The 57671-nt window shown below is 61.6% G+C and carries 47 protein-coding genes (1 of these 47 running past the window's edge); 12 read left to right on the forward strand and 35 right to left on the reverse strand.

Features of this window, described 5'->3' with window-relative positions:
• From ACT3TP_RS11645 to ACT3TP_RS11655, 3 genes are all read right to left on the reverse strand, one after another.
• Positions 1-807 (reverse strand): transposase (locus tag ACT3TP_RS11645; RefSeq protein WP_444620640.1); only part of this gene is annotated, 807 nt, incomplete at its 3' end.
• A gap of 105 nt (positions 808-912) precedes the next feature.
• Positions 913-2022, reverse strand: coding sequence for an APC family permease (locus ACT3TP_RS11650; RefSeq protein ID WP_444620641.1), 1110 nt, complete (start codon positions 2020-2022; stop codon positions 913-915).
• A 348-nt stretch (positions 2023-2370) separates the two neighbouring features.
• Positions 2371-3036 carry a TetR/AcrR family transcriptional regulator C-terminal domain-containing protein gene (locus ACT3TP_RS11655; protein WP_096255231.1) on the reverse strand — a complete coding sequence of 222 codons (666 nt, stop codon included), beginning with the start codon at positions 3034-3036 and terminating at the stop codon, positions 2371-2373.
• Between the two features lie 112 nt (positions 3037-3148).
• Here ACT3TP_RS11655 and ACT3TP_RS11660 point away from each other — a divergent pair, with 112 nt between their 5' ends.
• The gene (locus ACT3TP_RS11660) at positions 3149-4789 is read left to right on the forward strand and encodes an amidohydrolase (RefSeq protein ID WP_096255229.1); all 1641 of its coding nucleotides are present in this window, start codon (positions 3149-3151) and stop codon (positions 4787-4789) included.
• A 12-nt stretch (positions 4790-4801) separates the two neighbouring features.
• On the opposite strand, the gene galE is transcribed toward ACT3TP_RS11660, so the two are convergent.
• The 5 genes from galE to ACT3TP_RS11685 form a co-directional block, all read right to left on the reverse strand.
• Entirely contained in the window at positions 4802-5764 is a 963-nt protein-coding gene (galE, locus tag ACT3TP_RS11665; RefSeq protein WP_096255227.1) for a UDP-glucose 4-epimerase GalE, read from the reverse strand.
• A complete protein-coding gene (galK, locus tag ACT3TP_RS11670; protein WP_444620642.1) occupies positions 5761-6957 on the reverse strand; it encodes a galactokinase in 1197 nt (398 codons plus the stop codon). Before galK ends, galE begins: the two co-directional genes overlap by 4 nt.
• Positions 6954-8069, reverse strand: coding sequence for a galactose-1-phosphate uridylyltransferase (gene galT / locus ACT3TP_RS11675; RefSeq protein ID WP_444620643.1), 1116 nt, complete (start codon positions 8067-8069; stop codon positions 6954-6956). The genes galK and galT overlap by 4 nt, the downstream gene beginning before the upstream one ends.
• Positions 8066-8857 carry a DeoR/GlpR family DNA-binding transcription regulator gene (locus ACT3TP_RS11680; protein ID WP_096255223.1) on the reverse strand — a complete coding sequence of 264 codons (792 nt, stop codon included), beginning with the start codon at positions 8855-8857 and terminating at the stop codon, positions 8066-8068. Before ACT3TP_RS11680 ends, galT begins: the two co-directional genes overlap by 4 nt.
• 288 nt (positions 8858-9145) lie before the next feature.
• Positions 9146-9748, reverse strand: a complete 603-nt coding sequence (locus ACT3TP_RS11685) for a TetR/AcrR family transcriptional regulator (protein WP_105553985.1) — start codon at positions 9746-9748, stop codon at positions 9146-9148.
• 180 nt (positions 9749-9928) lie between these two features.
• Here ACT3TP_RS11685 and ACT3TP_RS11690 point away from each other — a divergent pair, with 180 nt between their 5' ends.
• The 4 genes from ACT3TP_RS11690 to ACT3TP_RS11705 are packed head-to-tail and all read left to right on the forward strand — an operon-like array spanning position 9929 to position 16195.
• Positions 9929-11269, forward strand: a complete 1341-nt coding sequence (locus tag ACT3TP_RS11690; protein WP_444620644.1) for an ABC transporter substrate-binding protein — start codon at positions 9929-9931, stop codon at positions 11267-11269.
• An 11-nt stretch (positions 11270-11280) separates the two neighbouring features.
• Entirely contained in the window at positions 11281-12198 is a 918-nt protein-coding gene (locus tag ACT3TP_RS11695; RefSeq protein ID WP_444620666.1) for a carbohydrate ABC transporter permease, read from the forward strand.
• Positions 12195-13070, forward strand: a complete 876-nt coding sequence (locus ACT3TP_RS11700) for a carbohydrate ABC transporter permease (protein ID WP_105553986.1) — start codon at positions 12195-12197, stop codon at positions 13068-13070. Before ACT3TP_RS11695 ends, ACT3TP_RS11700 begins: the two co-directional genes overlap by 4 nt.
• Positions 13067-16195, forward strand: a complete 3129-nt coding sequence (locus tag ACT3TP_RS11705; RefSeq protein WP_444620645.1) for a glycoside hydrolase family 2 TIM barrel-domain containing protein — start codon at positions 13067-13069, stop codon at positions 16193-16195. The genes ACT3TP_RS11700 and ACT3TP_RS11705 overlap by 4 nt, the downstream gene beginning before the upstream one ends.
• Positions 16196-16216: 21 nt before the next feature.
• Here ACT3TP_RS11705 and ACT3TP_RS11710 read toward each other — a convergent pair whose 3' ends face one another.
• The 4 genes from ACT3TP_RS11710 to chvE all read right to left on the reverse strand — a co-directional run bounded on the left by ACT3TP_RS11710 (position 16217) and on the right by chvE (position 21230).
• Complete coding sequence (locus ACT3TP_RS11710; protein ID WP_444620646.1) at positions 16217-17161, reverse strand: aldose 1-epimerase family protein; 945 nt, start codon at positions 17159-17161, stop codon at positions 16217-16219.
• A gap of 92 nt (positions 17162-17253) precedes the next feature.
• Positions 17254-18435: a multiple monosaccharide ABC transporter permease gene (gene mmsB, locus ACT3TP_RS11715; RefSeq protein ID WP_096282748.1), complete on the reverse strand. Its 1182-nt coding sequence runs from the start codon at positions 18433-18435 to the stop codon at positions 17254-17256.
• Entirely contained in the window at positions 18432-19970 is a 1539-nt protein-coding gene (gene mmsA / locus ACT3TP_RS11720; RefSeq protein ID WP_096282750.1) for a multiple monosaccharide ABC transporter ATP-binding protein, read from the reverse strand. The genes mmsB and mmsA overlap by 4 nt, the downstream gene beginning before the upstream one ends.
• A gap of 93 nt (positions 19971-20063) precedes the next feature.
• Positions 20064-21230: a multiple monosaccharide ABC transporter substrate-binding protein gene (chvE, locus tag ACT3TP_RS11725; protein ID WP_096282752.1), complete on the reverse strand. Its 1167-nt coding sequence runs from the start codon at positions 21228-21230 to the stop codon at positions 20064-20066.
• A gap of 386 nt (positions 21231-21616) precedes the next feature.
• On the opposite strand from chvE, the gene ACT3TP_RS11730 reads away from it, so the two are divergent.
• Complete coding sequence (locus tag ACT3TP_RS11730) at positions 21617-23011, forward strand: TIGR01777 family oxidoreductase (protein ID WP_096282753.1); 1395 nt, start codon at positions 21617-21619, stop codon at positions 23009-23011.
• Between the two features lie 52 nt (positions 23012-23063).
• Here the strand turns inward: ACT3TP_RS11730 and araA are convergent, their stop codons facing one another.
• The 9 genes from araA to ACT3TP_RS11775 all read right to left on the reverse strand — a co-directional run bounded on the left by araA (position 23064) and on the right by ACT3TP_RS11775 (position 34029).
• Positions 23064-24575, reverse strand: coding sequence for an L-arabinose isomerase (gene araA / locus ACT3TP_RS11735; RefSeq protein ID WP_096282755.1), 1512 nt, complete (start codon positions 24573-24575; stop codon positions 23064-23066).
• A gap of 41 nt (positions 24576-24616) precedes the next feature.
• Positions 24617-25333 (reverse strand): L-ribulose-5-phosphate 4-epimerase, encoded by a 717-nt coding sequence (locus ACT3TP_RS11740; protein WP_444615345.1) that lies wholly within the window; start codon positions 25331-25333, stop codon positions 24617-24619.
• 33 nt (positions 25334-25366) lie between these two features.
• Positions 25367-26980, reverse strand: a complete 1614-nt coding sequence (locus ACT3TP_RS11745; RefSeq protein ID WP_105650002.1) for an FGGY-family carbohydrate kinase — start codon at positions 26978-26980, stop codon at positions 25367-25369.
• Between the two features lie 174 nt (positions 26981-27154).
• Positions 27155-28216: a LacI family DNA-binding transcriptional regulator gene (locus ACT3TP_RS11750; RefSeq protein ID WP_374955687.1), complete on the reverse strand. Its 1062-nt coding sequence runs from the start codon at positions 28214-28216 to the stop codon at positions 27155-27157.
• Between the two features lie 328 nt (positions 28217-28544).
• The gene (locus tag ACT3TP_RS11755) at positions 28545-29438 is read right to left on the reverse strand and encodes an ATP-binding cassette domain-containing protein (protein WP_096282994.1); all 894 of its coding nucleotides are present in this window, start codon (positions 29436-29438) and stop codon (positions 28545-28547) included.
• 18 nt (positions 29439-29456) lie between these two features.
• Positions 29457-30521 (reverse strand): ABC transporter permease, encoded by a 1065-nt coding sequence (locus tag ACT3TP_RS11760; protein WP_096282761.1) that lies wholly within the window; start codon positions 30519-30521, stop codon positions 29457-29459.
• A gap of 74 nt (positions 30522-30595) precedes the next feature.
• Positions 30596-31591, reverse strand: a complete 996-nt coding sequence (locus ACT3TP_RS11765) for a substrate-binding domain-containing protein (RefSeq protein ID WP_105553996.1) — start codon at positions 31589-31591, stop codon at positions 30596-30598.
• 210 nt (positions 31592-31801) lie between these two features.
• Positions 31802-32815, reverse strand: a complete 1014-nt coding sequence (locus ACT3TP_RS11770) for a LacI family DNA-binding transcriptional regulator (RefSeq protein WP_096282764.1) — start codon at positions 32813-32815, stop codon at positions 31802-31804.
• Between the two features lie 5 nt (positions 32816-32820).
• The gene (locus ACT3TP_RS11775; protein ID WP_096282995.1) at positions 32821-34029 is read right to left on the reverse strand and encodes a Gfo/Idh/MocA family protein; all 1209 of its coding nucleotides are present in this window, start codon (positions 34027-34029) and stop codon (positions 32821-32823) included.
• Between the two features lie 360 nt (positions 34030-34389).
• Here ACT3TP_RS11775 and ACT3TP_RS11780 point away from each other — a divergent pair, with 360 nt between their 5' ends.
• Positions 34390-35130: a GntR family transcriptional regulator gene (locus ACT3TP_RS11780; RefSeq protein ID WP_444615349.1), complete on the forward strand. Its 741-nt coding sequence runs from the start codon at positions 34390-34392 to the stop codon at positions 35128-35130.
• Between the two features lie 32 nt (positions 35131-35162).
• Positions 35163-36065, forward strand: a complete 903-nt coding sequence (gene iolB / locus ACT3TP_RS11785) for a 5-deoxy-glucuronate isomerase (RefSeq protein ID WP_444615350.1) — start codon at positions 35163-35165, stop codon at positions 36063-36065.
• A 93-nt stretch (positions 36066-36158) separates the two neighbouring features.
• Here iolB and ACT3TP_RS11790 read toward each other — a convergent pair whose 3' ends face one another.
• Positions 36159-36953 (reverse strand): TIM barrel protein, encoded by a 795-nt coding sequence (locus ACT3TP_RS11790; RefSeq protein WP_444615351.1) that lies wholly within the window; start codon positions 36951-36953, stop codon positions 36159-36161.
• A complete protein-coding gene (locus ACT3TP_RS11795; RefSeq protein WP_444620647.1) occupies positions 36950-38041 on the reverse strand; it encodes a Gfo/Idh/MocA family oxidoreductase in 1092 nt (363 codons plus the stop codon). The genes ACT3TP_RS11790 and ACT3TP_RS11795 overlap by 4 nt, the downstream gene beginning before the upstream one ends.
• Before the next feature lie 96 nt (positions 38042-38137).
• Between ACT3TP_RS11795 and ACT3TP_RS11800 the strand changes: the two genes are divergently transcribed.
• Complete coding sequence (locus ACT3TP_RS11800; protein WP_444620648.1) at positions 38138-39139, forward strand: LacI family DNA-binding transcriptional regulator; 1002 nt, start codon at positions 38138-38140, stop codon at positions 39137-39139.
• 62 nt (positions 39140-39201) lie between these two features.
• Here the strand turns inward: ACT3TP_RS11800 and ACT3TP_RS11805 are convergent, their stop codons facing one another.
• The 8 genes from ACT3TP_RS11805 to iolC form a co-directional block, all read right to left on the reverse strand.
• Positions 39202-40692, reverse strand: a complete 1491-nt coding sequence (locus ACT3TP_RS11805; RefSeq protein WP_444620649.1) for a sugar porter family MFS transporter — start codon at positions 40690-40692, stop codon at positions 39202-39204.
• A 418-nt stretch (positions 40693-41110) separates the two neighbouring features.
• Complete coding sequence (locus tag ACT3TP_RS11810; protein WP_444620650.1) at positions 41111-41995, reverse strand: sugar phosphate isomerase/epimerase family protein; 885 nt, start codon at positions 41993-41995, stop codon at positions 41111-41113.
• 7 nt (positions 41996-42002) lie between these two features.
• The gene (locus ACT3TP_RS11815; protein WP_096282780.1) at positions 42003-43016 is read right to left on the reverse strand and encodes a Gfo/Idh/MocA family protein; all 1014 of its coding nucleotides are present in this window, start codon (positions 43014-43016) and stop codon (positions 42003-42005) included.
• 54 nt (positions 43017-43070) lie between these two features.
• Complete coding sequence (locus ACT3TP_RS11820) at positions 43071-43991, reverse strand: sugar phosphate isomerase/epimerase family protein (RefSeq protein WP_105554004.1); 921 nt, start codon at positions 43989-43991, stop codon at positions 43071-43073.
• Positions 43992-44083: 92 nt separating this feature from the next.
• Entirely contained in the window at positions 44084-45598 is a 1515-nt protein-coding gene (locus ACT3TP_RS11825; RefSeq protein WP_444620651.1) for a CoA-acylating methylmalonate-semialdehyde dehydrogenase, read from the reverse strand.
• 56 nt (positions 45599-45654) lie between these two features.
• Positions 45655-47583, reverse strand: coding sequence for a 3D-(3,5/4)-trihydroxycyclohexane-1,2-dione acylhydrolase (decyclizing) (gene iolD, locus ACT3TP_RS11830; protein WP_444620667.1), 1929 nt, complete (start codon positions 47581-47583; stop codon positions 45655-45657).
• A gap of 30 nt (positions 47584-47613) precedes the next feature.
• Positions 47614-48543: a Cgl0159 family (beta/alpha)8-fold protein gene (locus ACT3TP_RS11835; RefSeq protein WP_444620652.1), complete on the reverse strand. Its 930-nt coding sequence runs from the start codon at positions 48541-48543 to the stop codon at positions 47614-47616.
• A 2-nt stretch (positions 48544-48545) separates the two neighbouring features.
• Positions 48546-49538 (reverse strand): 5-dehydro-2-deoxygluconokinase, encoded by a 993-nt coding sequence (iolC, locus tag ACT3TP_RS11840; protein WP_444620653.1) that lies wholly within the window; start codon positions 49536-49538, stop codon positions 48546-48548.
• A 339-nt stretch (positions 49539-49877) separates the two neighbouring features.
• Here iolC and ACT3TP_RS11845 point away from each other — a divergent pair, with 339 nt between their 5' ends.
• The 3 genes from ACT3TP_RS11845 (at position 49878) to ACT3TP_RS11855 (ending at position 53170) form a co-directional block, all read left to right on the forward strand.
• Complete coding sequence (locus ACT3TP_RS11845; protein WP_444620654.1) at positions 49878-50885, forward strand: LacI family DNA-binding transcriptional regulator; 1008 nt, start codon at positions 49878-49880, stop codon at positions 50883-50885.
• Between the two features lie 102 nt (positions 50886-50987).
• Complete coding sequence (locus ACT3TP_RS11850) at positions 50988-52160, forward strand: Gfo/Idh/MocA family protein (protein WP_176484039.1); 1173 nt, start codon at positions 50988-50990, stop codon at positions 52158-52160.
• Positions 52157-53170: a sugar phosphate isomerase/epimerase family protein gene (locus tag ACT3TP_RS11855; RefSeq protein ID WP_444620655.1), complete on the forward strand. Its 1014-nt coding sequence runs from the start codon at positions 52157-52159 to the stop codon at positions 53168-53170. Before ACT3TP_RS11850 ends, ACT3TP_RS11855 begins: the two co-directional genes overlap by 4 nt.
• Before the next feature lie 90 nt (positions 53171-53260).
• Here ACT3TP_RS11855 and ACT3TP_RS11860 read toward each other — a convergent pair whose 3' ends face one another.
• The 4 genes from ACT3TP_RS11860 to ACT3TP_RS11875 all read right to left on the reverse strand — a co-directional run.
• Positions 53261-53866 (reverse strand): malonic semialdehyde reductase, encoded by a 606-nt coding sequence (locus ACT3TP_RS11860; protein WP_096282795.1) that lies wholly within the window; start codon positions 53864-53866, stop codon positions 53261-53263.
• 211 nt (positions 53867-54077) lie between these two features.
• Positions 54078-55268 (reverse strand): MFS transporter, encoded by a 1191-nt coding sequence (locus ACT3TP_RS11865; RefSeq protein WP_096282797.1) that lies wholly within the window; start codon positions 55266-55268, stop codon positions 54078-54080.
• 73 nt (positions 55269-55341) lie between these two features.
• Positions 55342-56304 (reverse strand): ROK family protein, encoded by a 963-nt coding sequence (locus tag ACT3TP_RS11870; RefSeq protein ID WP_255248289.1) that lies wholly within the window; start codon positions 56302-56304, stop codon positions 55342-55344.
• Between the two features lie 704 nt (positions 56305-57008).
• Positions 57009-57671: the end of a nucleobase:cation symporter-2 family protein gene (locus ACT3TP_RS11875; protein WP_176484040.1), read on the reverse strand. Its footprint extends 873 nt past the window's final position; the window shows 663 of its 1536 coding nt (coding positions 874-1536); its start codon lies beyond the right edge, outside the window — the gene reads right to left on this strand; it ends in the stop codon at positions 57009-57011.

Below are 57671 nucleotides of genomic sequence, written 5' to 3' on the forward strand. Positions count from 1 at the left end.
CACCGGCAAAGAATACGAGGTGGAGAATTGGACCCCCAATGAATCCAGATGGTGCAAGAACTCGCGGGAAGAGCCGGCACTGTCGGTACGGACCAAGATCTTCTCACCACGAAGGTTCCCGTCCTCGTCATAGAAATTTTCAGGCAGTTGGGCTAGGGCTTGGCTGAGCACCTCGATATGCGAGGCGGCGGAATTCGCGCCCCGGTTGCCTGGGCGCAACTGCACGGCGAGGACTTCGCCGGTGCCGTTGGCTTTGCCATAGTCTGCCATGGCGATCATCGGTGAGAACCCGTATCCGCCTTTGTAGGTGCCAGCACTATTTTGTTTCTCGGAATGAACGTGCACCAACGAGGCATCAATGTCGATGGTTAAAGGGTTCTTTGCCGTGGCCTGCCGGGCAGGATTCCGCGGCCCGGCAGCATTCCAGACTTTGGTGCGCAGGCTGCGGGTCATGGTGGCGAACCCGTAGGAGAAAGCTTCTGGCTGATCTTTGATCCGGCCCATGAACCGGCTGACCGTGGCATCCGACGCCACGGAGCCAAAGAGCTCTGGTGCGGCTCGTAGCTGGTCAATATCTGTGGCTTGCTCGCCGCCAGCCGCCAAGGACAGAGCTAGGGCGCCGAGGATCTTTCCCGGCCGGTGGGTCGCGGTGGTTGGCACGAACTGGCTGAACCTGTCTTCGCAAACGCGGCGGAAGTCCACCGCATTCAGGAAACTGGTCAGCACCGACAACCCTGCATGGGAGACCAAGGTTTGGCCGGTGAGTTGGGTCGAGATGGCAGGGAAAACGTGGGTAGAATAGTTCACAGAAAAGGTGATCCTTCGAACGGGTATTTTGGAAGCTTAGACACTCCCATTTTCCCAGTTCAGGTCACCTTTTCATCTTTTAAGTCAGTTAATGACTACCGGCCTTCATGAAATACCCGGGCTAATCATGGCGGACACCATTTCCAGGCTGGCAAAAAGCGCGGTGAGTGAGACGGCGGAAACGATCAGGATGACAAATGTTGGAGTCTTGAACCGCGGATGAAGATAGCCGAATACTCGGCGCGGCAGCACCCCGTCGCGGCCCATGCTGTAGAGGATCCGTGACACCGATGCCTGCGATACCAAGGCAGAACCCATTGCACCGCAAATGAAACCAGCCGTGAAGAAGATCGACAGGAATTGCCCGCCGACCGCGAAGACAACTTGGATGGAAGCGGAATCAGCGTTCGTAAATTCGTGGCTGGGGTAGACAAGATGCGAGACGTAGGCCAGCACCACGAACAGAAATCCGCAGATCAGGGTGGTGAGCACGATGGCCCTTGGCAAATCCCGCTTGGGATTGCGTGCCTCTTCCGCGAACGTCGTGATTGAATCGAACCCCAAGAACGAGAGACACAAAATTGCCGCTCCCGCGGCAAGCGGAGCAAAGCCACCCGGGTCCCCGGTCCCCCGCAGGGGCGCAAACAGATCTACCGTGGCTTGACCCCGCAGGTACGCGAGGGAGAATCCGATGAAGAGGATGATGAACAGGAACTGGAAGCCGATGATCACGATATTTGTCCGGGCCACCGAGACGATGCCGATAATGTTCAGCACGGTAACCAGCGCCATCCCGGCTAGCATGAAGGCCCACGGAGGTATCGACGGGAAAAACTCGTTGAGGTAGATCCCCAAGAGCAGGTAGTTGATCATGGGTAAAAAGAGGTAGTCAAGCAGCAATGCCCAACCGGCCATGAACCCGATATTTGAACCGAATGACCGCTGTGCATAAACATACGCGGAACCCCCGACGGGAAATGCCCGTGACATCAGCCCGTAGGAACGGGCGGTGAACAGCATAGCTATCAGGGTAATTAGATAGGCCACCGGCAACCGCCCGCCGGTAATTTCCGTGACGATTCCATAGGTACTGAAGATCGTCAGCGGCACCATGTAGACCATGCCGAAGAGCACGAGGTTTGGAAGCCCCAGTACCCGGTTCATCTGCGTGGGTGCCTCCGTCACGCCCTCCGTATATTGCTGAGCCTGTTTCATGACCGTTACCTCTCTGCAGGTGCCCCGCTGCTGCCGCCGCGTGAAGCGACGGACTTTCCAGCACGCGAAGGCGCACCATCGAAAATAATGAAGACCGTTCACTTAATGTAGTGATAGGCCTCACCATTAGCAAGGGGGTCATAGTGGCCAGCAAGGCGTTCAAAGCTCATGAGATCGACCGGGAGAACGAGTTGAGCCCTGCAATTACGGCCAACTTAGGCAGAATGACTTGGAACTTTTTGATCACTCGGAAAACTCGAAGAAGCCCATTCAGTCAACCTCGATGTTCAAAAGAAATTTATAAGATTAATTTGTTTGAAACATGGCGACAGCTCAACCCGACCGAGACTAAGGCTGGGCGACTTCCCGCTCGATGGCAGCAATCATGGCACGTAGCCCAAATTCAAAGGATTGATCGCTAACCGTGGATCGAGCCTGCCGCGCATATTTTTCCCCGCTTTCCATGACTTCCCCGTGGCTGTTGCCACCGCCTTCACCGCCCTGCTCGGGTAGCGCGGCAACATGCGCGCCGGGTGCCACGATGTCCAATGCCGCGCCGACCACCAGCGACTCAATGGCAACCATCACCATCAAGATTCTCGGCACGGCAACACCTGCACGGCGCAGGAGCCGTCCCATCTCTTCGTAGATCACTCCCGATTCGGACTCTTCGGAGATCGGTGTAGCGACAATCAGCTCAACGGCTGCGGGAACACGGAGCAAGGCTTCGCGGAATAACACCGCAAAGTGGAAGAGCGCTTCGGTCCAGGGCAGGTCGGCAAGCATGCTTCGGTCGATGGAACGCACCATGTCTCGACGCATCAGGTTCACCAGATGCTGCCGATTCTCCACGTGGTTATACAGCGCCGGTGTCCGCACATCCAAGGCGCGGGCCAGCCGCCCCATGGAAAATTCTTCCGGCCCCACGTCTTGAAGCAGGGCGAAAGCGGCATCGACAATTCCCTGCTGCGACAGGATTGGCGTGGCCGGCCGGCCGGCGACTCGTTGCGACATTCAGACCATCCCGATTCTTCGACAATTCCACCTCCATCCAACCATGGACACTCGGTGGTTCCGAGGTTAGACTCAAAAATAATTAACACTATTAATATCTTGGAGTGAAACCATGCACGGACCCCAGACGGTGCTGTACGCAGCGACCATACACACGCTGACTCAGGAGCAGGAAATAACCGCACTGGGAATCACCGACGGAGTGATCTCGCATCTCGGCAACCGTGACCAGTCGCGGGATTGGCTCACCGCCGATACGGAAATTATCGACCACGGCGATGCCGCCATCACCCCGGGGCTCGTCGATGCGCATATCCACCCGGTTTTCGGTCAGTCTGTCACCCGCGGAATTTTCCTCGGCGATGCCCGAACCGTGGAAGAAGCGACCCACCTTTTCGCTGAGTATGCACGCACGCGAGAATCCGATCAGATCCTTTTGGGACATGGGCTGAATGTGGCGATCTTCGGATCGGCCGAACCCAACGGGCAGTTTCTCGAAGCGGCAGCACCCGGCCGTTCAAGCTACGTCACCTGCTTCGATGCCCATTCGGCTCTCGCTTCGCAGGCAATGCTTCAGCTTGCGGACATCAGCGGCACGGAAAGCTTTACCGACGGTTCCAGCGTCGTGGTTGACCTGCAGGGCAATCCCACCGGCTTCCTGCGGGAGTTTGCTGCCATGGCGCTTGTCGAGAGCTCCCTGCCCGTTTTGAGCATTGACGACAAGGTGCACGCCGTCTACCGGCTGCTGCGCGAGATGGCCGCCAGCGGGCTGACCGGCGGAGAAATGCTCGATTTTGCCGACCCCGATTCCCTAGAGGTCTTCCGACGCCTCGAACAGTACGGCGATCTTCCCATCAAGCTGCGGATTGCGCCTTGGCTGATGGCGAGCGACGGCGCCGAAGCGCTGGAACGGATCATCGAGCTACAGGGACAACACGGCCGGCGTTGGCAGGTGCGCGGCGCAAAGCTCATGATTGACGGGACCGTGGACAACGGCACCGCGTGGCTCTACGAACCGGATACCGAAGGCGAATCCATGGATTCACTGTATTTGGATCCGAAGCAGTACCTCAGGAATCTCAATGCGCTAGCCGCGGCCGGAATTACCACCACCACGCATGCCATTGGGGATCGGGGCATCGGTTTTGTCATTTCGGCGATTTCCGCCCTGCCCAAGGATGGATTACGGCACCGCATTGAGCATTTGGAAGAAATCAATGATGAGGACTTCGCCCGGCTGCAGGCTTCGGGCGCAACCATCAGCATGCAGCCTACGCATTGCACCCATTTTGTGCGCGCCGACGGCTCGGACGCCTGGTCCCGGCGCCTCGGTGAGCGCCGCGCGCAGTTTGCATTCCGGCTACGCGACGTCAAGGACGCCGGACTGGTGCTGGCGCTGGGCTCCGACTGGCCTATCGCCCCCTTTGACCCGCGGTTGATCATGGCCGATGCGCAGACCCGCCGGCGTACCGAGGTGCCCGACAGCGACAGCGCACAACCACGCCACCGGCTCTCGGCACGAGAGGCGTTGGAAGGCTACACCGCCAACGTCTATGAAAGCACCGGCACGACCGGCGGGCGCCTGACTCTGGGCATGCCAGCAGACCTCTCCGTCTTCGCGGCAGATCCGCTGGCGATCTCCCCCGAGGAACTGTGTACCGTCGAGGTGCTTGGAACCTACCTGGACGGCGTTCGAGTGGATACCCATGCGGAACTCGATTCGCCCGAACCGCTCCCGGCGAGCGCGAGCTAGGTAAGCACCTGCTCAGCGCCGATGCGCCGAGGCCCGCCAGGCACTGTCCACCATCTGATCCAGGCTGTGGCGCATCTGCCAGCCCAGGTCCCGGGCGGCTAATTTGCCATCGGCGACAATCCTCGCGGGATCCCCCGGCCGGCGGGCTTCTTCCAGGGCGGTGAACTCCTCGCCGGTCACCCGGGCCACCGCATCCATGATCTGGCGTACCGAGACCCCGTCGCCGGAACCCAAGTTGTAGACCGGTTCCAGCTCTTCTCCGGCCGCCAGCTTCTTGGCCGCTTCGACATGCGCCAGAGCCAGGTCGGCCACATGCACGTAATCCCGTACGCAGGTGCCATCGGCCGTGTTGTAGTCCGTGCCGAAGATCTTCGGGACCTTGCCCGCGTTCAGCGCGGCAAAAACCAGCGGGAACAGATTGTGCGGGCTGGCATCGTAGAGTTCTTCGCTTCCCGAACCGACCACGTTGAAGTAGCGCAGCGAGGTATGCCGCAATCCGTGGGCCACCGCCTGGTCGCGGATCAGCCACTCACCGATCAGCTTGCTCTGCCCATACGGGGATTCTGGCAAGGTGCCCGTCGCCTCGGTGACGAGGTCCTCATCCGGGGTGCCGTACACGGCGGCCGAGGAGGAGAAGACCATATTCTGCACCCGGGCATTCTCCATGGCTTCGAGCAGATGCGCCGTGCCGGTGACATTCTGCTCGAAGGTCAGCAGCGGATGCTTAACCGACTCCCCGGCGTACTTGTAGCCGGCCAGGTGGATCACCCCGGAGATCTCGTGCCGTTTCATGATTTCGGTGAGTTTCTCGGTTTGCAGCACACTCACCGAATAGAAGGGCACCTCTTCTGGCACAAATCCGCGGACACCGCTGGACATCGAGTCCACGATCACCGGCTCCAGTCCCGCCCGAGTCAGCGAGCGCACCACATGCGATCCGATATATCCGGCTCCGCCGGTCACTAGCCAACTCATGCTTTGCCTGCTCCCTCGTCTGCAATCACGGTAAAAATGGCGGGCCGCGCGTACCCGGCCCGTTCAAAAGCGGTCTCTACCGCCTGGCTGACCGGAGCAATCTGCTGCACGGAAATCAGTGCGATCGCGCTGCCGCCGAACCCTCCACCAGTCATCCGCGCGCCGATCGCCCCGGCCGCCATGGCCGCTTCCACGGCTACGTCCAGCTCTACGCTGGAAATCTCATAGTCATCACGCATGGATTCATGGGACTGGTAGAGCAGCTTGCCCACGGCTTCCAGGTCCCCTTCGCGCAGTGCGAAGACGGTGTCCAGCACGCGGCGGTTCTCGGTCACGATGTGCATGGCCCTCCGCTTGGCTACCGGATCCTCGATGGCTTCAAGCTCGGCCACGGCGTTGACTTCGCGCAGCGACTGTACATCCAAGGCGGCGGCGGCCTGCTCGCAGCTGGCTCGCCGGGCGGCGTACCCGCCATCAACATGCGAATGCTCCACCCGGGTGTCCATCACCAGCACCACCGCATCGTGCTGTGCCAGCGGCAGTGGCACCGCCTGGGTTTCCATGGAACGGCAGTCCAGGAACAGGGCGTGCTGGGCGTGGGACATCAGCGAGGCACTCTGGTCCATGATGCCTGTCGGGGCGCCGACGAATTCATTCTCGGCGCGCTGGGTCAACTGCGCCATCTGCACCTTGGACAGGCCCAACTCGTAGAGGTCATCCAACGCCACGATGGTTGCCACTTCCAGGGCGTGCGAGGAGGACAGTCCCGAACCCACCGGAACATCGGAGTCCACCAGCAGCTGGATCCCGCCAAGTTCCATCCCTTCGAGCTGGTTCAGCGCCCAGAGCACGGCCGCCGGGTACGCTGCCCAGCCGGGAACCGCGCGGGGCACCAGCTCATCGAAGGTGATGGAGGTGATCGGCGGGTGTTCCCCTGACCCGTAGGTAGACGCGAAATCCAGTGTCTGGCGATCCGCGTCGAGCTGCGTCTTGCGGCGCACAGCCACCAGCGCATTCTTGTCGATGGCGAAGGGCAGCACAAAACCCATGTTGTAGTCGGTGTGCTCGCCGATCAGGTTAACCCGTCCCGGGGCGCGCCAGATGCCTTCTGGCTGGTGCCCGTAGATCTTGGCGAACTTCTGGTGCAAAGCGGCCATGCGCTGCGTGGTTTCCTTGGAGTTGCTGATGCTCATGGCATGACCTCGCGCAGTCGTGCCGCGGTCTGCTCGGCTGGAACGTCGTTGATGAATGCACCCATGGCCGCTTCGGAGCCGGCCAGGAACTTGAGCTTGTCGGCGGCCCGGCGCGGGCTGGTCAGCTGCAGGTGCAGGCGGGAAGCTTCACGTTCCTTGCCTGCCACCGGCGCCTGGTGCCAGGCGGAAATGTACGGGGTGGGAGTCTCATAGAGGGCATCGAATCCGCGTAACAGATCGCGGTACATCACGGCCAGCTCGTCTTTCTCCGCCTCATTGAGCGCGGCGAAGTCCGGCACGTGGCGATGCGGCACCAGGTGCGCTTCCAACGGCCAGCGTGCAGCGAAAGGCACGAACACGGAGAAGTGCTCGCCGGCAGCAACCATGCGCGTACCTTCCTTGCGTTCGAAGTCCAGGATGTCGCCCATCAGGGTGCGTCCGGTCTTCTCCAGGTGGCCCACCGCTTGGGCGGCCATCTTGGTGGCGGTCGGGGTCAGGTAGGGGTAGGCGTAGATCTGTCCGTGCGGGTGGTGCAGGGTCACGCCGATATCCTGGCCTCGGTTCTCGAATGGGAACACCTGGGCAATGCCTTCCATCGCCGACAGGGCCGCGGTACGCTGCGCCCACGCGTCGATGACGGTGCGCGCCCGGGCATCATCCAGCGAGGCGAAGGAACCCTCGTGCTCCGGGGTGAACACCACGACTTCGCAGCGGCCATAGGCCGGGGCAGGAACCTGCACCGGAGCAGCGGCCGGGATCCGGCCCAGATCCGGTCCCAGCGAGGGGAAGCGGTTCTCGAAAACCACCACGTGGAAATCCTCGGCCGGAATTTCGCTGTGGCGGCCCTGGGTACTAGGGCACAGCGGGCATTCTTCCTTGGGCGGAAGGTAGGTGCGCGACTGCCGGTGGGCCGCGACGGCTACCCAGTCTCCGGTCAACCGGTCGTAGCGCAGCTGTCCAGGTTCCCCACGCGGATCCAGCGCCCTGGCGTCGGGTGCCGGTTCGGGGGCGATGGCATTGGCATCGGCGAAGAAGATCGCCTCGCGGCCATCGGCCAGGTGATGGACCCGGTGTGATATCAGGCCAGAAGGGATCCTGCCGGTAACGCTCATGATTCGACCACCTTTTCAATTTTCAAGTTCTCGATGTGCTGGCGGAGTTCCTCGACGGCCGTCTCGTCCAAGCCGTCGTCGCTGACGAGTGTGTCGATTTCGTGCAATGGAGCACTGGAGTACAAACCGGCCAAGCACCATTTGCTGGAATCCGCGACGACCACGCGGCTGTCACAGCGTTCCAGGAAAAGTCGATTGACTTCCACCTCGAGCATGTTCGGTGTCGTGATTCCGTCCTGGACGCTGAACCCGTGGACCCCCATGAAGCATCGGTCGACGTGCAGTGTCCGCAGGGCCGCAGTGGCCAGTGGACCGACCAACGCGTCGGATACCGTTCGCAGGCCACCGGTGAGCTGCACGGTCTGACCTGCAGCCGGGGCATCTTGTAGGAGGTCGGCGATGCGCGGAGAGTTGGTCACAATCGTGAGGTCGGGGACTGCCCGCAGCAGACGGGCCACCTCATAGGTCGTAGTCCCCGACGTAAGGGAGATGGACATTCCTGGTTCAACCATTTGCGCCGCCGCACGGGCAATGGCCGCCTTCTGCGGCAACTGCAGAGTTGACTTGCGCTGGAATCCCGGCTCTTCAGCAGACGCAGATTCCTGGAGCAGTGCGCCTCCGTGGACCTTATGCAATTCGCTGTCCTTGACCAGGCGGTCCAGGTCACGGCGCACTGTCATGTGCGAAACGCCAAATTCCTCAGCCAACTGGGCTACCTTGACTGCACCGTTGGCACGAACTCTATCCAGAATCCGCCGTCGACGCTGGGTTGGGAAGTTCTCGCTCATCGGGACTCCTTGGCAGACAGGTTGAAATAACACGCTCCGTAAAGCGATACACCCCTAATTCAAACACACTCAAACATATTTGAACACATTTGAACATATTTTCAACCAGAACCGTCCACTTGCCGGGCAGCCCGAGAACGTAGATATCAGCCCCGAAAATACTTCGCGATCATCGCTCCGGCGTGCCGCTGCAAGTGCTTCGCCCTGCTTGCGCCAAGTCCGCGCGCAGTGGGGAGCTGGATTTTCGCGCGGCTACGGCGCCCCGGAGCCAATTTCGGCAAACACCCCTCATGATTCAGGCAAAATGACCAGGTCCAGATACGCCTTGAGGGTGCCAGCCATGTCAACATCGTCGGGAGACAAGAGCCACTGCACTTGGATCCCGTCCCACAGGGCCAGCAGCGACGCTCCCGCCACATGCGGGTCCACCCCGGGGCGCAGCCGACCAATGCTCTTCATGAATTCGAATTCAGCGCCGTACTCGCCGCGCAAGCGCTCGAAGCGGGCCTCGAAATACGAGCGCGCCGGATGATCGGAAGTGGTTGATTCCCCGCAAAGGGCTGCGTAGAGCTCGATCAACTCCGCGGCACCCTCGTTGAATTGCGCTTGCTCGACAATGGACTGGGCAAAGCGCTCACCAGTGCCCGGCGTGCCGTCGGTGACGGCGTCGCGGCGCTTGAGAGCGGCAATGAGAAGTTCCTGCTTGTTCGGATAGTGGTGCAAAACGCTGGTTTGGCTCATGCCTGCCGCGTCGGCAACATCCTGCACAGTTCCGCCGCGATACCCCCGCGCGCCGAATACCTGGAGGGCAGCCTGGGCGATCTGTTCCCTTCGGGCTGCAGATTTGGCATATGGACCGCGCCGGCGGCGGCCGGATTCATTGCTCGTCACAGTTACTCAGTGTAGGTAGGCCCAGCAGTATTCGAAAATGATGCATCGGCCTAGCAAGCCAGCATGATCGAAAAACAAGAAATTTAACCAAAACTGAGTAATCACTCGATTTTTGCAGTAACCTATTTCACATGCCCTCGTCCCGGGCACCATAAAAAAACTACTTTTAAGTGAGCACGGATGCCATTGACAACAAGACGCCGCCTTCTCAAGGCCGGCCTGGGCGCCGCCGCACTGGGCGTAATGACTGCATGCGGCACCGCAGGCCCCCGGTCTGCAGATGCCATGCCAACCATTGCGCCGGCCGCCCCAGGAGAAAAAGTCAGGCTGACATATTGGAGCTGGCTCAAGGATATCCAGCGAGTCGCAGATGCTTTCAACGCCATGCATCCGAATATCCATGTTGAGGCGGTTTGGATCCCCAGTGGAAATCAAGGCGGATACCCAAAGCTCTACTCTGCTCTCGCAGCAGGCGGAGGACCCGATCTGGCCCAAATCGAATTCCGCACCCTCCCGGAGTTCATGCTCGTCAATGGCGTCGTGGATCTCGCGGCGTACGGTGCGCAGCAGTACGCTCACCGATATGATCCGTCACTGTGGGGCCAGGTCAGTTTTCCCAACGGAATATTCGGCATGCCTCAGGATTCCGGGCCGATGGCAATGTTCTACCAGCCAGAAACTCTGGACAAAGTCGGCGCCGTCGCCCCGGAAACATGGGCGCAATGGGCCGAGATCGGGTCAGAACTGCGTCAAGCCAACAGCTACATCGACTGCTTCTCCCTCAGTGATGCCTCCTACTTCGTGTCCTACGCGGCACAAGCAGGAGCCCAATGGCTTCAGCCATCCGACGACGGCTGGGTCATTAATATGACCGACGACGCAACACTGGAAGTCGCCAGGTTCTTCGACCGGGCCATCGACGAAGATGTCGTAACTACCGCGATCTCGCCCTTCAGCCCGTCTTGGTATGCTGCGGCTGCATCCGGCCAGCTCGCCTCTGTCACCAGTGGGAACTGGGCTGATGCGCTTGTCAGCTCTGTCGCTGGCGGACAGGGCAAATGGAGGGTCGCATCGATGCCGAAGTGGACCTCGGGCGGATACGGCTCCAGCTACCTGGGCGGATCGACGGTTGCGGTTCTGGCTAATAGCCGCCATCCGCATGAGGCCTTGGAGTTCGCCGCCTGGATGACGTCCACGGAAGCCGGGATCAGCAACGAAATCGCGCACAGCGGCATTGGCTGGTCACCGGTTCCGGGCATCATCGGCGAGTCGCGCGAAGGCCCCTCCGAATTCTTCGGCGGGCAATCGTACAACAAGCAAGTAATTGTCCCAGCCAGCAAATCGCAGAATCCCAATTGGAGCTGGTGGCCGGTCACCCAGCAATCCTTCAATATCCTTTCCGACGGATTCCGCCGGAAAGCCGCCGGAACCAGCTTGGTCGATTCGGTGGTATCCGCAGAGCAGGAAATCATTGCGGTATTCCGCAACAAGGGCCTGAAGATCCGCAAGGAGGCATCGTGAGCACGCCGACCATCACCCGAGGCACCCGGAGAAAACGTGGTCCCTCACCAAGCAGGTTTGAGCTCGCCCCGTGGCTGTTGCTCGCGCCTTTCCTCGCGCTCTTCACCCTGACTTTCATCTTGCCCATCATTGCAGCCATACAAGCCAGCTTCACCCGTATCACACGGCGCGGATTGTTCGGAGAAGCCGGCGTGCACAGCGAATTCGCTGGATTCGGCAATTACGCGCAAGCCCTGGGAGACGAAGCCTTCGTTGCTTCGATTGGCCGCATGATCGTGTTCGGCATCGTGCAGGTTCCCATCATGATCCTTCTTTGCACGGTCCTGGCTCTGCTGCTTGAGTCGGCGAGCGCCAAATGGCCGGCCTTTTTCCGGGCGGCGTACTTCCTGCCCTACGGCGTGCCGGGGGTCATTGCCACTATCCTCTGGTCATTCCTCTATGTTCCCGGCCTGAGCCCGATCATCGATGCCGCCTCAGCCGTCGGCTTGGAAGTCGATTTCCTCGGGCCACAGAGCATCTTGTGGTCCATCGCCAACATCGTGACATGGAGCTACACGGGCTACAACATGCTGATCATCATCGCGCAGCTCAAGGCAATTCCCGGCGAGATCTACGAAGCCGCACGCTTGGACGGGGCGGGTCCACTGCGTGTGGCATGGCATATCCAGCTGCCGCTCATCAGCCCGGCACTGGTCTTGACCACGGTCTTCTCCATCATTGGCACCTTGCAGCTTTTCGCCGAAGCGCAAGTTCTCATGAGTGTCGCACCCGCCATCGACAGCCAATACACCCCTAACCTTTCCGCCTACACAACCGCGTTCGCCTACAACGACTACAATGTTGCGGCTGCGCAATCCGTTCTCATTGCCTTGGCCGCATTCGCGCTCTCATTCGCCTTCCTGCGCCTGACCAATAGGAAGTCCTCATGACTCTGATCCGCCGCCAGTCCTTCGAAAAGCCCGCCTCTTCAAAACCAGCGACTCTGATTGTCACGGCCTTGCTGACCATAGCCGCATTGTATTTCCTGGTCCCGGTCTACTGGGTCGTCGTTGCAGCAACGAAATCGACCCAGGACTTGTTTAGCACAAATGGTTTCCTCCTCTCCGGTGACTTCGTCCTATGGAAAAATCTGGGCCAGGTTCTGGCCTATGACGGCGGAATTTTCCTGCGCTGGTTCATGAACTCGTTGCTATACGCGGGGGCAGGGGCGCTGATTGCCGCTTACCTTGCTGCAGCTGGCGGATACGCCCTGGCCAAGTACCGTTTCCGCGGAAGCAATCTGGTCTTCGGTGTGGTCTTGGGAGGCGTTCTCGTGCCTGGAACCGCAACCGCCTTGCCCCTATTCCTGTTGTTCAGCGAAATGGGGCTGTCCAATACCTATTGGAGTGTCCTGCTGCCATCATTGGTGTCCCCGTTCGGCCTGTTCCTCTGCCGCGTTTACGCTTCCAGCACCGTGGATAGCGCGTTACTCGAAGCCGCGCGCCTGGATGGCGCAAGCGAACTGCGGATCTTCCACACGATAGGACTCAGAGTCCTGTCCCCTGCTCTGGTGACGGTATTCCTGTTCCAGCTTGTCGGAATCTGGAATAACTATTTCCTTCCCCTGGTGATGCTGTCCGATTCGGATCTCTATCCAATTACCCTGGGCCTGAACACCTGGCTGGGACAGGTTGACCGCCTGCCAGAATTCTACGAGCTGACCACCGGCGGCGTCTTGCTGTCCACTATTCCCTTGGCCATTGCCATGATCGTCCTGCAGCGCTTCTGGCGCGGGGGCCTGACCGAAGGATCCGTTAAATGACTTCCCCAACAGCCTATCTGGCCGATACCGCCCCGGGCGGAGGCCGGCGCCTGCCGGCAACGTCCTGGACCCACAGTGATGCCCCTGAACTGAGCCTCGATGGACAGTGGAAGTTCCGCTGGCTCCCTGGCGTACCGGGCACGCCCGGAGGGCGCGGACTGCTGCCGGCAGGCGAGCTTCCCGAGTCCATGGCAGATGCTGGCTATGACGACTCGAGCTGGGAAAGCATCGCAGTCCCTGGGCACTGGGTATTGCAGGCCGATGGCACCTACGGACGCCCTTCGTACACGAACGTCCAATTTCCCTTCCCTTGCGACCCGCCCTATCCACCGGATGAGAATCCTACCGGCGACTACCGGCGGACCTTCGAAGTGCCCCAGAGCTGGACTTCCGGAATGGAGCGGCTGGTGCTGCGCTTCGACGGCGTTGAATCCCGGTACAAGGTATGGGTCAATGGGCAAATGATTGGCTGGGGTACCGGTAGCCGCCTTGCCCAGGAATTCGATGTGAGCTCGGCCGTAGCCGCCGGTGAAAATACAATCGTTGTCCGCGTGCACCAATTCTCCGCTTCGAGCTACGTCGAGGACCAGGACCAGTGGTGGCTCCCGGGAATTTTCCGATCGGTAACGCTCAAGGCCCGTCCGCACGGCAGCATTGACGACCTCTGGATAGAAACCGGCTATTCCTCCGGTACCGGAATCATTACACCAGAAATCATGGCCGCTGACGATGCGTTCCCGCTACGTTTCGTTGTTCCCGAACTGGAAATCGACGAAGTGTGGCAAAGCCGCGAGGATATCCGAGAGGTGGAAGTGCCCGCCGTTTCCCCATGGAGCGCTGAGCGGCCAAAACTCTATGGAGCAACCGTTTCCAGCACTGGCGAGACCATCAGCCTGCGGCTAGGTTTCCGCACGGTAAGAATTGCAGGCGACCAGTTCCTGGTCAACGATCGCAAAGTCGTCTTCAACGGGGTGAACAGGCATGAAACCCACCCGCTCCTCGGCCGGGCGTTCGATGAGCAATTCGCACGAGAAGACCTGATGCTAATGAAGCGCTTCAATGTCAACGCCATTCGCACCAGCCACTATCCGCCGCATCCGCGGCTCCTGGACTTGGCCGACGAGCTCGGTTTCTGGGTCATACTCGAAAACGATCTGGAAACCCACGGATTTGAACGTCACGGCTGGCAGGGCAATCCCAGTGACGACCCGGCCTGGCGAAGTGCCTATCTTGATCGGATGGAGCGGACTTTCGAACGGGACAAGAACCATCCCTCAATCATCATGTGGTCGCTTGGCAACGAGTCCGGCACCGGGGCCAACCTTGCCGCGATGTCCGCATGGATCCATGCGCGGGATAGCAGCCGCCCGGTGCATTATGAAGGCGACTACACCGGAGAATACACCGATGTGTATTCGCGAATGTACGCTTCGTTCCCCGAAGTGCAGACAATTGGAGAGGACCGGATGACCGCTCCGCTGCTGGGATGCACCACCGCAGAGGCCGCGCGCCAGCGGACCAGGCCCTTCCTGTTGTGCGAGTATGCGCACGCCATGGGCAATGGGTCCGGAGGATTGCAACGGTATGCGGATCTGGTGGACCGCTATCCCCGGTTGCATGGAGGCTTCGTCTGGGAATGGCGTGACCACGGGCTGCAGGCCAGCACACCGGATGGCAAGAGCTTCTATGCTTACGGCGGCGATTTCGGCGAGGAGCTCCACGATGGCACCTTCGTCATGGACGGACTGGTCCTCTCCGATTCCACTGCCTCACCGGGGCTCCATGAGTTCAAGCATGTAGTCGCCCCGATCAAGTTCTCCCTGTCCTCCGTGGACGGGCACCGGGTGCGCTTGGGCATCCGGAATGACCGCCACAGTGCCGACAGCGGCGACCTCGCATTCAGCTGGCGCTTGGAAGCGGCCGGGCATCCGGTCGCTAGTGCAGAATTCTTGGTATCCGGCTCTGACGACGCGCTGGAAGCTGGCGAAACTGCCACGGTTGAATTCGCCTTGCCGTACCCCCTGCCCGCAGGCGAAAACTGGTTAACCGTGGAGGCGCGGCTGGCCGAGGATGCAGCGTGGGCGGCCGCGGGCCATGAGGTGGCCAGCGCCCAATGGCCGATAGCTGCTCCATCCACCGCAATGCCGGGGCCGCGACCCGCACGGTTGCCCTCTTCGGCTGATGCGGGCGGAGCATCGATCCCTCTGGACAATGGCCGGATGCAGCTTGGTGCCGCAGTTTTCGCCGAGGGCAAGCTCATGGAGTTGGCCGGGCAGCCGGTGCATGGGCCGCGGCTGGAGTTGTTCCGCGCACCCACCGACAATGACCGTGGCGCACACTTCGGCAGCTATAACCATTCTGATCCCTGGCAGGAAGATGAGCACGGAGTCCCGGGCAATGGAGAACCCGGTCCGTCAAATGCGGACCTCTGGACGGCGGCCGGATTGGACCGGCTGAAGGCGCGGGTGCTCAGTGTCGCTACCGGTCCGGGCCGTGTGCAGGTGGCGACCAGGTATTCAGCAGCGGACCAGGCCTGCTCCATCCGAGTCGACGAGCAATGGAGCCTGGACGAGTCCGGCCTGTGGCTTCGCATCGATATGGTTCCAAGCCGAGGCTGGACATCGGTGTGGCCCCGATTCGGCGTGCGTTTCCAACTGGGCAAGGAGGTCGATTCGGCATCCTGGTACGGCTTGGGCCCGCACGAATCCTACCCGGACAGCCGTCTGGCGGCACGAGTAGGCCGCTACAGTGCAAGCATTGACGATTTGCCGGTCGAATACGCACGTCCGCAGGAAACAGGGCACCGCAGCGATTTGCGCGAATTGGAGCTCGGCGTGGGCGGTGCGCCGTGGCTGCGCATCGAGGCCTGGCCCGACGGATTGGACCGCCGCCCCGGTTTCACGCTCAGCCGCCACACGGCACAGCAGCTTGCCGGCGCTGCCCATCCGCACGAGCTGCCGGAACCAACCAACTCCTGGCTGTACCTGGATGCGGCCCAGCATGGCGTAGGTTCCCGGGCCTGTGGTCCCGATGTCTGGCCGGAAGACGCGCTGCGCCCCGAGGCGCGCTCCTTGCTCCTGCGGATCACCGGATTGACAGGGAACGAAACCTCGCGGAGCGGGTAGCGCCGCGAACTTCCCTGCCGCTCATCGCGGCTGGACCGGGCCAATCAGCCAGCTGGCTTCATGGCTGGCGCCCGGGGCCAGCGCGATGACGTCCTGGCCGGAGTTGAAGCCGCCGGGCGGGCAGGTCATCGGCTCGATGGCCAGCCCGGTGCGGTCAAGCGCCGGGTCATCGCGGTCTGCCGTGTGGATCTGGACCCACGGGCAGGCTTCGTCCCAGGTGATCTGCGACCCGAGGCCCTTGGCGTCGGTGATCGACGCGCTGAACAAGCCGTCCGCGCCGGCGGCCAACCCGGTGTAGGCATGATCGATGAAGAGGTCCCCGATCGGCTTCGGGGTGCGGAAATCCGGCTCGGTGCCGGACACCTCCACCACTTCCTTCGGCAGCAGGCGCGCGCCGTCGGTGAGCTGCACCTTGCCGGCTGGCAGGGTGAAAGTCCATTCATCCGCCTTCTTGCCCGGTGCGACCAGGTAGGCGTGCGAACCCCAGGCGAAGGGCGCGGTGCCCTGCCCGAGGTTGGTGGCGGTGGCGATGGTGCGCAGCCCGCCGGCTTCCAGCCGGTAGTCGATCACCAGCTGCACCTCATAGGGGTAGCCGGGGTTCGGGACGATCACGGTGCGCAACTGGGCGGAGCTGCCGCGGCGCCCGGTGATCTCGAAGCTGGTATCGGCCACCAGGCCGTGCAGCGCGTGGCCGCGCTCCGGCTCGGTGATCTCAAGCTGCTGGTCCTGGCCCTGCCAGGAGTAGGCCCCGTCGATCACGCGGTTGGGCCAGGGTGCCAGGATGGCGCCGGAAAAGACCGGCCGCGGGCTGCGCGGGTCGAACGCACGCACCAGCGGGCGGCCACCGTAGTCCAGGGACACCAGTGTGGCGCCCACCGTGGCCAGCTGCGCGGTGAAGCCGTGGGCTCGCAGCGTGAGCACCGTTCCGTTGGCGGTGTCCTGCTGCGGCATTGCTTGGCGATCCATTTCGTCATCCTTCTGCTGTGCTGGGAAACCATCGGGCACGCACAGGCCCTCCCGCAATTGCGTGCGAGAGGGCCCCTGGCGCTAATCAAATGCTAGTTGCCCGCACCTGCGCGGCGCTTGTTGTAGATGTCGAAGGCGACTGCCAGAAGCAGCACGACGCCCTTGACGATCTGCTGGGTGGAAGCTCCCACGCCCATCAGCTGCATGCCGTTGGACAGCACTGCCATGACCAGGCCACCGACGATAGCGCCGGTAACGCGTCCGACACCGCCGGTGGTCGAGGCGCCGCCGATGAAGCAGGCCGCGATGGCGTCGAGCTCGAACATGTTACCCGCACCTGGCTGGGCGCCGTTGGAACGCGAGGAGAAGACCACTCCGGCCACGCCGGAGAGCAGGCCCATGTTGATGAAGATCCACATGTTGATGCGCTTCACGTTCACGCCTGAGAGCTTGGCTGCCGACAGGTTGCCGCCGATGGCGTAGACGTGGCGGCCGAAAACGGTCTTGGTGGTCAGCACGTGGTAGCCCAGGATCAGGGCAGCCAGGATGATCAGCACGATCGGCATGCCGCGGCTGGTGGCGATCTGCCAGAAGAACCAGAGGATGATGATGCCCGAGATGATGTTCTTGGCCAGGAACATGGCCATGGATTCAACGCTCTGGCCGTACTTGGCGCGTCCAGCGCGGTTGCGCCACTGCGAAACGAACAGTCCGGCCACGGCGATCACGCCGATGATCACGGTGAACAGGTCGAATCCGTTGCCGCCCAGCAGCCCGTTGAGGAAGCCGCCGGCGATCTGGCCGTATTCGCCGGGGAACGGCGAGAGCGAAACGTTGCTCAGCACTTCGTAGGTCAGGCCGCGGAAGAGCAGCATGCCGGCCAGGGTCACGATGAACGCGGGAATGCCCACGTACGCCACCCAGAAGCCCTGCCACAGGCCGCACAGGGCGCCCACGGCGATGCCGGCGAGCATGCCGACCCACCAGGGCAGATCCCCCTTGATGACAATGACCGCGGAGACCGCACCGGTCAGCGCCACGAGGGAGCCGACCGACAGGTCGATGTGCCCGGCGACGATCACCAGGATCATGCCCAGGGCGAGGATCAGCACGTAGGAGTACTGCAAGATGATGTTGGTGATGTTGATCGGGCTGAGCAGCAGCCCGTTGGTCAGGATGGTGAACAGCACCACGATGAGCACGAAGGCAATGTAAATGCCCGAGGTGCGCAGGTTCTTGGTGAAGATATCCTTCAGCTCGCTTGTGATGGTCATCGGGTGCTTTCCTTCTCGATGGTCATGAGTTCCATGAGGCGTTCCTGGGTGGCTTCGCTGCTGGGCAGCTGGCCGGTCATTCGGCCGTAGGCCAGGGTGTAGATGCGGTCGCAGATGCCCAAGAGCTCTGGCAGTTCGGAGGAGATCACCAGCACGGCCTTGCCGGCAGCCGCCAGCTCGTTGATGATGGTGTAGATCTCGTATTTGGCGCCGACGTCGATGCCGCGGGTGGGCTCGTCGAGGATCAGCAGCTCGGGTGCGGTGTGCAGCCATTTGCCCAGCACGACCTTCTGCTGGTTGCCGCCCGAGAGGTTCCCGACCTTCGCCATCACGTTCGGGGTCTTGATGCGCATGGACTTGCGGTAGTGCTCGGCAATCTGGATCTCCTTGTTGCCGTCCACGAAGCCCTTGGAAGAGATCTTGTCCAGGCCGGCCGCGGTGGTGTTCACGCGGATGTCCTCGATCAGGTTCAGCCCGAACTTCTTGCGGTCCTCGGAAACGTAGGCGATGCCGGCCTTGATGGCCTTGCCCACGGTGGAGGTGTCCACCGGCTTGCCGTCCATCTTGACCGTGCCGGTGATGTTCCGGCCATAGCTGTGGCCGAAGATGCTCATCGCCAATTCGGTGCGCCCGGCGCCCATCAGTCCTGCAATGCCGACGATTTCGCCGGCGCGGACCTCCAGGTTGGCGCCTTCCACCACGGTGCGGTCCTGCTGGACCGGGTGCTGGACCGACCAGTCCTGGACCTCGAAGACCACGTCGCCGATCTGCGGTACGCGTTCCGGGTAGCGGGAGGACAGTTCGCGGCCCACCATGCCGCGGATGATGCGGTTCTGGTTGGACCCGGGATCGGCCATGTCCAGCGCCTCGATGGACTGGCCATCGCGGATGATCGTGGTGGTGTTGGCAATGTCCTCGATCTCGCCGAGCTTGTGCGAAATGATGATCGAGGTGATGCCCTGTTCGCGCAGTCCGCGCAGCAGGTTCAGCAGGTGCTCGGAGTCGTCGTCATTCAGCGCGGCGGTCGGTTCGTCCAGGATCAGCAGCTTGACGTTCTTGCTCAGCGCCTTGGCGATTTCCACCAGCTGCTGCTTGCCCACGCCCAGCTGGCCTACCGGGGTGACCGGCAGTTCGTCCAGGCCCACGCGGGCCAGCAGGTCCGCGGCGCGGTGGTTGGTCTCGTTCCAGTCGATGAAGCCGCCGCGCGCGGTTTCGTTGCCGAGGAAGATGTTCTCGGCCACCGACAGGTACGGCACCAGCGCCAGCTCCTGGTGGATGATCACGATGCCCTGGGCTTCGGAGTCCTTGATGTTCGAGGCCTTGAGCTCTTCGCCTTCGAAAATGATCTGGCCCTCGTAGCTGCCGTGCGGGTAGACCCCGGAGAGCACCTTCATGAGGGTGGATTTTCCGGCGCCGTTCTCTCCGCAGATAGCGTGGATTTCGCCCTTGCTAACCGAAAGGTTGACGCCGTCCAGCGCCTTGACTCCGGGAAAAGTCTTGGTGATGTCCTGCATGTGCAGGATCGTGGTGTCCATAGTGCAGACGTCCTTGGTGTGTGCTGTGATCGGTGCATCCGGTGGGCGGGAGGGCGGCTTGCCCTCCCGCCCACCGGATTGCGGCCTGGGAGACTACTTGGTCTGGCCGGCCTTGACTTCCTCGGCCGTGTAGTACTCGGAGTCGACCAGCAGGGAGGTGATGTTGTCCTTGACGACGATGTCCGAATCCAGCAGGTAGGAAGGAACAACCTTCTTGCCGTTGTCGTAGGTTTCGGTGTCATTGGCTTCCGGCTCGCCGCCGCCTGCGTAGGACTTCACTGCCTCGACAGCCTGGGTAGCCAGCTTGCGGGTGTCCTTGAAGATGGTTGCGTACTGCACGCCATCGTCGATCAGCTTCACCGAAGCGATTTCTGCATCCTGGCCCGAGATGATCGGCAGGCCGGCCTCGATGGTCTTGCCGTAGCCGGCGTTGGACAGTGCGGTGATGATGCCGCGGGAGATGCCGTCGAATGGCGAGAGGATGCCGTCGATCTTGGTCTTGCCGCCCTGGTAGTGGGCGGTAATCAGGTCTTCCATGCGCGACTGGGCTTCTTCCTGGCTCCAGCGCAGGGTAGCTGCCTGCTCGATCTTGGTCTGCCCGGACTTGACCGTCAGGGTGCCGTCATCCAGGTAGGGCTTGAGGGTATCCATGGCGCCCTTCCAGAAGAAGTGCGCGTTGTTGTCGTCGATCGAACCGGCGAAGAGCTCGACGTTGAACTTGCCCTCCTTGCTGGTGCGCTTGCCTTCCTCATCGGCCAGGCCCATGCCGGTCAGCAGCGAGGTTGCCTGCTGGACGCCGACGTTGTAGTTGTCGAAGGTGACGTAGAAGTCGACGTTCTCGGTGCCGTTGATCAAGCGGTCGTAGGAGATGATCGGGATGTCCTGGTCCGCTGCGGCCTGCAGCTGGGTGGACAGCGCGGTGCCGTCGATGGAAGCGACCACGAGGATGTCTGCACCCTTGGTGATCATCTGGTCGATCTGCTGCTGCTGGGTCGGGATGTCATCGTTGGCGAACTGCATGAAGACCTCGTAGCCGGCTTCTTCAAGCTGCGACTTCACGGCCTCACCGTCGGCGATCCAACGCTCGGAGGTTTCGGTTGGCATTGCGACGCCTACCTGGATGTCCTCCGGGGCCGTGCTTTCGCCTTCGGCACCCGCGCCACCGCCGGCACCGCTGCCGCCACATGCTGCCAGTGCGCCAACGAGCGCGAGGGATCCAAACGTGGCTACCGCTCGACGAGCCCAGTTATTCCGTGCCATCTTTTCCTCCTGCGTATTCCGATTCATCCCGGCAGTGCGACCGGGCTCACACCATGTTAGCGCTAACAACGTGAGTTGCGCCACCCCAGATGATAACAATTTGATATTAACCGGACAAGACAGCCTAGAGGTTCCAGCATGTTGACGTGGATCATGAGCGAATGACCGCCTAACTGCCCCCGGGTGCAGTGCGGCCAAGGGGCTTGCCGAAGCGCCTTCAGCGTGTGTAATGGCAGGCTCGGAACACCCAAGGAACGACAAGGTAAAGCTACTACGGCCATGCTTGTCACGGCAGCCCTCGCAGTTAGCCCTGCGAGAATGGCCTTTGCAAGCCCGTCGACGCGCAGTGCGCGTGGCGGCAGGGATCCCGGACATAGTATTGGGCCATGACTACACAAAGGTCCAGCGTTCTTCCGGCACCCCCGGACGAGGTATCCGCCTGGTTTGCCCGGCCGGGCGCGATTCGCCGGCTGCTGCCGCCCTGGCTTCCGCTCAAGGTCATCGAAGAAGCCGGCTCCTTGCGTGGGGGAACCGCGGCACTGGGGCTGCCTGGCGGCCTGCGCTGGTACGCCCAGCACAAGCCCTCCGACTACCTCGAGAATCGGCGGTTCGTCGACGAGCTGCAGGCTCGCGGCGTGCGGGCGGCCCCCACGCGCGTGGCTCATTGGCGTCATGAACACCTCACCGAGCCCGCGGGATCCGGGCACACCACCGTCACCGACCGCGTCAGCTCCAATCTGCCCGCAACGCAGATCGAACGGATGCTGGACTACCGCCACCGCCAGCTCGCCGCCGATTTCGCCGCCCATGAGCGGGCGTCCGAGGCCGGACTGGAACCGTTGACCATCGCGGTCACCGGAAGCAATGGCATGGTCGGCACCGCGTTATGCGCCTTCTTGTCCACCGGCGGGCACCGAGTCATCAAGCTGGTGCGCCGCGCGCCGCAATCCACGGACGAACGACGTTGGGATCCGCTGGCTCCGGAGCACGACCTGCTAGACGATTGCGACGCGGTCATCCACCTCGCCGGAACAAGCATCTTCGGCAGGTTCAGCGACTCGCACCGGCAGGCGATCGAGGCAAGCCGCATCGAACCCACCCGGGCTCTGGCTGAGCTGGCGGATCGCTCCGGCGTCTCCCGATTCATCAGCGCCTCGGCCATCGGCATCTACGGTGCCTCGGCCGGAGCCGCCCCGATTGATGAGCAGTCGCCTCCTGAAGTAGGGGGCGCGGACTTCTTATCCGGCGTGGTCCAACGCTGGGAGCAAGCAACCGGGCAAGGCGAGACGAGCATGCGCCGGGTGCAGATCCGCACCGGCGTGGTGCTCAGCCCTTCGGGTGGCATGCTCGCGGTGCTGCGCCCGATCTTCGCCGCCGGCTTGGGTGGCCGCTTGGGCACGGGAGAACAGCGCCTGTCCTGGGTTGGCCTCGACGATCTCATTGATATCTACCATCGGGCTTTGTGGGACACGCAGCTGAGCGGCCCGGTGAACGCGGTGTCCCCTCACCCGGTCAGCAACGCCGAATTCACCAGCGCCTTGGCCAAGGCACTGCGCCGCCCGGCCATCATTCCGGTGCCTGCAGCCGCCCCGAAACTGCTGCTGGGAACCCAAGGCGCCAAGCTATTGGCCATGGCAGATCAACAGGTGGTCCCGCAGAAGCTGCTGGATGCCGCGCACCACTTCCGCTTCGCACAAATCGAGCAAACTCTGGCCCACTGCTTGGGTTCACCGACCCGGGGAGACCGAGCCGAGGCAAACTCGCTTCCGCCCAAGCCTTAATAGGCATTGGCCAGCACCCGGTGGTGCTGGCCAACCTAAGGTCCCTGTGCGCCTACAGGCCTTGAGCCAAGCGGTAGTACGCCTGGTTCAGCCGCACCTGTTCGGCAAAGCCGCGGCGCGTGGTGCTCTCGTCGATCACCAGCAGCTCGGTGCCGGCGATTTCGGCGAAGACCTCGAAGGCCTCGATTCCGGCGGCCGTGGACATGACCGTATGGTGGGCTCCGCCGGCGGTCAGCCAGGACTCCGCCGAGGTGGAGAAGTCAGGTCGCGGCTGCCACACGGCACGCGCCACCGGAAGGTTCGGCAGTTCCTGCGGCGGGGTCACCACGTCAACCACGTTTGCGGTCAAGCGGAAACGCTCGCGCATATCGGCCATCGAAACCACCACGGCGCCGGTGGTAGCCGCGGCGTTGAACACCATGCGCACCGGGTCCTCGCGTCCCCCAATGCCCAGCGGATGGATTTCGATACGCGGCTTGTCGGTGGTCAGCGACGGGCAGACCTCGAGCATGTGGGCGCCGAGGATCAGCTCCTTGCCCGGGGTCAGGTCATAGGTGTAGTCCTCCATCAGCGAAGCGCCACCGGGCAGCCCGGCGCCCATCACCTTCGCGGCACGCACCAGCACCGCGGTCTTCCAGTCGCCTTCGGCGCCGAAGCCGTAGCCCTTGCCCATCAGCCGCTGGACCGCGAGGCCCGGCAGCTGCTTGAGCCCGCCAAGGTCCTCGAAATTGGTGGTGAAAGCCCAAGCGCCCAGCGCACGCAGGAACGACTCGATGGCCAATTCCTGGCGTGCGGCGTAGCGCAGCGACTCGTGGCGGACTCCGCCGGCGCGCAGCTCCGCGGCGACATCGTATTCACGCTCGTATTCGACTACCAGCGCGTCCACATCGCCCTCGGCAACCGCTTCTACGGCTTCGACCAAGTCGTTGACCGCCCAGGTGTTGACCGAGACGCCAAACCGCAGTTCGGCCTCGGTTTTGTCCCCTTCGGTGACCGCGACGTTGCGCATATTGTCTCCGAAGCGGACCAGCTTCATCGACTGGGTGGCATTCCAGCCGGCGGCACCGCGAACCCAGGTGCCCACGCGTCCGGCAACCGCCGGATTGGAAACGTGGCCGACCACGGTAGTGCGGGTGGCCCCGATCCGGGTGGCCAGATAGGCGTATTCACGGTCGCCGTGGGCGGCCTGGTTCAGGTTCATGAAGTCGAAGTCGATGGTGTCCCACGGCAGCTCGACATTCGCCTGGGTGTGCAGGTGCAGCAGCGGCTTGGCCAGTGCCTTCAAACCCGAGATCCACATCTTGGCCGGGCTGAACGTGTGCATCCAGGTGATTACGCCCAGCACGTTGTCATTCGAGTTTGCATCCAGCATGGCCCGGCGGATCGATTCCGCGTCCTTGAGCACCGGCTTCCAGATGACCTTCGCCGGGACCTGCTCGGATCCGTCCAGGGCCTCGGCGACCTCGCGCGATTGCTCGGCGACCTGTCGCAGGGTTTCGTCGCCATACAGGTCCTGGCTTCCGGTGAAGAACCAGATTTCCTTGGATTCATATGCCTTGCTCATGGTGTCCTTTCGGATTGAAGTTTTTGGCCGCCAGCGAGCGGCTATTGTCCGTAAACGTTTTGGTAGCGCGCGTAGAGCGCGTCAATATCTTCGCCTCGCATCGGCAGTGGATCGCCGAGCTGGCGGGCAATATGGACCGTGCGGGCGACTTCCTCGCACATCACCGCGGCCTTGACCGCCGCTCGGGCGTCCTTGCCGATGGTGAAGGGGCCATGGTTTTGCATCAGCACGGCCGGACTGCGCGATTCGCTCAACGTTTGGACGATGCCGCGGCCGATGGAATCATCGCCAATGATCGCGAACGGGCCCACCGGGACTGGCCCACCGAACTCGTCGGCCATCATGGTCAGCACGCAGGGGATTTCCTCGCCGCGCGCGGCCCAGGCGGTGGCGTAGGTCGAGTGGGTGTGCACCACTCCCCCAACGTGGGGCATGTGCTGGTAGGTGTAGGCATGCGCCGCGGTATCCGAAGACGGAGCGCGTGTACCCTCCAAGAGCTCACCGTCTAGCGTGCAGACCACCATGGATTCGGCTGTCAGCTCGTCATAGGAGACCCCCGAGGGTTTGATCACGAACAGGTCCGCGCTGCCGTCGGGAACCTCCGGATTCCGCACGCGCTGCGAGACATTGCCGGCGGTCCAGACGACCAGCTCATAGCGTGGCAGTTCCGCGTGCAGGGCAGCGACGACCTCACGGACGCGGGCAACTTCTTGACGCATGGTGTTCGGGTAGCTGGCTAATGTTTGAGCGTGGCTCATCGGTTTCTCCTAAGTGCCGGGATGAAAGTGTTTTTAGATGGCCGTGATGGCCGCGCGTTCGATGTCCAGACCGGCCTGATAGGCGCGCAGGTATTGTGCGTATCCGGCCACGTCCTGCTGCTGCGGGGCCAGCTCCTGCAATTCGGCGTTCGCGAAAACCTGCGAATTCAGGTACTCCGCGAGGCTGGCTGCCGAGTTCGTCGCGACGCGGTGCCGGTAGGCTGCCAACACCGCAATTCCCCAGGCACCGCCATGTTCCGCGGTGCTGCCTACCGATACCGGGACATTAAGCGCCGCCGCCAGGAGCCGCTGCGCTGCCTGCGCGGTCCGGAAGATGCCGCCATGGGCGAACAGCTTATGGATTTTCACGCCCTCGCCGGCGAGGATTTCCATGCCCAAGCTCAGCGTGGCGAATACCGAATACACCTGAGTGCGCATCAGATTCGCGAGGTTAAACGTTGAATCCGGGGTGCGTACCAGCAGTGGGCGCCCCTCGGGCAGCCCGGTCACCGGTTCTCCAGACAGGTAGTTGTAGGCGAGCAGTCCACCGCCGTCCGCTGCACCGTCCAGTGCCGCGGCAAGCAGCGTCTGGTAGACCTGATTCGTGGAGGCTTCATGTCCTAGCCCCTGGGCAAACTGGCCGAAAAGCGCGGCCCAGCTGGCTAGTTCACTGGCACCGTTATTGCAGTGCACCATGGCCACCGGATCTCCGGTGGGAGTGGTGACGATGTCAATTTCGGGGTGCACTTCACGCAGCGGGGCATCGAGGACAACCATCGCAAAGATGGAGGTTCCCACCGAGACGTTCGCGGTGCGTTGCGCTACGGAGTTGGTAGCAACCATTCCGGTGCCTGCGTCCCCTTCCGGCGGGCAGCAGATCGCTCCCGGCTGCAGCTGCCCGGTGGGGTCAAGCAAAAGTGCTCCGGCCTCAGTCAGGCTGCCGGCCTCGGTTCCAGCGGCAAGGACCTCCGGCAAGAGCTGCTCCAGCGAACCTGCAGCTCCCAATGGCTTCGCCAACCGGTCAAAAGTCTCTATAAAAGCCTTGTCGTAACCGAGGTCGGCGCTGTCCAGTGGGAACATTCCCGAGGCGTCACCAGCACCGAGCACCCGGCGCCCGGTGAGCTGATGATGGATGAACCCGGCCAGGGTATTCAAGCTTGAGACCGCGCCTACGTGTTCTTCGTGATCCAGCAGCGCCTGATAGTAGTGCGCAACCGACCAACGCAGTGGGATGTTGTAGCCAAAGGCCTCGCTGAGCTGATTGGAGGCCTGTTCGGTCGAGGTATTGCGCCAGGTGCGGAAGGGAACTAGCAGTTCATCGGATTTATCAAAGGCGAGGTAGCCGTGCATCATCGCCGAGACGCCAATGGCCGCAAAGGCAGTGGGGCGCACTCCATATTGGTGCTGGGTATCAACCAGCAGATCCGCAAAGCAGCTCTGCAGACCCGCAATCATTGCTTCGCGGGAATAGGTCCAGCGTCGATCCACGAACTGGTTTTCCCACCCGTGGTTGCCGGTGGCGAGTTGCTCGTGGTTGGGACCGATGAGACTAGCCTTGATATTCGTTGAACCAAATTCGATCCCCAGAACTGCCTGCCCCGAACCAATCACCTCGGGCGCGGACAAACCTGCTTGCTGGCCAGTCATGGATTCTCCGTCCTCGCACCCGCACGGCAGGTGGCTATCGTCGCGTCGCCGCACCGCTGTTCTTCGGAAGAAGAGATCACAGGGTTCGGTCGGAACATTTACATTATGTTAGCGCTAACAAAATGCGATGCGCAACACATGACGAAGATTAGCTACCTGTCGATTGGGCTGAACTCAGTTTCGCGGTGGTGGGGCGGTACTGGCTCGGACGACCATGGTGGGCGCGATCATGCGCGGCTCCTGCAGCCCTCGTTCGCCACCGAGCAGCTCGGTTAGCGCGGCGCGACCCACGTCGGCAAAGGGCTGGCGCACCGTGGTGAGCTTCGGGATGTAGAACTCGGCGATCTGCAGGTCATCAAAGCCAACCACCGATACGTCCTCCGGCACGCTCAGGCCGGCCTCCCAGAACGCCCGCAGCAGCCCGATGGCCAAATAGTCGTTGGAGGCAAAGACGGCGGTTATTTCCCCGGCCTTCACCCGAGGTGCGAGGCTGACCCCCGCGGCATAACCGCTGGGGGCCAGCCAGGATTCCGCCGGGAACTCCACCGCGTCATAGCCTGCTGCGGCCATGGCTTCACGCCAACCGATATTCCGCTCCGTGGCATCAAACCAACCGGATGGGCCTGAAACATGGACGATCTTTCGGTGCCCCAAGGAGAGCAAATGCTCCGTCGCCTGTCGAGCGCCGTCGCGCTGATCGACATAAACGTAGTGCACCGGATCCCCCGCCGGAACATCGGTCCGTGCGGCTACCACCACCACCGGCACTTTCAGCTTCAGGTCGTCAATCGCGGCGGTGACCTTGTCATGCGGGGCGACCACCACCACGCCGTCCACGCTCTGGTCGGTGAGGTGGTTCAGGGCCGTGACCGCACCGCCAAAGTCATAACTATCCATGGAGGTCATGGTGACAAAATATCCCTGTGCGCGAGCAGCGGCTTCCACCGCGAGCACGGTGGACTGCGGCCCAAAGAATTCGCTGCCGATGGTCAGGATGCCGATGGTGCGCGTCTGCGCCGTGGCCAGGGCGCGCGCGGCAAGGTTGCGCCGATAACCGAGCTCCTTGATGGCCTCCAGCACTCGCACTCGCGTGCCTTCGCGGACATTTGGGTGATCATTCAATACGCGCGACACGGTTTGGTGGGAGACCCCGGCGACGGCTGCCACGTCCGCCATCGAGGGCGGTCGATCCGATGCGTTGCCATCTTCAGGCTTGAATGTATTCACATCCGCCATTATTGCAAACACTAACCCGCGGGCCGGAGCAGCCTCTCTGAACTCGGATCGACTGGAGCATCGAAATTTATATTCTACGATAGGAATATATGTTCCGTGAAGGAATCAGACCTAGGTTTCATCTGGTTCAATGCTTCATTCTCGCAACTCGAGCATCTTCAGTTTCTTGACTCGTAATGGTTGAGACATTTAGTCAAATATGCCTTTCCCGGTCCCCCTGTACAGAACCAGAAGTACTCGAGGCACGCATTAAAAGGCGTCGGCAAGAGCACAAGGTGGTGGCCACTTCAAGACCGAAGTGGCCACCACCTTGGCAATTGGCTCGCAACTATCGAGCAACCTGAGGTCCAGCACCTGCCTCGGCTTCGGCCAACTCCTCGTCGTGGCCACCGAGCTGTTCCAGCTCATGTGCCAGCTCGGCCAGTTCAGCACCGCCGGCCATCTGGGCGGTCAACTCTTCCACGGTAATTTCCGATTTGGAATAGTAGCCAATAGCGCGGCCACGCTTGAGCAGCAGGAATGAGTCGCCGACCGGATAGGCGTGGTGCGGGTTATGCGTAATGAAGATGACCCCCAGCCCGCGGTCCCTGGCCTGGAGAATGTAGCGCAGCACCACACCAGACTGCTTAACACCCAGAGCAGCCGTGGGCTCGTCCAAGATCAGCACCTTCGCACCGAAATACACGGCTCTGGCGATGGCCACGCACTGTCGTTCGCCACCGGAAAGCTGCCCGATGGGCTGTTCCACATCACGCAGATCGATACCCATATCGGCCAGTTCCTGCTTGGTGATCTGCTTCATCCGCTGCACATCAAGCTTTTTGAAGGGACCTACGCCGGTAGTCAGTTCCGAGCCAAGGAAGAAGTTGCGCCAGATGGGCATCAGCGGGACGACCGCCAAATCCTGATATACCGCGGCGATCCCAGCGTCCAAGGCGACTCGCGGGCTCTTGAGCTTGATGGCTGACCCGTGAAGCGTGAACTCGCCCTCATCATGCTGGTGCAGACCGGCGATGATCTTGATCAACGTGGACTTGCCCGCACCATTATCGCCCAGTACGCAGGTGACCCTTCCCGGATCGACTTCCATGTCAACACCGCGCAACGCGATAATGCTTCCGTAGTGCTTGCCTACACCTTTGAGCGTGAGCAGGTTGTCATTGGTCTTGGGTTCGAGCTTCTGCAGCAGCTCTTCGGCCTTCTTGTTCTTTCGAGTTTTCATGTTCATGTCCTTGGCTTCCTATTTACTGGATTCCGCGCGCTTCTTCACGACGATGTTCACAACCGTGGCCAGCAGCAGCATCAAGCCCAGGAAGAACTTGAACCAGTCCGGGTTCCACTCTGCGTACACAATGCCCTTGTTTGCCATGCCGAATATGAATGCCCCGATGGCCCCGCCAATGGCTGATCCGTAACCACCTGTGAGCAGGCAGCCGCCGATCACCGCAGCAATGATGTAGAGGAATTCATTGCCGATGCCTTCGCCTGACTGCACGGAGTCGAAGGCGAACAGGTTGTGCATGCCCAGTACCCAGCCACAGAATCCGACGGCCATGAAAAGCCCGATTTTGGTGCGGACCACGGGGACGCCGACGGCGCGGGCGGCTTTCTCGTCCCCGCCAATGGCGAAGATCCAGTTGCCAATCTTTGTTTGCAGCAAGACCCACGAAGCGATGATCACCAAGGCTAGCCAAATGAACACGGTGATCTTGACGTCGATCCCACCGATATTCACCGAAGAGGCGAAAACCGCCTTGGCGCTCTGGAATCCTTCCATGTCTGCAATGGATGGCGAGGACACCGATCCGCCAATGGCGCGCGTCAGGCCCAGATTCAGGCCCGTGAGCATCAAGAAACTGGCCAGCGTCACGATGAAGGATGGCAGTTTGGTCTTGATCAGGATGATTCCATTGATGAACCCGATCAGCAGTGAGACGACCAGAGCCAGGGCGATGCCGACCCAGACGTTGAGCCCGAAGTACCAGCTGATCAACGACGCGCTGAGTGCCGAGGAAATCACTGCCACACCTGTGGACAGGTCGAACTCGCCACCGATCATCAGCAAGGACACTCCAACGGCCATAATGCCGATGGTTGAAGCGCCGTAGAGGACGGTGGCCAAGGACGCGGGACTCAAGAAGACCGGTGCAACGATGGCGAAGAAGATGAACAGGGCGACGGCGCCCACGAGGGCACCGATCTCCGGACGTCCCAGGAGAATTGACAGCGTGCTTTTCTTGCCAACGCGTTCGTCTTGGGTGAGGGATGGTTTCTTATGCGTGGGTGAGGCTGTTGTTGAAGACATGAGTTTTCCTCCATGTCCTGGCTGCGCGCCGGCTCGCCGCTACCGGCAGGCTCGGCGCGCACCGAGGATCGTTGCTAGCGGACGCCTTCTTCGGCGAAACTGGTGATCTTTTCGGCCACGGTCTTGTCAACGATGGCCGGGCCGGTCAGAGTCGCCTGTCCACCGCCGATCGTGAAGCCACCGCGGTGGTTCTGCCACAGCGCATCAACTGCCATGTAGCCCTGCAACCATGGCTGCTGGTCAACGGTGAACAGCACGTTGCCCTTGGTGATTTCTTGGACTAGTTGCGAGTTCATGTCGAAGGAGGCTACCTCGACCTTTGAGTTGGCCGTAGCCTTGGCTTTGATCAGCGTCATGGTAAATGGCGCGCCCAGCCCGATGATTGCATCGGCTTGCTTGTCCGCTTGGAGCTTGGCAGTTGCTGTTGACTCGACCTGGGTCATGTCAGTGCCCTGCACGTAGAGGATTTCGGTGCCTGGGACAACTTTCTTCACGCCGGCGCAGCGGGCTTCAAGGCCAACGTGCCCCTGTTCCTGGATGACGCATATCGGCTTCTTGATGCCCGAATCCTTCAGCTTTTCGCCGGCAGCCTGGCCTGCGAGCTGCTCATTGGACCCGAAGTGGGCGAACGCGCCGATGTCCTTAAAGCGGTCTTCGCCGGCGTTCAGGCTGACGATGGGAATTCCTGCGTCCGTGGCCTTTTTCAGCGCTCCGGCCATGGCGTCCGGCTTAGCCAGGGTTACGGCAATGCCGTCCACTCCCTGGTCAATGGCCTGCTCAATCAGCTGGGATTGGCGCCCGCCATCGGGGTCGCTCAAGTACTGCAGGTCAACGTTGTCCTTGGCCGCAGCTTCTTCGGCACCCTTGCGGATGATGTCCCAGAAGGTATCCCCCGGAGCCGCATGGGTGATCACTGCGACTTTGATGCGATCGGTGGCCGCAACAGCCCCACCGCCCGCACTGCTTTCCGGTTCTGGTGCACGCCCGCCCGTTGATGAGCAAGCCGCCAATCCCAGGGCTGGAATGATGGCGAGTGTGATTGCGAGTTTGCGCCAAGTTGGCTTTCCCATATTCGTTTTCCCCTTCAGGGCTACGTCGACGCACCCCGATAGTCCCCTGGAGCGGGCCGCCTTAACAAGATTTCCGTGACTTGAATCACAAGATGTCTAAAGTCTGCGCGACAAAAAGCGATCCGTCAAGACTTTGTAAAGACATGAGGATGTGAAGACGAGAACTTTGCGACCTTCAACAGGCGAAGCCAGGTGCTGCTTCCTCCTGGTTCAACGGCGCGGAAGGGATGAAGAACGCACGATAAGCCGTGGCGGAATCATCAATTGACGTGCAAATTTTCCGTCCGGATTCCGCATCAACTGGAGAAGCAGCCGCACGCTGCTGCGACCGAGGTCTTGCGAATCCGAGTCGACGCTGGTCAACGAGATTCTCCCCAGCGACGATAGAGAAATATTGTCGTAGCCAGTCACCGCCGCAGACAAGCCAGCCTCATCAAGAGCCTGCAGCGCGCCAAATGCGGAAAGATCATTGAAACAGGCCAGCGCTTCAGGCCGTGCCCCCGAGGCCAGCAACCGCACCACGGCTTCATAGCCGGCCTGAACCGTTGGTCCGGCTTCCACCACCTGCACTTGCTGGCGCAACCCATGGCGCAGCATCGCCCGATGATAGGCAGCTTCGCGCACCGCCGAAACCGGCCCAGCGCCACCGGCGATATGGGTGATCCGCTCATTCCCGCAGTGAACCAAGTGGTCAATCACCAAGCCAAAGCCCTGCTCATCATCTACTGAAACCGCAGCAGTATTTGATTGCGCCTGACGCCCGCTGCCCACAAATACCGCGGGAGTCTCACCCAACGCGGCTTCGAAGCTGGCTGCATCATCGGCTGATCCAACGACGAGGATTCCACTGACCCGCAAATCGCGCAGGGCCTGCAATTCCGCGGGGCCAACACCCAGACCATCGTGGATCGCGGCCGCACTGAACAGCACGTCACACCCCACTGCTTGCAACTGTTCGCGAACCACTTCCGCGACGGTCAGAACCCAGGGATTATGCAGTTCCCCTAGGACGACACCAATGGCATGCCGGTTCGCGGCAACCAGCGAGCGAGCCGCCAGGTTGGGCTGATAGCCCAACTCGCGGATGGAGTCCTCGACCAGCGAACGCCGCAGCGAACTGACCCTGCTCGGATCCGAGAGCACCAGGGACACCAATGATTTGGAGACCCCGGCCCGCTTGGCGACGTCTCGGATCGTGGGGCGGCGGCGCGGCGAGTCAGGCATGGCGGTCAGTATTGCACATTCGCAGCGCGCACCGACTCATCCAGCGCCTGCCATGTGCCGCTTGCGGCAGATGCTTCGGCCGCTTCCACCAGTGCGGCCGCGGCCACCGCATCGGCGATGGTGGAGTTCGCTTTCTCGCCACCGCAGACAGCCAGCAGGAACTTCTTAGCCTCGATGGTCTTGAGGTCGTCAAAGCCCATCGCATTCCCCGGGCCAGGCTGGAACCGGGAGTATTCGCCATGTTTTGGCGAGCCAATGACCGTCGTGAATCCCTGTTCGTCATTGTCTCGACCGAGCACGACCTCCAGTTCATTCAAGCGTTCAAAATCCCACTTGACCGAACCTTCCGTGCCGTAGACTTCGAGTCGATAGCCGCACTGCGGACCCACGGCCACTCGGGATGCCTCAATAGTTCCGATGGCGCGGCCCGCCACGCCTTCTGGGCTGAAACGCAGCAACGCGGCGGCGTAGTCCTCATTCTCGACTTCACCTTGCTCACCGCCTTCGATCAGGTCGAAGTGCGTGCCCTGGCCCATGGACAGTTTCGGCCGGGATGGGATCATGACGTTGGTTGATGCGGAAATGCTCCGGATGGGGCCGACAACATGGCTGCATAGATCTGCTGCATGGCTGAACAGGTCAGCGAGCACGCCGCTGCCGGCAAGTTCCCGGTTGAAGCGCCACGACAGAGCCGCACGGGGGTCTGCCGCATATCCGGCAAGGAAGCTGGCGCGGACATTGGTGATGGATCCCAACCGGCCCTCGCGCACCAGCTGGCGCGCTCGTTCTATAGCTGGCGCATGGCGGTAGTTGAAGCCGATGGAGGTGACTACGCCGTTGCGGATGGCGGCTTGCTCGATAGCCTGCGTTTCGGCCAGGCTTCGACCAGCGGGCTTTTCGATCCAGAAGTGCTTACCGGCCCCAGCTGCGGCGATCGCCATTTCGGCGTGCAGGAAGTTCGGTGCGCAAATCGAGACGACATCCACTTCGGGATCTGCGAGCACCTGGTGGTAGTCCAGCGTTCCGCGTTCAAAGCCCAGCGTCGAGATCGCGAAGTCGACTCGTGACTGCTCGGTATCCGCGGCTGCGACCAGCCTTGGCTTGATTCCCAACTCTGGATAGACATAGGGCACTGAGCTGTAGGCGCGAGCGTGCAGCTTGCCCATCCAACCCACCGAGATCAGCCCCACGCCGATGCTGCGCTGTTCGTTCATGATTTTCTCCTGTCTGTGGCGCTTCACGCCGTGATTCCCTGCGGCCGCCGCGGCTTGTTCCAAGTCTTGGACCGTTCCAAAAACCATATGTTCCGCTCGAAGCCTTGGGCAATGAAATTCGGCAGAATTTTTGTCAGGACAATTGGACAAGCGAACTTTATTGTCCAAATCCCCTTGTCGCGATCGCATTTCAGGTCCAAAGCAACGCTTGGCCAAGCGTTTGGCCTTCATCACCGCGCAGCGAAAAAGCCATGGATCGCGAAGATATCCAGCCAAGAGATGCCCAAATCATGAACTTTCATATAGAGTTTGTCCTGTCAAAGCGACATAACCAGACAAGGTCGCCGGCAAGGAGCAACTGTGAGCACACCCCTGAGCATCAAGATCGACCGATCTTCACCGGTTCCCCTCTACCACCAGGTAGCGCAAGGCATCGAGGGCGCGATCCGCGACGGTTCGCTGACCTCGGGCACTCGACTGGAAAATGAGATCGAGCTCGCCCAGCGACTGCGGCTTTCACGCCCCACCATTCGCAAGGCCATGGACGACCTCGTCCAGTCCGGCCTTCTGGTGCGCAAGCGCGGTGTGGGAACGCAGGTTGTTTCCAGCCAGATCCGGCGGCACCTTGAACTATCCAGCCTGAATGATGACCTTGAGCGCGCCGGAAAGAAGCCTTCTACCAGCTTGCTCAGCTTTGAACATATTCCAGCTCCAACGGAGATCCAGGAACTTCTCTCACTGCCCAAGGATGTCTGCGTTTACCACTTCACCCGGCTGCGTTCTGCCAGCGGAAGCCCACTGGCACTGATGGAGAACTGGGTTCGCGACGACATTGTTGAGCTGGATGAAAAGTCCCTGCAAGCACATGGCCTGTACGAGCTTCTGCGTGAAGCAGGGGTCAACTTCCGGCTGGCCCAGCAGCGCATCGGGGCGACCACCGCCGACGATATCCAAGCCAAGGCCTTGGACACGGCGGCAGGTTCGGCCCTGGTGACCATGCAGCGCACTGCCGTGGATGACACCGGGCGCAACGTGGAGACCGGTGCCCACGTTTATCGCGCTGATGCCTACAGCTTTGAAATGACCTTGGTGCAACGCTAGGCACCTGGCACCGCCGTCGAAAGGAATGACTGATGACCGATTGGATTTACCCTGCAGGTTCCGCCGCCAACGGAGACTGGAGCATCTCGCTCGGCGCCCATGACTCGACCGCTTCCATCGAGGGCTGGGCCCACACCGGGCTCAAGGTAGCCGAGCTGGCTCCCGGTCAAACAGTCGAACTGGCGGCCACCGCCGAAGAACGCATTGTCGTCCCGCTCAGCGGCGCATCATTCAACGTCGCTATCGCAGGCAAAGAATATGTTCTCAGCGGTCGCGAATCAGTCTTTGCCGGACCAGCTGATGCCCTCTACACCGGCATCAACACAGCGCTGTCCATCAGCTCAGCCGAGGGGGGCCGGGTCGCCGTAGCGCTGGCCCCGGCCAAGCAGTCCTACCCAACCCGCCTGATCAAGGCAGAAGAGACTCCGGTGGAGCTGCGCGGAGCAGGAAACTGCTCCCGCCAGGTCCACAACTTCGGCACCCCGGCCGCACTGGAAGCAGACCGTTTCATCGTCTGCGAAGTCATTACTCCGGCAGGCAACTGGTCTTCCTATCCACCGCATAAGCATGATCAGGAGAAGGAAGGCGAGACCAGCCTCGAGGAAATCTATTACTTCGAGACGCAACTAGCCCAGGGCATGCCCGCCGAAGCGGCCACCGATCCCATCGGCTATGCGCGCGTTTATGCCTCGGATGAACGCCCCATTGACGTTAATGCCGAAGTCCGCACCGGGGACGTTGTCTTGGTCCCCTACGGCTGGCATGGTCCAGCCATGGCGGGACCGGGTTATGACCTTTACTATCTGAACGTCATGGCCGGCCCGGGACGCGTGCGCGATTGGCTGATCAGCGATGATCCCCACCATGGCTGGATCCGCCAGACTTGGGATTCGCAGAGCATGGATCCGCGATTGCCCTTCGGAGCCGGCGCGTAGCCACCCGGGTTGCAAAGCCCAGCGGCGGCAGCAGGATCCCCTGCTGCCGCCGCTGGGCTTTAACTCTCAATCCTCCGCCCGGTATAAGATCCCCTAGCGCGCCACGGGCCTGGCCAGCGGTTCAAAAGCCTGGGCAAAGGCTGCGATGGCAGCATTGGAATCTGCGCTGGCATAGGCTTCCATGCCGATCGGGCCAGAGTAATCCAGATCCGCCAGAGCTTGGGCAACAGCCAGGTAGTTGATTTCCCCGGTGCCCGGCTCGCAACGCCCGGGAACGTCTGCGACCTGGATTTCTCCGATATGCGGCAGTGCCGAACGCACCAGTTCGATGAGGTTCCCCTCGCCAATTTGAGCGTGGTACAGATCAAGCATCATCTTCACGTTCGGGTGTCCCACGGCCTTGACCAGAGACATCGTGTCCTTGGCGCGTCCCAGCGGGATGCCCGGGTGATCCAGAATCGTGTTCAAGTTCTCCAGCATGAAGGTGACCTGGTGTTCTTCCCCGATCCGGCCCAGCTCCTCCAGAGTTCGCGCTGCGGTGAGCCACATGTCTCCGGTAGCCCGAAAACGTGGGGTGGCGGCCTGCCCGTCAATGAGCTGAGCCGGATGCACCACCAGCCGGTTGATGCCCAGCTCCCGGGCGGCCGGAATCAATTCCTTGGCGGTGCGAACCACTTCGTGCGCGCTGCCCGGATCGCAGAGGCTCCCTTCGCTGTAGCCTGTCATGGAGCCGAAGCGGGCACCGGTGGCCGCCAAAGCCGGAAGGTCTTTGTCTCTGATATCCCAGAGTTCAATTTCAAAACCGGCCTCGTCAAGGCGCTTGACCCGGTCGATCAGCGGAAGGTCCAGGAAGACCATTTCGGCGCAGACCGCCAGCTGCGCACTCATGCGTTCACCGCAAGCCGGGTGGCCGATTCCAGCTTCACCGGCAGGCCGGTTTCCGAGGATTCCAAGGCCGCCAGTGCCACGCGCAGCGCCGCGCGTGCGTCCGCGCCGGTCGGGACCTCCAGGGCCGCATCGGCCGAACCATCGCGCAGGCCACGGATCTTGCGAGCGAAGATCGAGAGCTGCTCGCGGTAGGCCTGGGCAAACAGCTTGATGTTCAGTCGTTCGGTTGGTGCATGGGCGCCCGCGCTGTCAAAGCTGGCCGCTGCCAGCTGCACTGGATTCCCTGCCTGCACCATGCCCTTTGAACCAAAGACTTCTCCGCGCACGTCGTAGCCGTAGCTTGCCGAGAAGTTCGCCTCGGCCACAGCGATCGCACCGTTGGAGTAGCGCAGGCTCACCACGGCGGTATCCAGCAAACCGGAATCCCGGTGCTCTGGCGCCACCAAGGCATCCGCCATGACATGGACTTCTACAACCTCAGCACCCGGGTTCAACCAGTTCAAGGTGTCAAAATCGTGGATCAGGGTTTCGGTGAAGATCACGTGCGAGCGGATCTTCGCCACGTTGGGCAACCCACCTGCAACTTCAGGATCGCGGGTCAGCGACCGCAGCAGCTGAGGGGTGCCGATTGCACCGGAATACACCTGTTCTGCCACGGCAGCGAAGTCGCGGGAGAAGCGCCGGTTGAAACCGATCTGCAGCAGCACTTCGGAATCTTCCACGGCTTTCAAGGCGGTGTCGAGATCTGACAGCGCGTGCGCTGCCGGCTTTTCGCAGAAGATATGCTTTCCCGCCGCGGCGGCCTGGGCGATCAAGCCGGCATGGAAGCTTGAAGGCGCGCCGATGACCACAGCGTCCACGGTTTCGTCGGCAAACACGTCCGCAATGTCTTCGGTGTAGTTCGTGCAACCCAGTTCTGCGGCCAGTTCGGCGGCGCGGCCTGGTGCCGGATCTGCCACGACGTGCAGTTGTGCATCTGGCAGGTGCTGTGCCACAGTGCGGGCGTGAAATGCGCCGATCCACCCGGTGCCGATGACCGCAATGCGCAGTGGCCGTGCGGAATTTTCTGGCAGGGATTGGTAAGCCATGGAGCGTCTCCTAGAACGTTCTAGATAAAGTGTTCAGGAAAATCATGGCACACTGGATAGCAGGTGTCTATAACGTTCTAGAAGAAAGTTCCACCAATGCCGCATGCATCTGCGCCACGCCCCGCCAAACGCCCTACGTTGGCCGACGTCGCCCGCGCCTCAGGGGTCTCGGTAGCACTGGCCTCGATCGTGCTGCGCGAGGCTGAGGGCGCCAGCGGAGAATCCCGGGCCCGGGTCAAGCAGGCCGCCGCGGATTTGGGCTACCGCCCGGACTCGCGCGCACGGTCGCTGCGCAGCAGCCGCAGCAGAACGCTTGGCCTGGCCCTGGCGCTGGGAGAGCCGCTGCACGCGGAGCTGGCAGATGCTTTATACGCGCAGGCGGACCAGAGCGGATTTGAAATCATTCTGGGCGCCACCGGCAGACACCGAGATGAACGCCGTGTGCTCAACACCCTCATCGATGCCGGCGTCGAGGCGGTGATCGGGGTGTTCCCCGAACTGCCAGCCGCGCAGCTGGTCCAGGTGTCCAAGCAGCTTCCCGTCATCAGCCTGCTGCGCAAGGTCAAAGGCATCCCCTCGGTCATTACCGACGAGGCTGCCGGCGTTGAACAAGTCGTCAGCCATTTGGTGCAGCGCGGCCACACTCGGCTGCTGCATCTGGATGGCGGCTCCGCCGTCTCGGCGAAACAGCGGAGAGATGCCTTCATCGAATCCGCTGCCCGCGCCAACGCCAGCGGCCAGATCCTTCCAGCGGGTCCTGACGAGGCGACCGCTTTTGCGGTCCTGCGCGAGTATCTGGAGAAAACGCCCCAGGCCGAACGCGCCACGGCGGTACTGGCCTTTAATGACCGCGCGGCGCTCGGCGCCCGGCAAGCCATAGATCTTGCGGGCCTGCAGGTTCCCGAGCAGATCTGCCTTGCCGGATATGACGACAGCGAATTCGCCAGGCTTGCGCATGCCGATCTGACCAGCGTTCGCCAAGATGTCGCAGCCCTGGCTCAGGCCGCCATGCAGGCAGCCCTGAATTCCCCGGGAGCATCCAGCACCCATGCGCCGCAGCTGGTGGTGCGCGGCAGTACCGGACAGCGCCGGGCATAGCGGTGGGCCCAGCCCTGCCAAGTGGCGGGGCTGGGCTCACTAGCTCAGCGAATGGTCGTGCCTTAGGCGTTGACCGCCGGCTTGACTTGGTAGATCGCTCCTGTGGAGACGTCCTCTTCCAGGGCTTCCAGTGAGCGTCCGCGGGTTTCGGGAACCTGGGTGGCCACGAAGATCAGCGCCAGCACACCGATGCCTGCGAAGATGAAGAAAGATCCGGTAATTCCGACACCGGAGACCAAAGAGGGGAAGAACAGCGCCAGCACACCGTTGGTGGCCCACCCGAAGAACACCGAGATGCCAATTCCCAGCCCACGCATATGCAGCGGGAAGACTTCAGCCAGCCACACCCAGACAGCCACGTTGAGGAATGTCTGCATGGACATCACGAAGGCAACCACCAAGATCAGGATCACCACTGGTCGGATAGGGCTGCCGACCGGCAGCAGCATGCCCGCGATGGCTACCAGCAGGTGGCAGGTGGTGGTCAGCGCCAAGCCGATCAGGAAGGTCTTGCGGCGGTCCATACGGTCCATATTGCGCAGGGCGATGATGCCGCCAATCACGGCAACCACGCCGAAGGCGATATTCGCCAGGACTGCCTGCTGCTCTGACATGCCGGACTCTTCCAGCACGCGTGTTCCGTAGTACATGATCGAGTTGATGCCGGTGAGCTGCTGAGTCATGGAAACGCCGATGCCGACGGCGACGATGCGCAGCAACCACTTGTTTTTCAGCACGGCCTTGATGCCCACCGGCTTGTTGTTCCGCTTTTCCTCGTCGGCAACGATCTCGATCTCGTGGACTTCGGCCAGTGCACGCTCAGGCGAACGCACTGTCTTGAGCACTCGCAGCGCCTCGGCATAGCGGCGCTTTTCCACGAGCCAGCGCGGAGATTCAGGCATGCGCAGCATGCCGAAGAACAACGCCAGCGCTGGCAGTGCGCAAATTGCGAACATGATGCGCCAGACGCCATCCACGGTTCCACCCAGGACGGTTCCAATGATCGCGTTCATCACGAAGGCGGCCAACTGACCCGAGACAATGGCCAGCTCATTGCGTCCGGTGATGGATCCGCGAATTTCATACGGGGCCAATTCGGCCAAGTAGATCGGCACGACCGTGGATGCGCCACCCACGGCCAATCCGAGCATGATGCGTCCGGCGATCAAAACACCAAAACCCAGTGGCGAGAAAGTTCCCGCTTCCGGGCCGGCAGGCGAGAAGACTACGAGCAAGGTTCCGGCAAAGAACAGGACTGCCAGCAAGATGATGGTCTTGCGCCGACCCCATACATCGGCAATTTGTCCGCCGATGAGCGCTCCGAACGCGGCGGCGAAGACCAGTGAGCTGATCACCACGCCAACTTGCAGAAGGTTCAGGCCGAGTTCCGCTGCCATGGGACCTTCGGCGCCATTGGCAACACCGGTGTCGTATCCGAAAAGCAATCCGCCAAAACAGGCGATGATGGAGATCAAACCGAGTCGCTTAACATGAGGCCCCGCGGTGAGGGGCGGCAGGCTTGACTCTGCAGAAGCTTGCTGCGCACTAGACATGGGAACTCCTTTGGATTGCCCGGGTGAAAGCATTACTGGCCTTGGGCCATCCATCGGATCGACTGCGATCCGGCTTCCTCCACTCGGTTCGACTGGAACCAATTCGCATCATTCTGGTTCCTTGCCGATAACTGAAAGTGATGGGCTTCACAGCCCCCATGTAAGGACAATACGTCATCAGTGTTTAGCGGGCAAGCATTATTGGCTATTAAGTCCTGACAAATGCCGTTTTTCTTGCCGCACCGGCCCTGCCGACCGCTAGTTCCCGAGACTGTACGCACAAATCAATCTGGAATTCTGCGAGCTCTTCTCGAGCCGTCCTGTGCACAGGATGACTCCCGGGCCGGATGACGAAAGCCGAACCCGCAAGGGTTCGGCTTTCGTCATCCGGCAACTCAACTCGGCGTTGCCTGATTTGCTAGGAACGCGCAGCTTGGGCGGAAGCTACACGGCTGCGCATCTGCTCCAACTGGAATTTGGAGACCTCGACGGCGTTCTCGTTCTCGGCAAATACGCTGGAGACCATGACGCTCTCCTCGCGGTCGGCAAAACCGTTGGCCACGAGACCGGAGAAGAATCCATCCCAGTCCACGTCCCCATCACCAAGCTTCAGGTGCTGGTGCACGCGCACCGGATTGCCCGGCGGATTGGTGATGTAGCGCAACCCGTGCGAGGCATGATGGTTCATCGTGTCAGACACATGCACCACCCGCAGCCTCTCCCCCACGTTCTGCATGATTTCCAGCGGTTCATCCTTCATATGGAAGGAATGAGAGGCGACGTAGACGAAGGACAGATTCGGCGAATTCACCCCGCGGATTACCCGCCAAGCAGCCAAGCCCTCTTCGACGAAATCATCCGGATGCGGGTCAATGGCCACGTTAATGCCCTCGCGCTCAATGATCGGCACCAGCTCCTCCATGGAACGGTAGAACGCGGCCTCGGACTCCTCGGCGCGTTCCGGCCATCCGGAGAATTCCGTGTTCATCTGGTTCACGCCCAAATCCACGGCGATCTGGATGGCGCGCTTCCAATAGCACACCGCGGCCTGGCGCAAATTCTCCTCGGGCGAGGACCAGCGCAGCACCGGAAGCACCGAAGCGATCCCCACCCCGGCGGCCTTGCACCGGGCCGCGAGTTGCGCGACCAGGTCATCGTCGGCCTTGGGGTGCGTGAAGAACGGAATCATATCCGCATGCGGGGTCAGCTGTATGCAGTCATAGCCCAGCTCCGCTGCCAGTTCCGGGAACTGGAGCAGCGAGTGCGTGGAATGGAACGGGGTCGGGTCCAATGCGTATTTCATGATGCCCCTAGCTGTAGAGATCCGGCTTGCTGTTCAGCTTGACTGCCACCTTTTCGCCGGTGCGCTGGGCCTCGACTCCAGCCTCGCAGCACGCCGCGGTGGCGTAGCCGTCCCAGGCGCTCGGCCCGCCCAATTCCCCGCGCAGCGCGGCGTCAACCCACGACTGGATTTCGGTGTCGTAGGCGGCGCCGAAACGCTCCTCGAAGCCCGGGGTGACCTTGCCGCCCCACTGCCCGGCGGTACGCACATACGGTCCGGCGTCATTGCCGATGGACACGATGCCATCTTCAAAGGATGCCTGGGTCGCCACCTCGTAGCCGAACTTCGCGTTGACGTAGATCTCCACGTCGGCGAGCACTCCGGCAGAAGTTTCCAGCAGCACATGCTGTGGGTCATGCTGGCCGTTGGGTGCATTGCGGGTGGCTTTGCCCAAGCGCACCTGCACCGAGGTGATCTCTGCGCCGGTGAAGTAGCGAATGGCATCGAACTCGTGGACCACCGAGTCGTTGATCAGCATCTCATTGGTGAAGCCTTCCGGGGTGGATGGGTTGCGGTGCTGGTGGTGCAGCACCAGCAATTCACCCAGGCTCTCGTCCTCGATCAGCTGGCGCAGCTGCCGGTACTCGGCGTCAAAGCGGCGCATGAAGCCCACCTGGATGCGCTTGCGGCCCAGTCTGGCCTCCGCCTCGACAATCTCCCATGAGGAAGCGGCATCCGGGGTCAGCGGCTTTTCGCACAGCACCGGAATATCGGCAGCAAGCACCGTCAGCAGCGCATCGTGGTGCAAGAAACCGGGGGTCGCCAGCAGTACGGCGTTGACCTCGCCGTCGGCGAGCGCCGCGGGCAGGTCGGTGTAGCCCTTGGCGCCCGGGATGTCTGCGATGGCAGCGTTGACCCGGTCGGTGTCAATATCGACAACGGCCGCCAGCTTGGCGCCGGAGATGCGGTGGTGGATGCGCTGGATGTGGTCGGCGCCCATGCGTCCGGCTCCGACGACGGCGACGCGCAGGATTTCTGGCACGATGAGTCCTTTCAAGATTTTTTGGTGGTCCTGGTTTGAGTTAGGCAAGTTGGCCTAGACGCGGGTGTGCGAGCCGCAGCTGAGCAGGTAGTCGCGCGTGCGGGTGGCGATGGGCAGCGGCACCGTGAAGTCGGCGACCGGGTACATGTCCTGTTCGACAATGCCGAAGATCGGGCGGCCCAGCTTCTCCACTTCCGCCAAGACCTCATTGAGGTCAGGCAGGCCCGATGGCGGTTCGCACATGACCCCGGCGAGGTTGGCCGCGGCCCAGGTCAGGTCCTGCGCGCGCACCGTGGCCAAGATGTCCGGGTTGATCTGCTTCAGATGCAGGTAGCCGATGCGCTCCGGGAAGCGGCGGATCAGATCCACGCTGGACGCCCCACCGTATTCGGCATGCCCGGTATCCAGGCACAGGGTGGTGAACTGCGGGTCGGTGAGCTCAAGGAACTTCTCGATATCGCTCTGGCCGCAGACATGCGAGTCGGCGTGGGAGTGGAACTGCTGTTTCAGGCCAAATTCTTCCTGCAGGATCTTGCCCAACCGGTCATGGCCCTGGGCCAGCGAGTCCCAGGCCGCGGCATCCAGTGTGCCGGATTCGACGGCTTGCCCGGTGACGTCATCGCGCCACATGGCCGGGATCACCACAATATGCTCCCCGCCCATGGCGGCGGTCAGCTCGGCCACCTTTCGGGCTGGCTCCCAGGCTTGCTCCCAGGCGCTGGCACTGCCGTCGATGCCGCGGTGGAAGGCGGTGAAGACGGTGCCGGCGCAGACGTTCAGGTCGCGGGCGGCCAGCTCATCGGCCAGCTGGGCGGGGTCGGTAGGCAGGTACCCGTAGGGACCCAGCTCGATGGTTTTGTAGCCGGCCTCGGCTACCTCGTCGAGGAAGCGCTGCCAGGGTGTCTGCTTGGGGTCATCGGCAAACCAGACGCCCCAGGAGTCGGGGGCAGTTCCAATGGTGATGTTCTGTGCCATGGCATGTACCAGAATCTTTCGATGCTCATTGCCGATGCCGACTGATTACTGGCCGGCATCGGCACGATGGAAATTAGTTGCAGTGCAGGAACCTAGTTTGAGGGGAAGCTGTACGATGCGGTGGACAGCTGTGCCGGCTCCGGCCACCGCTGCGTGACTGCCTTGCCGCGGGTGTAGAAACGCACACCGTCCGGTCCATAAATGTGGTGCTCGCCAAATAGTGAATTCTTCCAACCACCAAATGAGTGCCATGCCACCGGTACCGGGAGCGGAACGTTTACCCCGACCATGCCCACATGAATACGTCGGGTGTAGTTGCGAGCGTGCGAACCCGAGGAGGTGAAGATTGCGGTGCCGTTACCATATGGGTTGGAGTTCACCACGTCGATGGCTTCATCCAAGGAATCAACGCGAAGCACCACGAGTACCGGGCCGAAAATTTCCTCGGTGTAGGCACTCATTTCTCGGTTCACCCGGTCCAAGATGGTCGGGCCAACGAAGAACCCGTTTTCATGGTCCTTGACCACTAGGTCTCGACCATCCAAGATCAGGGCGGCACCGGCATGTTCGGCCTCGCCAACAATCTTCTGCAGGCGAGTCTTTGATGCCGGTGTGATGACCGGTCCCATATCTGCTTTTTCGTCAAAGCCGTGGGAGACGTTCACGCCACGGGCTCGTTCGGCTAGCTTGTCCACGAGGATGTCAGCGGCCTCGCCAACGGCCACGGCCACGGAGATCGCCATGCAACGCTGGCCTGCCGAGCCGAATGCCGCAGCATTGATATGGTCTGCAGCCTGCTCCATATCTGCATCCGGCATGATGACCGCGTGGTTCTTGGCACCGCCCAATGCCTGGACGCGCTTTCCGTACTTGGTTGCGGTCTCGTGTACGTACTTGGCAATGGGTGTTGACCCGACAAATGAAATTCCGTCCACATCTGGGTGGGACAGCAAACCATCTACAGTTTCCTTGCCGCCATGCAGCACCTGGAATACTCCGTCGGGAAGCCCCGCCTGCTTGAAGAGCTCCGCAATCAACAGCGCAGCCGACGGATCACGCTCGGAAGGCTTGAGGATGAAGGCATTGCCGGTGGCGATGGCAACTGGCGCCATCCACAAGGGAACCATGACCGGGAAGTTGAACGGGGTAATTCCGGCAACTACGCCTAGTGGCTGGCGGAATGAGAAGACGTCTATGCCGGTGGATACCTGGTCCGAGTATTCCCCCTTGAGTGACTGGGAGATTCCGGCGGCGTATTCCACGACCTCGATACCGCGGGCTACTTCGCCGGCCGCGTCCGAGAGTACCTTGCCGTGCTCGCTGGTTACCAAGCGGGCCAGGTCATCGGTGTGTTCGGTGAGCAGTTGCTGGAAGCGGAACATGACCTTGGTGCGCTTGACGATGGAGACTTCGCCCCAGCTGTCGGCGGCGGCGTGGGCCGCTGCCACGGTCTGGGCCAGGTCTTCGGGGCTAGCCAGATGCAGCTGACCGGTAATTTCGCCGGTTGCCGGGTTGTAAACCGGCTGGGTGGCGGTTCCGCTGCCCGCGGTTGGCTGTCCGTTGATGAAGTGCTTGATGTCGGTAATTTCGGTGGCAGTTGTGCTCATGATTAGCTCTCGTCTAGTAGCGAAAAAGTGTTGGGCCGGCGATAACGTGCGGCGATTCAGCCTAGATAAGGCTTCTGCCGCTCCTTGTGGCTTTCGTAGACTTCACGGGCCTTCGTCGTGGAATCCAGCTCGGATGTTTCACTGACCGGCACGTCCCACCAAGACTGACTGGAAGGCGCATCGGCGTAGAGATCCGATTCAATATGGATGAGGATTGGGCCGGATCCTTCCGGCGCTGCCTTTGCAGTGGCGATGGCGGCCGCCAGGTCCTCGATGGCCCGATCTCCGGGGGCGATTCTTATGACCTTGACTCCTAATGATTCGGCGTTCAGCGCCAAATCGATTGGCAGCGTTTGCCCCTCGTCGAAGGAGTGCGTTTGGGTGTCCAGTGCACGGTATTTGGTGCCGAAACGCTGGGATCCCAATGATTCGGAGAGCGACCCGATGGAGGCATAACCGTGGTTCTGGATGAGCACCGTGATCAATTTGATCCCCTCGGCCACTGCGGTGACCAGTTCGGTGTGCATCATCAGATAGGAGCCGTCGCCGACCATGACCACTACGTCACGGTTTTCCGCGCCGCGCGCGGTCTCCGCAAGCACCGCACGCTTCAGTCCCAGCCCACCGGCGATTTCGTAACCCATGCAGGAGAAGCCGTATTCGACGTGATATCCGAAGGGGTCCGAAACCCGCCACATCTTATGCAGGTCTCCGGGCAAAGATCCGGCCGCGCACACTACAACGTCGCGGGGATCCATGGCCTGGTTGGTTGCGCCGATAATGGCATTCTGGCTGACTAGCGGGCTGAGCCTTTCGGCGAATGCCTCATCCACGGTCGCATCCCAACGTTGTTTCTCTTGGGCGGTGAACACCTCAAGAGCGCCTTCCACCCGATACCCGGTGAGCGCTTCGCGCAGGGCAATGAGCGCCTTGCGAGCATCCGCGACGATCGGCAGCACGGTGGCGTGCTTGTACGCATCAAGTGCGGCAACGTTGATATTTACGAACTTCGCTCCGGGGTTTTGGAAGGCCGTACGGCTGGCCGTGGTGAAGTCCTCATAACGGGTACCAATACCGATGATCAGATCCGCTTCTGCGGCCAACGCGTTGGCCGCAGAAGTACCGGTGGAACCAATGGCTCCTAGCGAATACTTCGAGTCCCAAGGCAGGGAGCCAACGCCGGCTTGGGTATTACCCACCGGAATTCCGGTGGCCTCAGCGAAGGCCGCAAGCTCCTCGGTCGCATAGGCATAGAGCACTCCGCCACCGGCAACGATCAACGGGCGCTTGGCAGCACGAATCAGCTGCGCAGCCTGGGCTATGTCTTCTGTTTCCGGGGCCGGGCGGCGGATCTTCCAGTCGCGTTCGGCAAAAAACTCTTCCGGGAAATCAAAGGCCTCGGCCTGGACGTCCTGCGGCAAGGAGATGGTCACCGCGCCAGTTTCGGCAGGATCGGTGAGCACGCGCAGACCGTGGTGCAGTGCGCTGGCCAACTGCTCCGGCCGGGTGACCCGGTCAAAGTACTTGGATAGCGGGCGGAAGGCATCATTAACGGTGATGTCGTAGCCGTGCGGCATTTCCAGTTGCTGGAGTACTGGATCGGCGGCACGGGTGGCGAAGGTATCGCTGGGCAAGAGCAATACCGGCAAACGGTTAGCGGTGGCCAGCGCGGCACCGGTGAGCAGGTTGGAGGAGCCAGGCCCGATGGAGGTGGAGACCGCATAGGTGGCGCGGCGACGGGTATGCCGGGCATAGGCCACCGCCTGATGCGACTGCGCCTGCTCGTTGCGACCTTGGTAGTACGGCATGAGGCTCGGGTCTTTGAGCTGCCATTGCTTCAGGGCCTGCCCCACCCCGGCGACATTGCCGTGGCCGAAGATGCCGAACATTCCTGGAATCAGGCGCTCTCGATAGGCAGCTCCACCGATGTTGTCCACCGTGTACTGTCGTCCCAGGAATTCTACGACCGCCTGAGCAACGGTCATTCTGCGTGTAGTCATCGAGCTTTGTCCTTCTCAGCTGCGTACAGGAGTGGTGGTGTTCAAGAGCGATGCGGCGGTGGCCACGGCGGCGGCCACATCCCCGTCCTCGGGATACAGCAGGGTCCGGCCCACGGTCAGTCCCTGTACCCCGGGCAGGGCCAGGGCATCCTGCCAGGAGGCGAACACCTTATCGGGACTGCCTGCGGGATCTCCGCCGAGCAGGACCGTGGGCAGGGTGGTGGCGGCCATAACCCGCTCCATTTCCTGGACCACGGGGATTTTCAGCCAGGTGTAGGCGCTGGTTTCGCCCAGTCCGGAGGCGATGCCCATGGACTTGATCACTGCCTCCGGGCGCAGGTCGTTGACTACCTTGCCCTCGGCCCGCTTGGAGATGAACGGTTCGACCATGGCGACCAGCTGGTGCCGGGCCAAATCGGAGACGGCATCGGCGGTGGCAGCCAGGGTTTTCACGGTGTCCGGATCCTCGTAGCTGATCCGGGTGAGCATCTTGCCGCCGTCTGCGCCCAAGGCGGCCAGGGCCGCAGCGCTATGCCCGGTGAAGCGGTCATCAATCTCGTTGACCAGGCCGGCGAGCCCGCCGCGGTTCATCGAGCCGAAAACCAGCTTGCCTTCCAGTGCGCCCAGCAGCAGCAGGTCATCGAGGATATCCGGCGAGGCCAGGACCCCATCGCAGGCGGGGTTCTGCAAGGCGATCCGCAGCCGGTCCAGCAGTTCGCGGCGGTCGGCCATGGCCGTGGCGCGCTTGCCTACGGATAGCGCCCCGCGGGCCGGGTGGTCGGCGGCGATGATGAAGTTCTGCCGGCCCAGCACCGGGCCGGCATGCTTCCGGCGCAGCGAGGCGGCGCGCTGCACCGCTGCCGGGTCTTCTAGCCGCTGGCGGGTGATGGATTCGTAGCGGCGCGGGTCTTCGCGGTCCACGTGCAGGTCGGATGCCTGTTTCATAACTAGACCAGGTCTTTCTGGGAGGCGGGTACGGTGCGGCCGCGCTCGGCCAGCAGGGCGTTCACTTCTTCTGGGTCCGGCATCGCATCGGAGCAAGCGACCTTCGAGGCCACGATCGCCCCAGCGGCATTGGCGTAGTCCAAGACCTGCTCCAGCGGCCAACCGGAGAGCAGGCCGTGGCAGAAGGCGCCGCCGAAGGAGTCGCCGGCGCCCAGTCCGTTGGCGGTCTGCACCGGAACCGGCGCGGAAACCACACGTTCGGTGCGGGTTTTGGCCATGACGCCGTCGGGGCCGAGCTTGACCACGGCGATCTGCACTCCGGCCTCCAGCAGGCGGTCGGCCTGCTCATCCGGGGTTCCTTCTCCAACGGCTACCGAGCATTCGGTATCGTTGCCGATGGCCACCGTGGCCGAGGGCAGAGCCCGGGCTACCTGCTCGCGGGCTTGCTCAACGGAGTCCCAGAACATTGGGCGGTAGTCCAAATCCAGGATGGTGAACTGCCCTGGGGCCAGCGAACCGGCCGGGCGGGCCTCGTAGGCTTCCAGCTGCGCGGTGCGCGAAGGCTCACGGCTCAAGCCGGTGACGGTGCTCCAGAAAATCTTGGAGTTCTTGACCGTGTCGAGGTCGATATCGCTGCTTTTGATATTCCAGTCCGGTGCCATCGGGAAGCGTCCGTAGAAGTACAGCGGGAAGTCATCTGGTGGCATGATGGCGCAAAAGGTGACTGGGGTCTGCAAGCTGGCATCGCGGGTGACCTGTGCGCGGTCCACGCCGTAGCGGTCCAATTCGCGTTCCAGGAACGTGCCGAAGTCGTCGTCGCCGATTTTGGTGATCACCCCGGCCGCGCGGCCGTGCCGGGCAGCTGCCACAGCGACGTTGGTGGCAGAGCCACCGAGATACTTGCTGAAGGAGTTCACGTCGGCGAGGGAAACGCCGATGTCGTTCGGGTAGACGTCAACGCTGATGCGTCCGAGGGTGAGTACGTCGTAAGTCACGCAGATCGACGTCCTTTCGAGTCAGAAGTTCAGGGATCGGCCAGCTGCCGAAGATGTGAACGGTGCCACAAGAAATACTTTGCACCATGAATCTAGCTCTGTCAAAGGTTTGTACTGACATATTTACAACATGAGTAACACTGCGAGTGGAAAACCGTGGAATTCTGCGGATATCAACCAGGCCAAGTCGACAAAAGTTTATGATCTTCTCGAGAACTATGTCCTGACGTTAAGACCTGACTAGTTTGGAATTCCTGCTCCGAAGCTGACGTTGCCGCATTCGAAGCAGGCGGAACGCTAGGCTCTTAACAAGAACCCGGACCAAGCCCAGGAGGCACCATGGCACTAGAACGCCGCCGCGCGACAATCTACGATGTCGCCCAAGCTGCCGGTGTCTCCAAATCGCTGGTATCCCTAGTGCTGCGCGGCTCCCCCAGCGTCTCCGAACCACGCCGCGCCGCGGTGCTGACTGCCATCGAGCAGCTGGACTACCGCCCGAGCCAGGCCGCGGCCGCATTGGCCGGCGGCACCAGCCAGACCGTCGGCGTGGTGATCGACGACTACACCAACGTCTGGTTTGTCGAATTGCTTCGCGGGCTGCAAGAAGGACTGGGCAATGCCGGACTGCGCATCGCCGTCTCGGACCGCACGCTGAACGCGCACGTGGAGTCGGACCCGCTGGATGGATTTCTCAGCACCCGCGTCGAGGCCCTGGTCCTGGCCACCGAACCTACACCGGCCATGCGCTTCCCCTCCCAGATCCCGGTGATCGTGGCAGGAAATCGAGCAACACAGGTGACCGGAGCGGATATTTCAGCAAGCGACGACCGGCTTGGCGCACGCCGAGCCATCGAATACCTGATTTCACTTGGGCATCGGCACATCGGGCACATCGGTGGCGGCGGAGGCGCATCAATGCTCAGGCGCAATGGCTACCGGGATGCAATGAGCGCGGCGGACCTGGACGAGCGCATCGTCAGCCTCACCCCGCAAACCACCGAGGACAGCGGCTATCAGTGCACCCAGCAGCTTTTACGCGAAACCCCGGAAATTACCGCCATCCTGGCCGGCAATGATTCGATGGCCATGGGTGCCCTGGCCTCGGCCCGCGAGAACGGCCGCTCGGTCCCCGAGGATCTGTCAATTATCGGCTACGACAACTCGCCGCTCTCCGACACGCACCTGCTCCGCTTGACCACCGTAGACAGCCGCAACCGCGAGCTCGGCATGCACGTGGCCGAGCAGGTGCTCTCCCGGCTCGCGGACCCTGAACGCGCCGCGCAACAGGTCTCGCTGGAGCCGGCACTCGTTGAGCGCGGCACCTGCGCCCCAGTTCGCACCGCCTAGATAATCCCCGCTCAAGACCCCTTGACCGCCACTTGGATTCGCCTTTACACTTTTTTGGAGCGCTCCAAAATCCCCCTGAATAACTTCCACCCAGGAGAATCCGTGACAAAAAGCATCGGAATCGCAGTCATCGGCGCAGGCATGGCCGGCTTGTCCCACATCGCCGGCTACCGCACCGCCCCCACCCTCTACGAATCCAACCTGCCACCGCTGCGCTACGTCGCGGTGGCCGATGTGAACACCGAGCTCGCAGCCAAAGTTGCCAAGCGTTACGGCTACGAAAAGGCACTGGGCTCCTGGCAAGAGGTGGCCAACGATCCGGACATTGATGTCGTTTCGGTAGTGATTGCCAACCGCTTCCACCGCGAAGCCGTTGAAGGTCTGCTGGCCGCCGGCAAGCACGTATTGTGCGAAAAGCCGCTGGCCGACACCCTAGAAGAAGCCCAGGCCATGGCCACCGCGGCCCGCAACGCTGACTCCATTGCCCGCGTCGGATTCACCTTTCGCCGCACCCCGGGTATCGCCACGATCCGCAACCTAATCACCGATGGCACCCTGGGCAAGGTATTGCATTTTTCTGGTCGCTATTGGACCGACTACGGCCACAATCCACAGGCTCCAATGAGCTGGCGCTTCAAGGGTGAGGCCGGCTCTGGCGCACTGGCCGATGTGGGAAGCCACCTGTCCTATGTCGCCGAATTCCTGGCAGGCGACATCGTTACGGTCAGCGGCGGGCAGCTGAGCACCAGCATCACCGAACGCTTCCTGCCGGCCGGCGCCGTGACCGGACACGACCTGGTGAAACTAAGTGATAAATCGGAACCGGTGGAGAACGACGACTACGCGGCGTTCAACGTCCAGTTCGCCGAGGCCTCCGGCAGCCTGGAGGTCTCCCGTGTCGCCGCCGGCCACCCGAACTCGCTGGCCTTCGAGGTCTTTTGCGAGAAGGGCGCGGCACGCTTCAGCCAGCTGCGTCCGTCGGAAATCGAAATCATGCTCACCGAAGGACCTTCGGCAACCAACGGCTATCGCACGGTGAACCTCGGTCCGGAGCATGCTTACATCGGCGGCGGGTTGCCCATGGACGCACCAGGTGTCGGCTTTGGCCAAAACGATGCCTTCGGCTATCAGGCCCGCGCCTTCCTCGACGAGGTCTACGGCCTGGACACCGCACTTCCCACCAACGCAACATTCGACGAGGGCGTGCGCAATATGCAAATCCTGCAGGCGGTCGTTCAGTCCGCCAACAATGACGGAAAGAAGGTCACCCTGTGAAGCTCGGTGTCTACAACGCAATCCTCCACGACCGCCCACTGCCCGAAGCGCTCAAGATCATCAAAGACCTGGGACTGACCGGCATCGAGCTGAACACTGGCGGATTTTTGCCTCCGGTACACGTGCCAAACATCGATGAGATCTTGGAAAGTGACAGCGCTCGGGATGACTTCCTCGCCCAATTTGAGGGCAGTGGCGTGGAAATCTATGGGCTGAACTGCAACGGCAATCCGTTGCACCCAAACCCGGAAATCGGTGCGAAGCACGCCGAAGACCTTCGCCGGTCAATCAAGTTGGCGGCACGCCTTGGCCAGACCCGCGTCGTCACGATGTCCGGCCTGCCCGGTGGAGAATCCAACGCCTCCGGCCCAAATTGGGTGGTTAATGCCTGGAATTCGGCAGCCCTTGACCAGTTGGACTACCAATTCGGCATCGCCGCGGAATTTTGGAAAGACATTGACGCGCTGGCCATCGAGCATGGAGCTAAGGTCGCTCTAGAACTACACCCCCAAAACCTGGTGTTCAACCCTGCCAGCTTCCGCGAGCTCATCAGCAGGGCCGGCACCAGCAACATCGGCGTTGAGCTCGATGCCTCACACCTGTTCTGGCAGCAGATGGATCCGGTAGCCGTCGTCCGTGACTTGGGCGAATGGATCTTCCACGCCGCAGCCAAAGACGTGCGCATCAATGCCAATGCCGCAATCCAAGGAGTGCTGGACAACAGCTTCCGTAAGTTGCGCGAGGACGAACCGCGAACCAACCTCGGCGGGGACGAGTGGGCCAACGAATGGCCGGAAAACTCGGCCTGGGACTTCGTAGCCTTGGGCAAGGGACACGGCACCGCATTCTGGACCGAGTTCCTGCGCGCCCTGCACGAGGTGGATCCCGACATGCTCGTGAACATCGAGCATGAGGATACCGAATTGGGGGCAGTAGAAGGCCTCGAAGTGGCTGCCAACGTGCTGCTCGAAGCCGATGCTGCGCTGAGGTCTTCGCTGGCTACCCGCTAGCAAACTGGCTCAACAACTAGCGAAGCCCGGAATTCACGAAAATGAATTCCGGGCTTCGCTTGTGCGTTGCTAAAGTTCGTCGAGCGGCCTCTAGACAGTGCGGACGACTGCTTCGTAGTCGAAGCGGTCCTTTGGTGCACCGATTTCGCCTTCGGCTGGTTGGCCGATATTCAGGACCAAGAAGCTCTTCTGGTCGCCTTCTGGGAAGAAGGAAGCATCAATGGCGGAGAAGTCTGCACCGGTCATGGGACCAACGGCGAAGCCCAGACTGCGTGCAGCCAGGATGAAGTAGCCTGCCTGCAGGTGGGCGTTGTTGTTGCCGGTGGAGGCAGTGAAGTCGGCATCGGCGTCGTACATGGCCTTGGGTGCGTTGTAGCCTGGCAGGAAGTTATCCCACTGCTCGTGCCATGCGGTGTCATAGCTGAGGATTGCCACCAGCGGAGCTGCGGCAGTCTTGGCCCTGTTGCCATGCGACAGCGCGTCGACCAGGTTTGCGCGTGCCGCGTCGGACCGTACGTAGGTCACGCGCAGCGGCTGGGAGTTGAAGGCAGTTGGGCCGAACTTGGCCAGCTCGTAGATCTCCTGGGCCTGTGCCTCGGTGACCTCGCCGGCGAAGGCGTTGGCGGTGCGTGAGTCGCCAAAGATGGAGTTGATCGCGCCGGAGCCGATCTGGGTTTCGTCAGATGCAATAGTCATACTCATACCTTTCGGATCGGCCCGCGGCCACTGGATTGGGCCACTGCCGGACTCGGTCTTCTTCTACCGATATCCAACTAAGAACAGCTTCGCCTCATTCCAATTTTTAGCGTGTTTTATGCAACATGGAGAACAGCGGCAAGCCTGAACCACCGCTTCCGGGCCAGCATCGGCCGAACCTAAGCAGGCCTTAAAAACTAGTTGAGATCACTCAATTCCCAGGACCGGCCCAGCGGCGATGCAGCTTGGCACAGCCGAGCGCACACAGCGCGATGGCTGCACCAAAGTAGGATACCGCCATCGATTCGCCGCTGATCTGGCCTACCCAGCCCAGCCCCAATGCACCCAGTGCAGTCAGTGCGTAGCCCAGCACCCAAAAGGCTGAGCTGGCGCTGCCTCGATGTCGCGGCTCAATGCGGCGCAACACGATCCCCAGGCCTACCGGGAACAATGCACCGTGGCTCAGTCCCGCAACGATCAAGCCGGCAAGATACACCGCCATCGCCAAGCTTCCGCCAAGTCTTGGTGCTAGAGCTATCAGCACCGCACCAATCGCCAAGCCGGCATACCCTAGATGAATTTTTTCGCTCACCAGCTTCCCTCCGGCCTTCTGGCCCACCGCCGTGGCGACAAAAATCAATGATCCGATGAGCCCCAGCAATCGCAGGTCCGTAATGCCGAAGGCACGGACCACCAAAATGGAAGTCATCGCGGTGCAACCGCCCATCACCGCGAAGCCCAAGGTCATCAGCCCGCCCATGCAGAAGTCGCGCAATGCGAAGCGTGGCACCAGCGGAAGGCTGAGTTTCAATCCGTGTCCGCGGTGCATCACGCTGTCCGGGGTCATGGCAAGCAATACGATGCACAGACCTGAAAGTACTGCGTGAACGCTGAAAGCCGTCATTGGCATGGATGGGAAGAAAAAGGTCAGAAATGCAGCCAGGGCTGGTCCGCTGCCCAGACCCACCATATTGGCCACGCTGGAAATGCTGGCACCGCGTCCGGAGCTGGAGACCAGATCAGTCAGATAGGCGGTCGCCGTTCCAGTGACCAGCCCGGCACACACCCCGGAAAGGGCGCGGGCAATGAACAGCATGGGTGCCTCGGCGGCCACTGCATAGAGTATTCCGCTGGCGGCCGAAGCGAGAAGCCCCAGGATCATGACGAGTTTTCGGCCAATGGCATCAGATAGGGAACCGAAGATGCACAATACCGCGAGCACCACGATGGCGTATATCGCAAAAAGTTGCGTTGAGGCGGCGGTGCTTAGGCCATATTCATCCTGAAGCATCGGATACAACGCGGTGGGCATCGTGGTACCGCACATGGCGACCGCATAGGTCCCCAAAACGACGATTAAGGGCCAGCCGCGGATTCGGCTTGGTTTTGTGCGCAGGACCATGCCAAGACCTCGCTCCTATGTTGCGTAACAACCCGGGCCTAGATAAGTCCTAATGTCCTGTCAATGTTTTTCATTATTGTTGCTGATTAAACCGCGCTAAATCAGCAGCCCCAATCAGTCCGGCCACCGGGCCCAATTCCGCCTGGCTGATCTTCGCAAAGGGACGGTATCCCCTGCCAGGCAGGGTGCGGCGATAGGTCTCCTCCGCCGTGGAAACCAGTTGCTTCGACGCAGCACCCAAACCGCCACCGATAACGACGGTTCCCGGGTCCAGAACCGAGACCAGATTCGAGATGCCCAGACCAAGCCATTCGCCCATATCCGCAATGAGATCGGCACAGGCCGGGTCGCCCTCTGCAGCAAGTCGAGTTACCTCCGCGCCGGTGACGGCCTCCGGGTCATCCCCCACGGCCTCGCGCAGCCGGAAGGCCACCGGCGATTTGCTGCGCACAAGTTCGGCTCCTTCTCGGCCCAAGGCATTGCCAGAAGCGTATTGCTCCCAGCAGCCGCGGTTGCCGCAGGCGCACCGATGGCCGCCGGGAACGATCACCTGGTGCCCGAATTCTCCAGCAATGCCGGACTTGCCTCGGTGGATCTGCCCTCCGAGGATCACCGCCCCGCCGATTCCCGTTCCGAGAGTCAGGCACACCATATCGCTCTCACCACGGCCCGCGCCGAAACGGTGCTCGGCCCAGCCGGCAGCGTCAGCGTCATTTACCAGAGTCACCTCGTGTCCAACGAGCTTCATCAGACGGTCGCGCACCGGTTCATTTCGCCAGGACAGGTGAGGGCTGAACAGCACATTCTGCCCCTTGCGGTCCATCCAGCCAGCAGCGCCAATACCCACAGGCAACTCTTCGCTGCCCTCCGAGAGCTCGCGAATCATCTCAGCCAGGGCACGTTCTGTCCCCGCCACATCGTGGTCGGGTGTCTCGCGGCGGATCTGACCGAAGGCGTTCCCCTCTTCGTCGACGAGGGCTGCAAGGATTTTGGTGCCACCGATGTCAACGCCGATGGAAAGATTTGCTGGACTCACAGTCATCCAGCTTAGACCCTCGCAAAGCGCCGACAGTTCCAATGCGCTGCTGGTGCCTAGGACTGTTCACGCGCAGGCGTGACCTTCCACGCGTTGCCCACCATCTGGCATCCCTGCGAATTCAGGACTCATGCAGGCTATTTACCGCCAGCTACGATTCTTTTCGACCCGCCCCCGCCAAGCGGGCTGCTCCCGAACGATTCAGGGTCTAAATTCCGAGTTAAATGATTGGCTACAAGGTAGCACCCGCTCGCGAGATGTCGCAGTCCGGGAAGACACCCAACGGCTATGGGCTGAATTGGGGTTTGTACCATTTCCGAGATTTCCCTCGCTTACCATGCCGACTGCTCATAGTGCGGAAAACGTCGAGCGGAACGTGGCCGCACCAGGTTCGAATTCGTGCAGCATGCACCGGAAGGATCCGTCCCAGGGCCTCCATAGGAAATCGGTTCACTGCGCCCATCGACCAAGGAATTCAATGCATTGCTTGTTTCCATGGGAACGCCCGAATTCAATGCCCTCGGGGTCCGCTGGTAGACCATCTTCGCTGCCGCGGGCATCATCGCCCGCGCAAGTGCGGCCGGAGAATAGTTGGAGCACAAATGAAAGTGCTCGCAAACCGGGGTTTGCGAGCACTATCCGCTGATGGTTATTTCTCGTCATCGAGCACTTCGTCGACGCTGGGGGCAGGTTCAGCCGTTTCCTCAGTGTTCCGCGGTTTTGGCAACTCTGGGTACAGGCATCTCGATGGCCCCCGTCTGGATCTGCTCGAATTCTTCCGGCGTGACCACGGGGATCTCGTAACCCTCTTTGTCGATGAGCTTTCCACCTTCATAGTGGTCTCCCTCTATCAGCCCGCAGATTTCTTCGCGCTTCACCATGCGCGGCGGGGCGGCGGAGAACACCGAAGAGTTCTTCGAATTCCCGAATTTCAGTTCGTTGAATAGCAGGTTCAACAGCACCGCCATGATCGCGGCCGAAGAGATCCCCGAGTGGAAGATCGTTTCGAACCAGCTTGGGAAGCTCGCATAGAAGTCAGGTTTGACGATCGGGACGCAGCCAAAGGAGATCGATGCTGCCACGATGACTAGGTTCATCCCGTCATATTTGATCTTGGACAGGGTTCGAATTCCGGAGGCGGCCACGGTGCCGAAGAGCACGATTCCGGCACCGCCGAGCACCGGGGTGGGAATCGCGGCGACCACACGCCCCAGGATCGGCAGCAGGCCGAGCACCACCAGAATGCCGCCGCCGGCCGCGACCACGAAGCGGCTGGTGATCCCGGTGATGGCCACCAAACCGACATTCTGCGCGAAGGCCGACTGCGTGAAGGTGTTGAACAACGGAGCCACGGCCGAGGAGGCCAT

Source organism: Glutamicibacter sp. AOP38-B1-38, from assembly GCF_052377485.1.
In the GTDB taxonomy this organism is placed as follows: domain Bacteria; phylum Actinomycetota; class Actinomycetes; order Actinomycetales; family Micrococcaceae; genus Glutamicibacter.

Excerpts from the sequence above, each read along its gene's own strand:
- ACT3TP_RS11745 (WP_105650002.1), bottom strand. The coding sequence starts at position 26,980 with ATGACTGGCCAGCAAGCAGGTTTGTCCGCGCCCGAGGTGATTGGTTCG.
- ACT3TP_RS11865 (WP_096282797.1), bottom strand. The coding sequence starts at position 55,268 with ATGGTCCTGCGCACAAAACCAAGCCGAATCCGCGGCTGGCCCTTAATC.
- galE (WP_096255227.1), bottom strand. The coding sequence starts at position 5,764 with ATGAGTTGGCTAGTGACCGGCGGAGCCGGATATATCGGATCGCATGTG.
- ACT3TP_RS11650 (WP_444620641.1), bottom strand. The coding sequence starts at position 2,022 with ATGAAACAGGCTCAGCAATATACGGAGGGCGTGACGGAGGCACCCACG.
- ACT3TP_RS11730 (WP_096282753.1), top strand. The coding sequence starts at position 21,617 with ATGACTACACAAAGGTCCAGCGTTCTTCCGGCACCCCCGGACGAGGTA.
- mmsB (WP_096282748.1), bottom strand. The coding sequence starts at position 18,435 with ATGACCATCACAAGCGAGCTGAAGGATATCTTCACCAAGAACCTGCGC.
- ACT3TP_RS11660 (WP_096255229.1), top strand. The coding sequence starts at position 3,149 with ATGCACGGACCCCAGACGGTGCTGTACGCAGCGACCATACACACGCTG.
- ACT3TP_RS11825 (WP_444620651.1), bottom strand. The coding sequence starts at position 45,598 with ATGAGCACAACTGCCACCGAAATTACCGACATCAAGCACTTCATCAAC.
- chvE (WP_096282752.1), bottom strand. The coding sequence starts at position 21,230 with ATGGCACGGAATAACTGGGCTCGTCGAGCGGTAGCCACGTTTGGATCC.
- ACT3TP_RS11655 (WP_096255231.1), bottom strand. The coding sequence starts at position 3,036 with ATGTCGCAACGAGTCGCCGGCCGGCCGGCCACGCCAATCCTGTCGCAG.
- ACT3TP_RS11820 (WP_105554004.1), bottom strand. The coding sequence starts at position 43,991 with ATGGCACAGAACATCACCATTGGAACTGCCCCCGACTCCTGGGGCGTC.
- ACT3TP_RS11810 (WP_444620650.1), bottom strand. The coding sequence starts at position 41,995 with ATGAAATACGCATTGGACCCGACCCCGTTCCATTCCACGCACTCGCTG.
- ACT3TP_RS11790 (WP_444615351.1), bottom strand. The coding sequence starts at position 36,953 with ATGAGTGCGCAGCTGGCGGTCTGCGCCGAAATGGTCTTCCTGGACCTT.
- ACT3TP_RS11760 (WP_096282761.1), bottom strand. The coding sequence starts at position 30,521 with ATGTCTTCAACAACAGCCTCACCCACGCATAAGAAACCATCCCTCACC.
- ACT3TP_RS11835 (WP_444620652.1), bottom strand. The coding sequence starts at position 48,543 with ATGAAACAGGCATCCGACCTGCACGTGGACCGCGAAGACCCGCGCCGC.
- ACT3TP_RS11705 (WP_444620645.1), top strand. The coding sequence starts at position 13,067 with ATGACTTCCCCAACAGCCTATCTGGCCGATACCGCCCCGGGCGGAGGC.
- ACT3TP_RS11680 (WP_096255223.1), bottom strand. The coding sequence starts at position 8,857 with ATGAGCGAGAACTTCCCAACCCAGCGTCGACGGCGGATTCTGGATAGA.
- ACT3TP_RS11765 (WP_105553996.1), bottom strand. The coding sequence starts at position 31,591 with ATGGGAAAGCCAACTTGGCGCAAACTCGCAATCACACTCGCCATCATT.
- ACT3TP_RS11740 (WP_444615345.1), bottom strand. The coding sequence starts at position 25,333 with ATGAGCCACGCTCAAACATTAGCCAGCTACCCGAACACCATGCGTCAA.
- ACT3TP_RS11860 (WP_096282795.1), bottom strand. The coding sequence starts at position 53,866 with ATGACTATTGCATCTGACGAAACCCAGATCGGCTCCGGCGCGATCAAC.
- ACT3TP_RS11805 (WP_444620649.1), bottom strand. The coding sequence starts at position 40,692 with ATGTCTAGTGCGCAGCAAGCTTCTGCAGAGTCAAGCCTGCCGCCCCTC.
- ACT3TP_RS11770 (WP_096282764.1), bottom strand. The coding sequence starts at position 32,815 with ATGCCTGACTCGCCGCGCCGCCGCCCCACGATCCGAGACGTCGCCAAG.
- galK (WP_444620642.1), bottom strand. The coding sequence starts at position 6,957 with ATGAGCATCAGCAACTCCAAGGAAACCACGCAGCGCATGGCCGCTTTG.
- ACT3TP_RS11800 (WP_444620648.1), top strand. The coding sequence starts at position 38,138 with ATGCCGCATGCATCTGCGCCACGCCCCGCCAAACGCCCTACGTTGGCC.
- ACT3TP_RS11845 (WP_444620654.1), top strand. The coding sequence starts at position 49,878 with ATGGCACTAGAACGCCGCCGCGCGACAATCTACGATGTCGCCCAAGCT.
- iolB (WP_444615350.1), top strand. The coding sequence starts at position 35,163 with ATGACCGATTGGATTTACCCTGCAGGTTCCGCCGCCAACGGAGACTGG.
- ACT3TP_RS11710 (WP_444620646.1), bottom strand. The coding sequence starts at position 17,161 with ATGGATCGCCAAGCAATGCCGCAGCAGGACACCGCCAACGGAACGGTG.
- ACT3TP_RS11755 (WP_096282994.1), bottom strand. The coding sequence starts at position 29,438 with ATGAAAACTCGAAAGAACAAGAAGGCCGAAGAGCTGCTGCAGAAGCTC.
- araA (WP_096282755.1), bottom strand. The coding sequence starts at position 24,575 with ATGAGCAAGGCATATGAATCCAAGGAAATCTGGTTCTTCACCGGAAGC.
- galT (WP_444620643.1), bottom strand. The coding sequence starts at position 8,069 with ATGAGCGTTACCGGCAGGATCCCTTCTGGCCTGATATCACACCGGGTC.
- ACT3TP_RS11775 (WP_096282995.1), bottom strand. The coding sequence starts at position 34,029 with ATGAACGAACAGCGCAGCATCGGCGTGGGGCTGATCTCGGTGGGTTGG.
- ACT3TP_RS11700 (WP_105553986.1), top strand. The coding sequence starts at position 12,195 with ATGACTCTGATCCGCCGCCAGTCCTTCGAAAAGCCCGCCTCTTCAAAA.
- mmsA (WP_096282750.1), bottom strand. The coding sequence starts at position 19,970 with ATGGACACCACGATCCTGCACATGCAGGACATCACCAAGACTTTTCCC.
- iolD (WP_444620667.1), bottom strand. The coding sequence starts at position 47,583 with ATGACCGTTGCTCAGGCGGTCGTAGAATTCCTGGGACGACAGTACACG.
- ACT3TP_RS11750 (WP_374955687.1), bottom strand. The coding sequence starts at position 28,216 with ATGGCGGATGTGAATACATTCAAGCCTGAAGATGGCAACGCATCGGAT.
- ACT3TP_RS11795 (WP_444620647.1), bottom strand. The coding sequence starts at position 38,041 with ATGGCTTACCAATCCCTGCCAGAAAATTCCGCACGGCCACTGCGCATT.
- ACT3TP_RS11690 (WP_444620644.1), top strand. The coding sequence starts at position 9,929 with ATGCCATTGACAACAAGACGCCGCCTTCTCAAGGCCGGCCTGGGCGCC.